General features: G+C 69.2%; 55 protein-coding genes (1 of these 55 running past the window's edge). 26 read left to right on the top strand and 29 right to left on the bottom strand.

The window, feature by feature from the left end:
* From flgK to H0I76_RS18365, 3 genes are all read right to left on the bottom strand, one after another.
* A protein-coding gene (flgK, locus tag H0I76_RS18375) for a flagellar hook-associated protein FlgK (protein ID WP_200613378.1) crosses the window boundary here: on the bottom strand, positions 1–515 show its 5' end (the start). It extends 952 nt beyond the left edge of the window; only the first 515 of its 1,467 coding nucleotides appear in the window; the start codon lies at positions 513–515; the stop codon falls past the left edge of the window.
* Positions 516–541: 26 nt separating this feature from the next.
* Positions 542–1,849: a flagellar hook protein FlgE gene (locus H0I76_RS18370; protein ID WP_200613375.1), complete on the bottom strand. Its 1,308-nt coding sequence runs from the start codon at positions 1,847–1,849 to the stop codon at positions 542–544.
* Between the two features lie 72 nt (positions 1,850–1,921).
* Entirely contained in the window at positions 1,922–2,824 is a 903-nt protein-coding gene (locus tag H0I76_RS18365; protein WP_200613372.1) for a flagellar motor protein MotB, read from the bottom strand.
* 72 nt (positions 2,825–2,896) lie between these two features.
* Here H0I76_RS18365 and H0I76_RS18360 point away from each other — a divergent pair, with 72 nt between their 5' ends.
* From H0I76_RS18360 to H0I76_RS18350, 3 genes are all read left to right on the top strand, one after another.
* Complete coding sequence (locus H0I76_RS18360; RefSeq protein WP_325166484.1) at positions 2,897–3,964, top strand: flagellar motor switch protein FliM; 1,068 nt, start codon at positions 2,897–2,899, stop codon at positions 3,962–3,964.
* A gap of 81 nt (positions 3,965–4,045) precedes the next feature.
* Positions 4,046–4,927, top strand: a complete 882-nt coding sequence (gene mepA / locus H0I76_RS18355) for a penicillin-insensitive murein endopeptidase (RefSeq protein ID WP_200613368.1) — start codon at positions 4,046–4,048, stop codon at positions 4,925–4,927.
* Complete coding sequence (locus H0I76_RS18350; protein WP_200613366.1) at positions 4,924–5,871, top strand: esterase-like activity of phytase family protein; 948 nt, start codon at positions 4,924–4,926, stop codon at positions 5,869–5,871. Before mepA ends, H0I76_RS18350 begins: the two co-directional genes overlap by 4 nt.
* Positions 5,872–5,887: 16 nt before the next feature.
* On the opposite strand, the gene H0I76_RS18345 is transcribed toward H0I76_RS18350, so the two are convergent.
* Positions 5,888–6,706, bottom strand: coding sequence for an LOG family protein (locus H0I76_RS18345; RefSeq protein ID WP_200613364.1), 819 nt, complete (start codon positions 6,704–6,706; stop codon positions 5,888–5,890).
* Positions 6,707–6,932: 226 nt separating this feature from the next.
* Here H0I76_RS18345 and dapD point away from each other — a divergent pair, with 226 nt between their 5' ends.
* A complete protein-coding gene (gene dapD, locus H0I76_RS18340; RefSeq protein WP_200613490.1) occupies positions 6,933–7,778 on the top strand; it encodes a 2,3,4,5-tetrahydropyridine-2,6-dicarboxylate N-succinyltransferase in 846 nt (281 codons plus the stop codon).
* On the top strand, positions 7,771–8,112 hold the full coding sequence (locus H0I76_RS18335) for a hypothetical protein (protein ID WP_200613362.1): 342 nt from the start codon (positions 7,771–7,773) through the stop codon (positions 8,110–8,112). Before dapD ends, H0I76_RS18335 begins: the two co-directional genes overlap by 8 nt.
* Positions 8,113–8,115: 3 nt before the next feature.
* Here the strand turns inward: H0I76_RS18335 and H0I76_RS18330 are convergent, their stop codons facing one another.
* The gene (locus H0I76_RS18330; RefSeq protein ID WP_200613360.1) at positions 8,116–9,189 is read right to left on the bottom strand and encodes a phosphatase PAP2 family protein; all 1,074 of its coding nucleotides are present in this window, start codon (positions 9,187–9,189) and stop codon (positions 8,116–8,118) included.
* Between the two features lie 179 nt (positions 9,190–9,368).
* On the opposite strand from H0I76_RS18330, the gene dapE reads away from it, so the two are divergent.
* Entirely contained in the window at positions 9,369–10,517 is a 1,149-nt protein-coding gene (dapE, locus tag H0I76_RS18325; RefSeq protein WP_200613358.1) for a succinyl-diaminopimelate desuccinylase, read from the top strand.
* Between the two features lie 84 nt (positions 10,518–10,601).
* Here dapE and H0I76_RS18320 read toward each other — a convergent pair whose 3' ends face one another.
* The 5 genes from H0I76_RS18320 to H0I76_RS18300 all read right to left on the bottom strand — a co-directional run bounded on the left by H0I76_RS18320 (position 10,602) and on the right by H0I76_RS18300 (position 16,018).
* The gene (locus H0I76_RS18320) at positions 10,602–11,120 is read right to left on the bottom strand and encodes a CarD family transcriptional regulator (RefSeq protein ID WP_200613355.1); all 519 of its coding nucleotides are present in this window, start codon (positions 11,118–11,120) and stop codon (positions 10,602–10,604) included.
* A 325-nt stretch (positions 11,121–11,445) separates the two neighbouring features.
* A complete protein-coding gene (fdxA, locus tag H0I76_RS18315; protein ID WP_200613352.1) occupies positions 11,446–11,784 on the bottom strand; it encodes a ferredoxin FdxA in 339 nt (112 codons plus the stop codon).
* 101 nt (positions 11,785–11,885) lie between these two features.
* Positions 11,886–12,296, bottom strand: coding sequence for an RNA-binding S4 domain-containing protein (locus H0I76_RS18310; RefSeq protein ID WP_200613350.1), 411 nt, complete (start codon positions 12,294–12,296; stop codon positions 11,886–11,888).
* A 3-nt stretch (positions 12,297–12,299) separates the two neighbouring features.
* Complete coding sequence (locus tag H0I76_RS18305; protein WP_200613348.1) at positions 12,300–15,296, bottom strand: helicase-related protein; 2,997 nt, start codon at positions 15,294–15,296, stop codon at positions 12,300–12,302.
* A gap of 98 nt (positions 15,297–15,394) precedes the next feature.
* Positions 15,395–16,018: a tetratricopeptide repeat protein gene (locus H0I76_RS18300; RefSeq protein WP_200613345.1), complete on the bottom strand. Its 624-nt coding sequence runs from the start codon at positions 16,016–16,018 to the stop codon at positions 15,395–15,397.
* A gap of 126 nt (positions 16,019–16,144) precedes the next feature.
* Between H0I76_RS18300 and H0I76_RS18295 the strand changes: the two genes are divergently transcribed.
* A complete protein-coding gene (locus tag H0I76_RS18295; RefSeq protein ID WP_200613343.1) occupies positions 16,145–16,432 on the top strand; it encodes an SCP2 sterol-binding domain-containing protein in 288 nt (95 codons plus the stop codon).
* A gap of 4 nt (positions 16,433–16,436) precedes the next feature.
* Positions 16,437–17,378, top strand: coding sequence for an alpha/beta fold hydrolase (locus H0I76_RS18290; RefSeq protein WP_200613341.1), 942 nt, complete (start codon positions 16,437–16,439; stop codon positions 17,376–17,378).
* 35 nt (positions 17,379–17,413) lie between these two features.
* Here the strand turns inward: H0I76_RS18290 and hisN are convergent, their stop codons facing one another.
* The 4 genes from hisN to H0I76_RS18270 form a co-directional block, all read right to left on the bottom strand.
* Entirely contained in the window at positions 17,414–18,235 is an 822-nt protein-coding gene (gene hisN, locus H0I76_RS18285) for a histidinol-phosphatase (RefSeq protein ID WP_200613339.1), read from the bottom strand.
* A gap of 94 nt (positions 18,236–18,329) precedes the next feature.
* Entirely contained in the window at positions 18,330–18,692 is a 363-nt protein-coding gene (locus H0I76_RS18280; protein ID WP_200613337.1) for a helix-turn-helix domain-containing protein, read from the bottom strand.
* Between the two features lie 273 nt (positions 18,693–18,965).
* Positions 18,966–20,783, bottom strand: a complete 1,818-nt coding sequence (typA, locus tag H0I76_RS18275) for a translational GTPase TypA (RefSeq protein WP_200613335.1) — start codon at positions 20,781–20,783, stop codon at positions 18,966–18,968.
* 119 nt (positions 20,784–20,902) lie between these two features.
* Positions 20,903–21,877 (bottom strand): CorA family divalent cation transporter, encoded by a 975-nt coding sequence (locus H0I76_RS18270; RefSeq protein WP_200613333.1) that lies wholly within the window; start codon positions 21,875–21,877, stop codon positions 20,903–20,905.
* Between the two features lie 114 nt (positions 21,878–21,991).
* On the opposite strand from H0I76_RS18270, the gene H0I76_RS18265 reads away from it, so the two are divergent.
* The gene (locus H0I76_RS18265; RefSeq protein ID WP_200613488.1) at positions 21,992–22,951 is read left to right on the top strand and encodes an NADPH:quinone oxidoreductase family protein; all 960 of its coding nucleotides are present in this window, start codon (positions 21,992–21,994) and stop codon (positions 22,949–22,951) included.
* A gap of 270 nt (positions 22,952–23,221) precedes the next feature.
* Here H0I76_RS18265 and rocD read toward each other — a convergent pair whose 3' ends face one another.
* Positions 23,222–24,445: an ornithine--oxo-acid transaminase gene (gene rocD, locus H0I76_RS18260; RefSeq protein WP_325166483.1), complete on the bottom strand. Its 1,224-nt coding sequence runs from the start codon at positions 24,443–24,445 to the stop codon at positions 23,222–23,224.
* Between the two features lie 19 nt (positions 24,446–24,464).
* Entirely contained in the window at positions 24,465–25,376 is a 912-nt protein-coding gene (gene rocF / locus H0I76_RS18255; RefSeq protein ID WP_200613331.1) for an arginase, read from the bottom strand.
* A 120-nt stretch (positions 25,377–25,496) separates the two neighbouring features.
* On the opposite strand from rocF, the gene H0I76_RS18250 reads away from it, so the two are divergent.
* Complete coding sequence (locus tag H0I76_RS18250; protein WP_200613328.1) at positions 25,497–25,937, top strand: Lrp/AsnC family transcriptional regulator; 441 nt, start codon at positions 25,497–25,499, stop codon at positions 25,935–25,937.
* 31 nt (positions 25,938–25,968) lie between these two features.
* On the opposite strand, the gene H0I76_RS18245 is transcribed toward H0I76_RS18250, so the two are convergent.
* A complete protein-coding gene (locus H0I76_RS18245) occupies positions 25,969–26,844 on the bottom strand; it encodes a LysR family transcriptional regulator (protein WP_200613326.1) in 876 nt (291 codons plus the stop codon).
* A gap of 122 nt (positions 26,845–26,966) precedes the next feature.
* Between H0I76_RS18245 and H0I76_RS18240 the strand changes: the two genes are divergently transcribed.
* Positions 26,967–27,173, top strand: a complete 207-nt coding sequence (locus H0I76_RS18240; RefSeq protein ID WP_234455427.1) for a DUF1127 domain-containing protein — start codon at positions 26,967–26,969, stop codon at positions 27,171–27,173.
* 33 nt (positions 27,174–27,206) lie between these two features.
* On the opposite strand, the gene thpR is transcribed toward H0I76_RS18240, so the two are convergent.
* Positions 27,207–27,752, bottom strand: coding sequence for an RNA 2',3'-cyclic phosphodiesterase (gene thpR / locus H0I76_RS18235; RefSeq protein ID WP_200613320.1), 546 nt, complete (start codon positions 27,750–27,752; stop codon positions 27,207–27,209).
* Positions 27,749–28,441 (bottom strand): arylesterase, encoded by a 693-nt coding sequence (locus H0I76_RS18230; protein ID WP_200613318.1) that lies wholly within the window; start codon positions 28,439–28,441, stop codon positions 27,749–27,751. The genes thpR and H0I76_RS18230 overlap by 4 nt, the downstream gene beginning before the upstream one ends.
* On the opposite strand from H0I76_RS18230, the gene H0I76_RS18225 reads away from it, so the two are divergent.
* The 3 genes from H0I76_RS18225 to H0I76_RS18215 all read left to right on the top strand — a co-directional run bounded on the left by H0I76_RS18225 (position 28,440) and on the right by H0I76_RS18215 (position 32,587).
* On the top strand, positions 28,440–29,135 hold the full coding sequence (locus tag H0I76_RS18225) for an ABC transporter ATP-binding protein (protein WP_200613315.1): 696 nt from the start codon (positions 28,440–28,442) through the stop codon (positions 29,133–29,135). The genes H0I76_RS18230 and H0I76_RS18225 overlap by 2 nt on opposite strands.
* The gene (locus H0I76_RS18220) at positions 29,132–31,687 is read left to right on the top strand and encodes an ABC transporter permease (RefSeq protein WP_200613312.1); all 2,556 of its coding nucleotides are present in this window, start codon (positions 29,132–29,134) and stop codon (positions 31,685–31,687) included. The genes H0I76_RS18225 and H0I76_RS18220 overlap by 4 nt, the downstream gene beginning before the upstream one ends.
* A gap of 114 nt (positions 31,688–31,801) precedes the next feature.
* Entirely contained in the window at positions 31,802–32,587 is a 786-nt protein-coding gene (locus H0I76_RS18215) for a Bax inhibitor-1/YccA family protein (protein WP_200613309.1), read from the top strand.
* Between the two features lie 167 nt (positions 32,588–32,754).
* On the opposite strand, the gene rpmG is transcribed toward H0I76_RS18215, so the two are convergent.
* The 4 genes from rpmG to H0I76_RS18195 form a co-directional block, all read right to left on the bottom strand.
* A complete protein-coding gene (rpmG, locus tag H0I76_RS18210; RefSeq protein WP_200613306.1) occupies positions 32,755–32,922 on the bottom strand; it encodes a 50S ribosomal protein L33 in 168 nt (55 codons plus the stop codon).
* A 133-nt stretch (positions 32,923–33,055) separates the two neighbouring features.
* Positions 33,056–34,240: an MFS transporter gene (locus H0I76_RS18205; protein ID WP_200613302.1), complete on the bottom strand. Its 1,185-nt coding sequence runs from the start codon at positions 34,238–34,240 to the stop codon at positions 33,056–33,058.
* 6 nt (positions 34,241–34,246) lie between these two features.
* Positions 34,247–34,942 (bottom strand): NUDIX hydrolase, encoded by a 696-nt coding sequence (locus H0I76_RS18200; RefSeq protein ID WP_200613299.1) that lies wholly within the window; start codon positions 34,940–34,942, stop codon positions 34,247–34,249.
* A 96-nt stretch (positions 34,943–35,038) separates the two neighbouring features.
* Positions 35,039–35,464, bottom strand: coding sequence for a DUF983 domain-containing protein (locus tag H0I76_RS18195; protein WP_234455426.1), 426 nt, complete (start codon positions 35,462–35,464; stop codon positions 35,039–35,041).
* A 202-nt stretch (positions 35,465–35,666) separates the two neighbouring features.
* On the opposite strand from H0I76_RS18195, the gene H0I76_RS18190 reads away from it, so the two are divergent.
* The 11 genes from H0I76_RS18190 (at position 35,667) to H0I76_RS18140 (ending at position 46,944) form a co-directional block, all read left to right on the top strand.
* Complete coding sequence (locus H0I76_RS18190) at positions 35,667–36,122, top strand: calcium-binding protein (RefSeq protein ID WP_200613296.1); 456 nt, start codon at positions 35,667–35,669, stop codon at positions 36,120–36,122.
* 78 nt (positions 36,123–36,200) lie between these two features.
* Complete coding sequence (locus tag H0I76_RS18185; protein WP_234455425.1) at positions 36,201–36,761, top strand: sigma-70 family RNA polymerase sigma factor; 561 nt, start codon at positions 36,201–36,203, stop codon at positions 36,759–36,761.
* Between the two features lie 4 nt (positions 36,762–36,765).
* The gene (locus H0I76_RS18180) at positions 36,766–37,206 is read left to right on the top strand and encodes a hypothetical protein (RefSeq protein WP_200613294.1); all 441 of its coding nucleotides are present in this window, start codon (positions 36,766–36,768) and stop codon (positions 37,204–37,206) included.
* A 53-nt stretch (positions 37,207–37,259) separates the two neighbouring features.
* The gene (locus tag H0I76_RS18175; RefSeq protein ID WP_200613292.1) at positions 37,260–37,769 is read left to right on the top strand and encodes a periplasmic heavy metal sensor; all 510 of its coding nucleotides are present in this window, start codon (positions 37,260–37,262) and stop codon (positions 37,767–37,769) included.
* A 140-nt stretch (positions 37,770–37,909) separates the two neighbouring features.
* Positions 37,910–38,215 (top strand): DUF3572 domain-containing protein, encoded by a 306-nt coding sequence (locus tag H0I76_RS18170; RefSeq protein WP_234455424.1) that lies wholly within the window; start codon positions 37,910–37,912, stop codon positions 38,213–38,215.
* Positions 38,216–38,218: 3 nt separating this feature from the next.
* On the top strand, positions 38,219–38,899 hold the full coding sequence (locus H0I76_RS18165) for an HAD family hydrolase (RefSeq protein WP_200613290.1): 681 nt from the start codon (positions 38,219–38,221) through the stop codon (positions 38,897–38,899).
* Between the two features lie 57 nt (positions 38,900–38,956).
* Positions 38,957–40,936 carry a DNA primase gene (gene dnaG, locus H0I76_RS18160; RefSeq protein ID WP_200613288.1) on the top strand — a complete coding sequence of 660 codons (1,980 nt, stop codon included), beginning with the start codon at positions 38,957–38,959 and terminating at the stop codon, positions 40,934–40,936.
* A 188-nt stretch (positions 40,937–41,124) separates the two neighbouring features.
* Positions 41,125–43,122: an RNA polymerase sigma factor RpoD gene (gene rpoD, locus H0I76_RS18155; protein ID WP_200613286.1), complete on the top strand. Its 1,998-nt coding sequence runs from the start codon at positions 41,125–41,127 to the stop codon at positions 43,120–43,122.
* A gap of 342 nt (positions 43,123–43,464) precedes the next feature.
* A complete protein-coding gene (locus H0I76_RS18150) occupies positions 43,465–44,391 on the top strand; it encodes a hypothetical protein (protein ID WP_200613284.1) in 927 nt (308 codons plus the stop codon).
* A gap of 28 nt (positions 44,392–44,419) precedes the next feature.
* Positions 44,420–45,622, top strand: a complete 1,203-nt coding sequence (locus H0I76_RS18145) for an FAD-dependent monooxygenase (protein WP_200613281.1) — start codon at positions 44,420–44,422, stop codon at positions 45,620–45,622.
* Positions 45,619–46,944 carry an NAD(P)/FAD-dependent oxidoreductase gene (locus H0I76_RS18140; RefSeq protein ID WP_200613278.1) on the top strand — a complete coding sequence of 442 codons (1,326 nt, stop codon included), beginning with the start codon at positions 45,619–45,621 and terminating at the stop codon, positions 46,942–46,944. Before H0I76_RS18145 ends, H0I76_RS18140 begins: the two co-directional genes overlap by 4 nt.
* 19 nt (positions 46,945–46,963) lie before the next feature.
* Here the strand turns inward: H0I76_RS18140 and H0I76_RS18135 are convergent, their stop codons facing one another.
* From H0I76_RS18135 to H0I76_RS18125, 3 genes are all read right to left on the bottom strand, one after another.
* Positions 46,964–47,119, bottom strand: a complete 156-nt coding sequence (locus H0I76_RS18135; protein ID WP_200613275.1) for a hypothetical protein — start codon at positions 47,117–47,119, stop codon at positions 46,964–46,966.
* Positions 47,120–47,132: 13 nt separating this feature from the next.
* A complete protein-coding gene (locus H0I76_RS18130; protein ID WP_200613271.1) occupies positions 47,133–48,995 on the bottom strand; it encodes a BON domain-containing protein in 1,863 nt (620 codons plus the stop codon).
* 136 nt (positions 48,996–49,131) lie between these two features.
* A complete protein-coding gene (locus tag H0I76_RS18125) occupies positions 49,132–50,040 on the bottom strand; it encodes a DMT family transporter (protein WP_200613268.1) in 909 nt (302 codons plus the stop codon).
* Positions 50,041–50,229: 189 nt separating this feature from the next.
* Between H0I76_RS18125 and H0I76_RS18120 the strand changes: the two genes are divergently transcribed.
* On the top strand, positions 50,230–51,075 hold the full coding sequence (locus H0I76_RS18120; RefSeq protein WP_200613265.1) for a tetratricopeptide repeat protein: 846 nt from the start codon (positions 50,230–50,232) through the stop codon (positions 51,073–51,075).
* A 4-nt stretch (positions 51,076–51,079) separates the two neighbouring features.
* On the opposite strand, the gene H0I76_RS18115 is transcribed toward H0I76_RS18120, so the two are convergent.
* Genes H0I76_RS18115 through H0I76_RS18105 form a run of 3 tightly spaced genes read right to left on the bottom strand, consistent with a single transcriptional unit; the run spans position 51,080 to position 53,890 of the window.
* Positions 51,080–52,372, bottom strand: a complete 1,293-nt coding sequence (locus H0I76_RS18115; RefSeq protein ID WP_200613262.1) for a TRAP transporter large permease — start codon at positions 52,370–52,372, stop codon at positions 51,080–51,082.
* Complete coding sequence (locus H0I76_RS18110; protein WP_200613259.1) at positions 52,369–52,857, bottom strand: TRAP transporter small permease subunit; 489 nt, start codon at positions 52,855–52,857, stop codon at positions 52,369–52,371. The genes H0I76_RS18115 and H0I76_RS18110 overlap by 4 nt, the downstream gene beginning before the upstream one ends.
* 16 nt (positions 52,858–52,873) lie before the next feature.
* Entirely contained in the window at positions 52,874–53,890 is a 1,017-nt protein-coding gene (locus H0I76_RS18105) for a TRAP transporter substrate-binding protein (protein WP_200613256.1), read from the bottom strand.
* Between the last annotated feature and the right edge of the window lie 250 nt (positions 53,891–54,140).

Genomic DNA, 54,140 nt, shown 5'->3' with positions numbered 1-54,140 from the left:
CCGAGCGCGGTGTTGATCCCCTCGACCTCGGCTGCAATGGCGGCATCGGCGCTGTTCCTGAGATCATTGGCTCGGTCCGAGATGGTCACGAAACTCGCCGCGAGATCAGCCGCCGCGATCGCGGCGGCGCTCTGCCGGGGCGCCGATTCCGGTGTGTCGGCAAGCGCCCCAAGCGCCGTTTCGAAGGACCGGAGACGATCGATCAGGCTTCCAGCCTCGCTGGTCTCGCCCAGAGCCGAGGCGAGTGTCCGCGCCGCGTCCGCGAGCACCTGGCCGCGTGCGGCCTCGGCATCGGCATGGCGCCGCATGGCCGTGAGTTCGGGATCCGTCGCGCGTTCGACCGAGACGACCCGCACGCCGCCGCCCACCCCGCCGGCGACCGAACCGAGCACCGTCGAACGCGCGGCATAGCCATCGGTGAGCTGGTTGGCCAGGTTGTCCGACACGACCTCGAGCATTCGGGAATTCGTGCCGAGCCCGCTGATGGCGCTCTGCAAGGCTGAGGAGATCGACATGGCATTCTCCGCGCTTGTTCAGCGCCTCAGCGCTTGAGGTTTGTGGTTTCCTGCAGCATCTCGTCGACGGTTCGGATCGTGGTGGCGTTCGACGAATAGGCGCGCTGGGTCTGGATGAGGTTCGTCAGCTCCTTGGCGATGTCGACCGTGCTCTGTTGCGAGGAGAAGCCGCTGATCCCGCCGACCGGGCCGGTGTTCGCGTCCCAAAGGAAGGGGCGACCCGATTCGGACGAGATCGTGAACGCCTGATTGTCCACGGCCGTCAGACCATTCGGGTTTGGCACGTCGACCACTGGGATCCGGTACAGGGCCAGCCTTTGCCCCGTATCGTAGACGCCCAAAAGGGTTCCATCGTTGTCGAGCTCGAGGCCGGTGAAGATCCCGGCGCGCGCGCCGTCTGAGGTGACCCCGGTCGGAGTGAAGCTGGCGGCAAGCTGGGTGAGGCCGCCCTCGACCCCCGCGGCCCCGACCACCACGTCGATCGGCCCCGCGCCGGTCGCGATCGTCGCGACCCCGTTCGCGGCCGAGTAGGTCGCGCCGCTCATCACGGTGACGGTATCCACGGCGCCTCGGCCGGCAGGCGAGTCATCGAAGGTGACCGACAGCTCGGCGATCGGGTTAGTGGCGCCAACTGCGCTGTCGTCGAAGCTCACGGTCCAGGTGTTGCTGCTTCCCGACGCCGGAACGATTGGCGTGAAGGTCACGGTAAGCCGGTTCTCGCGCCCGACCCCGTCGTAATAGGGGATCGTTGTGGTGAACGGCGCACCACTCGCGCCCGCGTCCGTCGCGGTCGCTGGCAGGTTCGCCCCCAGCTTGATCAGCGAGGTGGGCTCGGCCGCAATCTGGGCATTGCTCACCCGCACCGGCTCGAGGCTTGTCGGACCATCGCGAACCACCCCGGCGGCTACCTGGCCCGAGGCATCGGTCGGAAAACCGAGCAGTGCGAGGCCCGAACGGGTCACCAGAACACCCTCGTCGTTGAGCGAGAACGACCCGGTGCCGGTCAGCTGGAAGGGCCGCTGGCTCGCCGGCTGATCGACCGCCGTTGCGAGCGTGACGGGAAGCATGCCGCGCCCGGTGATCGCGATGTCGGTGGCGTTGGTCGTCCCGATCGGGGCGCCTGCCGTGGCGACATCGCGGTACGCGGCCGCCTGGACGCCGCCGGCAGAAAAGACGCTGCTCGACCCCGAGACGACGAGCGATGCGAAGTCGACATCGGCGCGGCGGAATCCCGGCGTCGAGGAATTCGCGATGTTGTCGGAAATTACCGCAAGGCGCGTCGAGTTCGCCTGAAGGCCGGCGACCGCGGCGCCGAGGGACGACGAAAGGCTCATGATTCTACCTCGCAACTCATTCTGATCAGGTTGTGTTGTCTCGGCCATACCGTGGCGAGAGTTGAGATCCGGCTAACGGCGCGTCTCGCGCAGCAGGACAACCGCGATGCGCCTGTTCTGCGCCGCCGACGGGTCAACGTCGAAGGGATCGGTGTCGGCCATGCCGCTCACCCGAGCGATCCGCGACCGAGCAAGCCCGAGCGTCGCCATCAGGCGCCGCGCGGCATTGGCGCGATCGGTGCTCAGCTCCCAGTTCGTGTATGCACCGCCGCCGCCGTAGGGCAGGGAGTCGGTGTGACCAACAATGGCAATGTCATTCGTCGTTTCCTCGACCAGCGGGACGAGGATGCTCAGCAGGGTGCGCAGCACGGCGCTGGGCTCGGACGAACCGGCTGGAAAGAGCGGGCGCTCGGACAGATCGACGATCTCGATGACAAGGCCCTCGGGCGTTACCCTCAGCCGGAAATGGCGGCGTATGGTCGGGTCATCGATCGCTTCGAGCGCCGCTTCGATCTGGCGCTCAAGTTCTTCCTCGGCCCGGGCGTCGTGAAGGGGGCGGGTGGGCTCGGGCGTTCGCGCCGCGAGGTCGTCGGACTGTGGTGCCTGCGACTGCTCGTGTGTCGGCCCGACTTCGGAGGCGCCATCAGGATCGGCCGAAGGATCGTTCGGACGCCGCCTGACGCCGTGATCCTTCATCGCCGCAAGACTGCTGGTGCTGAAAATGCTGTCACCTGACAGCATGCCCGTGCCGCCCGCCGAGGTCCGGCTGATCGGCAGGGTCGGATCGAAGTAGTCGGCGATTCCCTTGCGCTGTTCCTCGGAAGTCGCGTTCAGAAGCCACATCAGCAGGAAGAAGGCCATCATCGCCGTAACGAAATCGGCGTAGGCGACCTTCCATGCGCCGCCGTGATGCGCTGTCTCGCGCTTGATCGACCTGCGAATGATGAGTGGCTGCGCCGTCTCGCGATTGGACACTGATCCCTCCGGACTTTGCCGCGAGTTTGGCGCCGATCCCTTAGCGGGCCGTTAGTCGTCAGGGTTAACCGCATGGCAATCGCCGCCGTGCGAGACCCTCGGGAGAGAGCTTCCGGCACCATTCGTCGGTCGCATCGAGCTGGAGCGGGGACCGGGCAAGAGATGGCGGCACGAATCGAGGATCAGGTCAGCGTCCTGTCGCGCAAGTTGCGTGGGCCGAAAATGCGGCTTGGCGGGTTTCCGCCGATGGAACCACTCTGCTCGACCTTCGCGTCGATCGCTTCGATGCGTACCCGCGAGGCATTGCAACGGGAGATCGACGTGTCCTTATACGGATACGAGGTCATGCGGCACGGGGACTATCTGAAGGGCCTTCATGCGCCGTCTGCGATCTATGTTCTCAACTTCCCGGCGACCCAGGGGGCGGGACTGGTAAAGGCGCACCCGCGGCTTCTGGGAAAGCTGCTCGACATCTACCTCGGCGGCGACGGCAGCTTCGAGGAGGCGAATTTCGCGCGGGCGCTGACCTCGATCGACCTTGCTCTCTACGGACGCTTCGTCGAACTCGTTGCGCGCTGCTTCGACGAGGCGGTGAGGGAGCTTTGTGGTGCATCGGCGCTCGGCGTGGCGCGGCCGACCCGTTTCGAGCAGGCGCCCGGCACGGTACGGATCGCTCCGGACGCGTCCGACATGTTCCTGATCAAGCTCAATTTTCACGTCGGTGACGACAAGCTTGGGGCAGGGCTCGATTTCGTGCTGCCCGCCGCGACGCTCGAACCCCTGAAGGGCGCAATGATCGCGGCCCAGCGCGAATCCGACCCGGCTCAGGGCCTCTGGGCGGATCAGATGATGTCGCAGGTGCTGGCAATGCCGCTCAGCATGTGCGCGTCGATTTCGCTGGGCCGGTTCTCGCTTTCCGAGATAAGCGGCTTCCGCGAGGGCAATGTGCTGGAGCTTCCAGCCGGGGGGCTCGAGCACGTCGCGTTGCGCGCCGCCACCAGCGACGGGCCGGTAACGCTCTGCACGGGCAAGCTCGGTGCATGCGATCGGCAGAAGGCGATTCGGTTGTCCGGGCCGCCCGACGCGCGCTTTCTCGCCCCATTGCGGCGCGCTATGGAGGCACGCGAGCCCGCCGAGTGACGCGGTCTGCTTAGCGCACTTTGCGCCGCCGCCGGGGGCGGGCATACTCTCGGAGATCGGTGGACTCGGCGAGGGTAGATCATGCTGAAGGGCGCATTGCGCAGGCGCGCGGGAGCGATCGCGGTGGTGACGGCGTGCCTTGCGGTGGCACCGGCAGGCCTTGCCGGGGCAGAGCCCGCGAAGGTGCTTTTCGGTGCGGCATCAACGCCGAGTGCCGAGCCGCCGGCGCCGATCGGCGGCTATGCAGCGGGCTGCATCGGCGGCGCGGTCGAGCTGGCCGAAACCGGGCCAGGCTGGCAGGCGATGCGGCTCAGCCGGAACCGCAACTGGGGGCATCCCGAAGCGATCGCCTTCATCGAGCGGCTTTCGCACAGCGCGCGCGCAAATGGCTGGGCGGGGCTCTATATCGGCGACATCAGTCAACCGCGCGGGGGGCCGATGGTGTCGGGTCACCGCTCGCATCAGATCGGGCTCGACATCGATATCTGGCTGCGTCCCGCCAAGACCCTTGAACTTGCCCGGGCGGATCGCGAGCAGCTTTCGTCGATCAACGTGGTGCGGAGCGACCGGCGCGGCGTCACGGGCGACTGGACCCGGCAGCATCATAACATCCTGCGGGCAGCAGCGACCGACCCCGCCGTGGCGAGGATCTTCGTGAACGCCGCTATCAAGCAGGCTCTGTGCGACGCGGAGCCGGCCGATGCGGATCGTGACTGGCTTGCCCGGATCAGGCCCTGGTGGGGACATGACGCGCATTTCCACGTCCGCCTCGCCTGCCCGAATGGCGCCGGGGAATGCCAACCCCAGGATCCGGTTCCGGCGGGAGATGGCTGCGGCGACGAACTGGCCTGGTGGTTCTCGGACGAGGCTCTGAACCCGAAGCCGTCGGACAAGCCGACACGCCCGCGCGAGATCACCCTTGCCGACCTTCCGCAGGCATGCAGCGCCGTAATTGCGCGATGACGTCCTGGCGCATGCGCGCAGCCTGCCTCGTCCTCGCGCTCGTTCTCCTCACTATTCCCGGTCCGGGTCGCTCCGGAGGCCCACGCGCGGTCGAGATCCATGCCGAGCCGACGAGCGTGGTCGCCGATCGGCTTGACGGGCTGGTGCTGTCGGGGGCTTGGGAATTGACGGGAAACTTGCGCCGCTTCGGCGGGTTCTCCGGCCTGATTGTCGATGACGGTTCGCTGATTGCCGTCAGCGACCGTGGCGTCATGGTCACGGCACGATTTGCGCGCTCCGGATCCGACCTCTCGTTCAGCGATGGCCGGCTCGTTCGCCTGAAGGAGTCAGATGGAACCGACCCCGGGAACGAAGGGGGTGACGCCGAGGCGCTCACGCGCCTCGATGGCCAGATCTACGCGGCCTTCGAGCGCGACCACCGGATCGCGCCGTTGACACCCGACGGGGTGATGGGCGCCCCGATCACGGTGCCCGATTTCGAGCGGCTTCCGTCCAACGGTGGCATCGAGGCGCTCGCGGCAACCAGTGGGGTGCTGCTTGCGATGCCCGAGGTCTCCCGTGGTGGGCGCACGCCCCTCTATGTGCTTGATCCGGGCGGCCGCTTCATCGCGCGTGGGGCTATCGACACTCCACGCCCGCATGTCGTCACCGATGCCGCGGTGGGGCCCGACGGGATGCTCTATGTCACCCTCAGGGATTTCTCGCTGTTCACGGGGTTCAGCATTCGGGTCCGCCGGCACCGGCTGGCTGGTACGCCGCCGCTTCCCGTGGACGGAGCAGGCGACACCCTCGCGAGCTTTGGCGCCGGCACGGGGATCGACAATATCGAGGCAGTCGCGCTTTGGACCGATGGCGAGGGCGTTTTGCGCCTGTGGCTCCTGTCGGACGACAACTTCAACATTTTCCAGCGGACGCTGCTTCTCGAATTCGTGGTCACGCGCTGAGCGCTGCCCGCGCGCGTCACTCGGTGATGCCGAGTGCGCTCTTCACATGCGCCCATCCTTCCTCGGCGGTGTCGACGAAGTGGAAGAGGTCGAGATCTTCGGGCGCGATGGTCCCTGCATCGACCAGCGCCTGCCAGTTCACGATGTCGTCCCAGAAATCCGAGCCGAAGAGCAGCACGGGCAGGGGGCGCATGCGCTGGGTCTGGATCAGCGTCAGGGTCTCGAACAGCTCATCCAGCGTGCCGTAGCCTCCGGGGAAGACGGCGATCGCGCGCGCCCGCATCAGGAAATGCATCTTGCGGATGCCGAAATAGTGGAAATTGAAGCTCAGCTCGGGCGTCACGTAGTGATTGGGCTCCTGCTCATGCGGGAGGACGATGTTGAAGCCCATGCTGGGCGCGCCCGCTTCGTGCGCGCCGCGGTTGCCGGCCTCCATGACACCGGGGCCACCGCCGGTGACGACCACAAGCTCGCCGCCCCCGCGCCGGACGCACTCGCCGCCAACGAGCCGCGCGAAGTCCTGCGCCTCCTGGTAGAAGCGCTTGAGCCATTCCCGCTTGGGCGGCACCGCGTCACCGGGGCGCGGCACCCGCGCGCCGCCGAACAGGACCACGGTCGAGGTGATGCCCAGATCCCCCATCGCCAGCTCGGGCTTGAGGAGCTCCAGCTGCAGCCGCACCGGGCGCAGCTCGTCACGCCCCAGGAAGTCGGGGTCGGCGAAGGCGAGACGAAATGCCGGAGAGAGCGCCTGCGGGGTGCTGGCGACATGTCCTGCGCGGCTCTTGTCCTCGTCGGCCGAGGGAAAGACGCGCTGCGACGGGGTGGTCTTTCTCATGCTTTCCGCCTGACTTGCCTCGATGGATGGGCCGCCTCGGCGGGCAACCATTTTCCCACCTTCTAGATGGTTCCGGCATTCGCTGCATCCCCCTTCACGATCGATTTGCCCGGAATCCCGCGCGATCGCACGTGTAAGGGCGGCCGCGCGGATGACCATTGCCCGCACCCTCGGTCTTGCCTATAGCCTCTCCCGGACGACGCCCGCCGCGATGAAGGAGACGACGATGAGCCGTGCCGACCTCGAAGCCACCATCGATGCTGCCTGGGAGGCGCGCGCCGACGTGACCCCGGCCACCACGGGAGCCGTGCGCGACGCGGTCGAGAGCGCGCTGAGCCTGATGGACAAGGGTGAGCTTCGCGTCGCCGAGAAGCACCCCCGCGGCCACTGGGTGGTCAATCAATGGGCGAAGAAGGCCGTGCTCCTGAGCTTCCGCCTCAACGACATGGCGCCGATCGAGGGTGGCCCCGGGGGATCGACATGGTGGGACAAGGTACCCTCGAAGTTCGCCGGCTGGGGGGACAACCAGTGGCGCGACGCGGGCTTTCGGGCCGTTCCGCACTGCGTCGTGCGCCGCTCGGCATTCATCGCGCCCGGCGTGGTCCTCATGCCGTCCTTCGTCAATCTCGGCGCCTATGTCGATGAAGGCACGATGATCGATACCTGGGCCACCGTCGGGTCCTGCGCACAGATCGGCAAGCACTGCCACATCTCCGGCGGCGCCGGCATCGGCGGCGTGCTCGAGCCCTTGCAGGCGGGCCCCGTCATCATCGAGGACAACTGCTTCGTCGGCGCGCGCTCGGAAGTGGCCGAGGGCGTTATCGTGCGCGAGGGGTCGGTCCTCTCGATGGGCGTCTTCCTCGGGGCCTCGACCAAGATCATCGACCGCACCACCGGCGAGACCTTCATCGGAGAGGTGCCTCCCTATTCCGTGGTCGTTCCCGGCACGATGCCGGGCAAGGCGATGCCCGACGGAACCCCGGGGCCGGGCCTCTACTGTGCGGTGATCGTCAAGCGTGTCGACGAGCGCACACGGTCCAAGACCTCGATCAACGAGTTGCTGCGTGACTGACGCGCCCGAGCCCAAGCCCGCCAAGCCCAAGGCGCCCGAGCAGGTCTACATCCTGGTCGTGGAAGTCGGCCGGGTCGCGGGCGACGGCCTTCCCGAGGGTGCAACGGGCGCGGCCCTGATGTGCTACGCCTCGGGGAGGACCGAGCGCAACGCGGTCGACGAAACGGTTCGCGTGCTGAAAGAGGCGGGCCTGTCGCCGCTCGAGGTGGAAAGCTATGGCACGCGCGATGCGCCAGACGGGTTCGTTCCGGGGCCGGACGACCTCGACCTGATGGATCGCGCCCTTGCCGAGAATGCCGTGATCGTGGCTCAGGTGACGACCTTTACCGAGTGACCCTCAACCGCCCGGCACCGCGTTCGGCCCAGGGGCGGGCCAGCGCGCGAGCCATCGGCGAGAAAGCAACGCGCTCAGCTTCCAGATGGCGACTGAAAGCGCGATCCCGGCAAGCCCGTCCACCAGGTAGTGCCAGCCGAGATGGACCGAGGCCACAAGCATCACCAGGGTGAAGACGCCCATCGCGGCACCGAGCCACCGCGCGAGCCTGAAGCAGAACAGCGTCACCGTCATCGAGATGCACAGATGCATCGACGGAAAGGCCGAGATCCCGGTCGGGGGGTGGTTGGGGTCCGCATAGCCCTGCCAGAGCGCCTCCTGCACGTTCAACGCGAAGATCTCCATCACGTCGCCCTGCGCATGCAGGCGTGCCATCAGCGGCTCGAAATCCGCGATGCCGAAGAGGCGGTCCATGTAGACCGGCCCCGCGGAAGAGAACAGGATCGCGGCAACCGAGCCCGCAAGGATCCAGTTGAGAAAGAACGCGGTGAGAAAGGTCATCCGCAGGATGCTCGACAGCCGCATCACGCTGGCAGCGACATAGGTGATCAGCATGATGAAGAACCACGCCGAATAGCACAGGTCGAATACCTTCGTTGCCACGGCCGACGGGAGCAACGCATGGCTGAAGACCCATGGATCGGTGCCAAGGAACAACGATCGGTCGAGGCTCGCAAACAGGGGATCCCACGAGAACGGCACGATGTCGGGGATGGATTGCTTCACCGCGAGGAAGAGCGGTTGGAACGCGATGAAGAGCGTGAGCGCCGGCAACAATCGCAGGGCAATGATCTCGAGAAAGGGCGTGCGTCGGATCCAACGCCAGACGCGCTTGAACGGCCTCTCGCCCGTGTCAGTCAGCGCAAGCGCGACCGTGCCATAGAGCGCTCCCGCCACGACGAACAGCGGAAGGATGGTCTGAACGACGGTAAGGATGTTGGAGGTCTTAATCCCAACTTGCCCGACGACGGAGCCGAGGGAAAGCTTGGCAAGGACGCCATAGCTCAGAACGAAGGCTGCGGGCAGCGCCAGGCTGCGCAGGACTGCTCCGGCCGGATGTGCCAGACCATCGCGCACCCCGGGTCGCGTTCCTGTGATCCGGCTAAGGTGGTTCTCGGCCATATCGAACTGCCCTGCCACTTTTCACGAGCCGGTTCTTTCCTTTAAACCCGGTCACTGAGGCAAAACCATGACGCGCCGGCCTCCCGGCACCCTTCAACCCGCCGCCCGCGTCCGGGGCGCAGGAGATCCCGCAGATGAGCAACTGTCCCGATCCGGTCGATCTGACCGCCGCGCTGATCCGCTGTCCGTCGGTTACGCCGGCCGAAGGCGGTGCGATCTCGCTGCTCGAGAGTGTCCTCACGCCTCTCGGCTTCGCCTGCACGCGGGTCAGTCGCGGCGGCGTCGAGAACCTCTACGCACGCTGGGGACAGAGCGCGCCGGTCTTTGCCTTCGCGGGCCACACGGATGTTGTGCCCGTCGGGGACCAGGCTGCGTGGAGTGCCGATCCCTTCGGTGCCGAGATCCGCGACGGGATCATCTACGGCCGGGGCGCAACCGACATGAAATCGGGCGTGGCAGCCTTTGTCGCGGCCGCCGCCCGGATGGTCAGCGAAACGCCGCCCGACGGGTCGATCTCTCTGCTGATCACCGGTGACGAGGAAGGGGACGCCACCGACGGCACCGTCGCGATCCTCGACTGGATGGCCCAGTCGGGCGAGACGGCGGATTTCTGCATCGTCGGCGAGCCAACCTCGGTGGCCCGCCTCGGGGATGTGGTGAAGATCGGCCGGCGCGGATCGATGACGGGATACCTGCGCATCGCCGGACAGCAGGGACACAGCGCCTATCCCGAGCGCGCCGTGAACCCTCTGCCGGTCCTCGCACGGGTGTGCGCGCGGCTGGCCGATACGCCCCTCGATTTCGGGTCGGCGCATTTCCAGGCATCCACCTTGGCGCTGACCTCGATCGACGTGGGCAACCCGGCGAACAACGTGATCCCGGCCGAGGGCAGGGCGGTGTTCAACATCCGGTTCAACGACCTGCACAACTCGGACAGCGTGAAGGTCTGGGTCGAGGAGATATTGACCGACGAGGTCAAGAATACCGGCACCACGGCCGAGATCGAATGGAAGGTGTCGGGTGAGAGCTTCCTCACCGAACCCGGTGGCAATGTCGATCTGGTGAGCGAAGTGCTGACCCGCGCGACGCTCGAGCGTCCGATGCTCACCACAGGTGGGGGAACCTCGGATGCGCGCTTCATCAAGGCGCTCTGCCCGGTCGTCGAGTTCGGGCTGGTCGGCGACACGATGCACCAGGTCGACGAGCGCGTGCCTGTGGCCGATATCGCCAAGCTCTCGGAGCTTTATCTCGCGATCCTGCGGCGCTTCTTCAATCTCGGCTAGGCTGGCCGAAACAGCCTCCTGAAAATGCGAGCGCCGCCGGTCAAGCCAGACCGGCGGCGCTGCATTTCGGAAGGTTTCGGCGCGTCAGGCGGCTTTCGCCTCGAGCATCGCGTCGACTTTCGCCGCGGCGTTGGCGTGGTCGAGGCGCTCGACCGCTGCCACCTCACGGGTAAGCCGCTCGAGGGCGGCCTCATAGAGCTGGCGCTCCGAATAGGACTGTTCGGGCTGGTCGCCCGCGCGATACAGGTCACGGACCACCTCGGCGATCGAGATCAGATCGCCCGAGTTGATCTTCTGCTCATACTCCTGAGCACGCCGGGACCACATGGCCCGCTTGACCTTGGCGCGGCCCTTCAGCGTGGCCAGCGCCTTGGCGACGAGATCGGGGCTCGAGAGCGAGCGCATCCCGATCGACGTCGCCTTCGCGGTCGGCACGCGAAGGGTCATCTTGTCCTTTTCGAACGAGATGACGAAAAGCTCCATCCGCATACCGGCAATCTCCTGCTCTTCGATCGAGAGGATTTTGCCGACGCCATGTGCGGGGTAGACGACGTAGTCGTTCGCACGAAAAGCGTTCGCGGTCTCGCTAGACTTCTTGGACATGAGTTCTCCGGTCTTCATGGAGCCATGACGCGGGGGGGACGCGTCAGGGCAAAAGAAGGGCGCCACCAGGTCACTCCCCAAGGTGGTGCTGAAAGTCAAAGAAACAGTCGCACCAACAACCACTCCGATAGATGGCGCGTCCTAGCCTCTGCGACAAATATGTAACAAAAAATCGCCCGATTCTCCAGAGCCTGAGTGCATAGCGGCTCTGTGATTCACGCAACACACGGGAACAATGCATGAATCCAAGGTCATATTCGCGCGATCAGAACTGCTGACCGCGCGAATATGCCTGTCCGCAGCCCGGTGAACTTCGCGAATCCTGTCAGTCGCCAGTGCCGGGCGCCTCTGAGAAGAACTTTTCATACTTGCCCGATTCGCCATCAAATTCCTCGGCGTCGGGCAGCGGGTCCTTCTTCTGGGTGATGTTCGGCCAGGCCTCGGCGTACTGTTTGTTGACCTCGAGCCATTTCTCGAGGCCGGACTCGGTATCCGGCCGGATCGCGTCGGCTGGGCATTCAGGCTCGCAGACGCCGCAGTCGATGCACTCGTCGGGATGAATGACGAGCATGTTCTCACCCTCGTAGAAACAGTCGACCGGGCAGACCTCGACGCAGTCGGTGTACTTGCACTTGATGCAGTTGTCGGTGACCACATACGTCATCGAGGTCGGCTCCTGTATGGCTCAGTCGGCTCGGTCGGCTGTCGTGCAGCCCGCTATGTCCGAGTCTTTCGGTTGCGTTCTAGGCGCGCCGCCTGCGCGCTTCAAGATCCGTTGCGTCGCAGCATGTCGATTTCCCGACGCTCGCGCTTTGTCGGCCTGCCGCTTCCCTGGGGTCGCTCGCCGGGGGTGTGGTCGGCCTGAGTCTTGGGCGGCGTGTCCGCGGCCGGATCGAGATCGGTGTAGAGCGTGGCCGCCTCGACCGCGGGGCCGCGTCGGACGCCGGTCGCCTCGACCCGAATGACGCGGATGCGCGAGCCCTGGGGAAACGTCAGGACATCGCCGGGTTTCACCAGCTGAGCCGCTTTCGAGCAATGGTCTCCGTTGATCCGCAGCTTTCCCGACGCCGCAAGTTCGGCGGCCAGGCCCCGCGAACGCATGAAACGGGCGTACCAGAGCCACTTGTCGATGCGCTGCCGCGCATCCGCAGGTGCCCTCGCGTCGCCCGACGCCATGCCTCAGGGCTTCTTGAGCTGCTGCAGGATCGCGAAGGGGTTGTCGGGGTCGATTGGCTTGTCCTCGCGCCGCGGCCGCGGCGGCGCCGCCGAGTTGCGCGCCTCCTCGCCGCGCTGCGGGCGCTTGCCGCCGGGCCCTCCGCCGGGCTTTCCTTTCCGGCCCTTGCCCTGACCTGCGCCGCGAGGTTTGCCTCCGCGAGAGCCGTCGACACCGTCGGCCTGCTGTTCGTCCTTGCCGCCGCTCTGGGCGCCACGCCCGGCGCCGTCGCGCGCGTGCTGGTGTCCGTGGCCACCCCGGCCGGGACGCTGACGCGGGCGCAAGGTGAAGGTGTAGAAGATCTCGACTTCGGGCGTCGCTTCTGCGCTGGCCGCCTCGGCTGCATCGACGATTGTCTCGGCGGTGGCCTCGGCAGGCTCGGCGGCGGTCTCGTCTGCCACGGCAGCCGGCTCGGGGGCGGCGGTCGCCTCGCTGGCCTCGTCCGCCGGGGCTTGGGCCTCGACCGGGGAGGCTTCCTCGGGCCCGGTCGCGACAGGTTCGCCGTCGGCTGCCACGTCTTCCTGCTCGGCCGCCGCCGCCGGTGCCGGGGCATCCTGCGTCCGAACGGGTTTCGGCCGCTCGCCCCGCTCGGCCTGGAAGTTCAGGCCCTTCATGATCTCGGCGAACTGTTCGAGCGTGCAGCCGGTGATCGACAGCATGTCTGCGGTCGCCTCGAACCCGGCGCGTGCATCCATCGGCCGGATCATGTCGGCGAGCCGCTCGAGCATGTCGATGCGCACGGCTCGCGGCCCGCAGACGCGATAACCCGCCTTCTCGTAATAGCCTTGCGGCATTCCAGGGGCGACCGCGACGGTGACATATCCTGCGGGCGGAGCCGAGGGGAAGTCGTCCAGGCCTTCCCACAGGCTCCACAGGATGAGACGCATCCGTGTCGGAGCCGGCTTGAGCAGGGCAGGCATGAAGATGTTGTGCTGGCCGAAGCGCACGCCATGCTTGCGCAGGCTTGCCCGCTCCTCCTGGCCAAGGCCGCGGATGTCGTCCGCCATGATGCGGCGGGGCTGGATCCCGAGGCCTTCGGCCAGTTGGAACGCCACGCCGCGTGCAAGGCCGGTGACGGTCTCGTCCGCCTGCATCGCGAGCATGGGCTCGAACAGCGCATTGATCCTGCGCGAGAGCCAATGCGTCAGTCGCCGCTCGACCTTCTCGGCGACGGGTGCCTCGACCATGTCGTCGATGAAGACGCGGACCTTGGGCGAGAGCACCGAGTCGCCCTTCTCGAGGCGTCCGACGGCCTGGTCTCCCCACATCAGCCCGCCTTGTTCGGTGACGTCGATCTCGGTGTCCGGGCTCAGATAAAGCTTGTCGGCGCGGCGCGCGAACTCGCTCTGCAGCGCAGAGATCGATGCCGACTGCAGGGTTCGCAGCTCGTCGCCCGTGGCCGTCTGGTCCACGGTGAAACGGAATCCGTCGAGGCGGCCGATGAACTCTCCCTCGACCGTGACTTCGCCCTTGTCGTTCACCTCGGCCACGAGCCGCTCCTTCTGCTTAAGCCGGCGCATAAGTACCGAGGTGCGCCGGTCCACGAATCTCTGCGTCAGCCTTTGGTGCAGGGCATCCGAGAGGCGGTCCTCGACCGCCCGCGTCGCCTCGCGCCACTCGGCCGGATCCTCCAGCCAGTTGCCGCGGTTCGCGACATACGTCCAGGTCCGGATGAACGCCAGCCTCTTCGAGAGCGCGTCGATATCCCCGTCGACCCGGTCGATGCGCCGCACCTGACCCGAAATCCAGTCCGAGGGTATAACGCCTCTGCCCGACAGCAGGAACCTGTAAATCCGTCCCAGCAGCCCGGCGTGGTCGCCGCCGCTCGTCTTCCGGAAATCCGGGATCTGGCAGACATCCCACAACAGCCTCACCCGATCGGGCCGATCCGCGAGGCGTGCGGTCTCGGGATCCGCCTCGATCAGGCGAAGCGCGCTCAGGTCGTCGGCGTCGCGCGCACGGGTGAGGTCTTGCCTGCGCGGATTGACTTCGAGGCTGGTCACGAGCCGCGCAATGGTCCCAAAGTCGAGCGCGTGGTTGCGCCACATCAGCCGGTCGACCGGCCGGAACTCGTGGTTCTCGATCGCCTCCACGATCTCGGGCGAAAGCTCGCGTGCCTCGGCGGTGACGCCGAAGGTCCCGTCGGCCATGTGCCGACCGGCGCGCCCTGCGATCTGTGCCAGTTCGTTCGGCTCGAGGCCCCTGTGACGATGACCGTCGAACTTGGCAAGGCCCGCGAAGGCCACATGGTCGACATCCATGTTCAGGCCCATGCCGATCGCGTCGGTGGCCACCAGGTAATCGACATCGCCGTTCTGGTAGAGCGCGACCTGCGCGTTGCGCGTGCGCGGGCTCAGAGCACCCAGCACGACGGCCGCACCGCCGCGCTGCCGTCGGATCAACTCGGCGATCGCATAGACCTGATCGGCCGAGAAAGCGACGACCGCGGTCCGGGGCTTGAGGCGCGAGATCTTTCGCGCACCCGCGTAGCTCAGGGTCGAGAAGCGCTCACGGCCCATGAAACGCGCACCCGGCACGAGCCCGGCGATGCGGCCGCGCATGGTGTCCGAGCCCATGAACAGCGTCTCGTAGCGGCCGCGGGCGCGGAGCAGCCTGTCGGTGAAGACGTGGCCGCGATCGGGGTCGGCGCAGAGCTGGATCTCGTCGACTGCGACGAAGTCGGTGCCAAGATCGAGCGGCATCGCCTCGACGGTGCAGACGTGGTAGCGCGCGGTTGGCGGCGCGATCTTCTCCTCGCCGGTCAGCAAGGCGACGGCTCCCGGGCCGCGAAGGGCAACGATCCGGTCGTAGACCTCGCGCGCCAGCAACCGCAGCGGCAGACCGATCACACCATCGGCGCGCGACAGCATGCGCTCGATGGCGTAATGCGTCTTGCCGGTATTGGTGGGGCCCAGGATGGCCGTCACCGTCCGGCCGTCCGGCTCGTGCCCGATCTGGTTCATCCGCCCGCTCCTTGCACGCGCCGGGATGCAGCGTGCGCCCGCCGGCTACCTAGTCCGGGGGGCGCTCGGTCACAAGGGTGGTTTCGGTGTGACGCGGTTCAGATTGGCCGGCCGTCGACCTCGGGCGAAAGGCGCTTCACGCCTTCCTGCGCGCCCGGCATGTGGGGGTGGATCTCGAGGACGCGGCGGAACGCCTTGAGAGCACCGGCCTCGTTGCCCAGCCGGTCGAGGATGATGCCGAGCCCCGACAGCGCGCCGAAGTGCCGCGGCTCCAGCATCAGCACCCGCTCGATATCGGCGACCGACCGGCCGTAGTCGCGCCGAAGGAAGTGAACGGTTGCGCGCTGGTTCCAGGCCTCGGCAAAATCCGGTGCGAGCCGGATGAGGTCGTTCAGGAACACCAGCGCCGTGTCGAAGTCGTCGACCTCGATGGCCGCGAGGGCGCGATTCATCAGAACGTCCATCGACGGCGACCCCGATTGCCGCCACTGGCGCAGGATCTGTGCCTGCACGATTTCCCAGTTCGTGTTCTGCTCGTCGGCCAGCTGGTCGAAAAGAGCATCGAGTTGCGCCTTGCGCGCGGCCTCGCGTGCCTCGGGCAGGGCCGGCATCAATCCCTCGGGCAGGGCAGGGCTCTCGGGCATCGCCGCTTCCGCGCCACCGTCCGGCACCTCGCCGCTCCCGTCGACCTGCGCTTCGGCGCGCGGCATATGTGCCAGCATCAGGGCCAATGCCAGTGACGCGACGACAGGGCGTGTTGGGCGTGCTCTCATGATTGCCAATGATAGCCCTACCGCTTACCTCTGCAAGCGGCGCGGCGCGTGCCGCAGTTCACGATGGGGAGAGAGATGAGCAAGGATATCGACGCCGCGGCCGAAGCGCTGCGCGAGAAGTTCGCGGCAAGCGATTTCTCCGGCTCGGTGAAGTTCGAGGTCGAGGGCGAGGGCGTGATCCTCGTTCGCGACGGCGAGGTCAGCACGTCGGACGGAGACGCGGACGTGACGATCTCCGCCTCGCTCGACACCTTCCGCGCGATGTTCGAGGGGGATCTGTCGCCGACCAGCGCCTACATGACGGGCAAGATCCGCATCGACGGTGACATGGGCGCGGCGATGAAGCTCAGCCAGATCCTCTGAGCCGGTGGACGGGCAGGGCCCACAACTGCCGCCCGGAGGGGCGCCGTGGGAGCGGCTCCTGCATTTCCGCGCGGCCGACGGGCTGGGGCTGCGTGGGGCTGTCTGGAACGCGGGCGGGCGTCGCGGCCACGTGCTTCTGCTGCCGGGCCGGACCGAATTTCTCGAGAAGCTGTGCATCCCGGCCGCAGAACTGATCGCCCGCGACTTCGCGGTCGCGGCGCTCGACTGGCGCGGCCAGGGCCTCAGCGACCGCATGCTGCCCGACGGGCTCAAGGGGCATGTCGGTGACTTCGCCGAATACCGCAGCGATCTGGCGGCGTTCGTTGCCGTGCCCGAGGTTGCGGCGCTCGGCGGACCCCGGCTGGTTGCCGCCCATTCGATGGGCGGCTGCATCGCGATCGGGGCGGCCCTTCGCGGCGAGCTCGCGGCGGACGCGGTCATACTGTCGGCTCCGATGCTGGGAATCGCGCTCAGCCCCTTCGCCCGGGCGGCCGGTGCGGTGGTGGTGACGCTCGGCGCAGGCATGAGGCAGCATCACCTGTGGGCGCCTCTGCCCGCGCCGTCGAAGCCCTACGTGCTGCAGGGCTTCGCCCGGAACGTGCTTACGCAGGACGAGGCGGTTTTCGACTGGATCGTCCGTATCCTCAACGACGTGCCCGGTCTTCGGCTGGGGCAGGCGCCGACCATCGGCTGGCTCGATGCGGCGGGGGCGGAAATGCGGTTCATTGCATCGTCCAGAAAGAGGCTCGGCATGCCGACGCTCGCATTGATCGGCACGGACGAGAAGGTCGTCGACACAGGCGCGCTGCGCCGGCTAGCCGGGCCGCTGGGGATCGAGGTCGTCACCATCGAGGGCGCGCGCCACGAGCTTTTCCTCGAGGCGGCCCCGATGCGCGCCGCGGTCTGGCGGGCGATCGACCGCTTTCTGACGCTGCACGATATCTGACACGGGTTACGTCGCGGCCGAACCGATCCGCGGCGTCACGCCGGAGCGATTCCCGACAGCAGTTCGAGGGCTTCGGCATGCAGCGCGGGATGGGCCGCGGCCAAGACCCGTCCGCCCCATCGGCAATCCTCGCCGCGCCAGCCGGTCACGATGCCGCCGGCAGCCTCGATCAACGCCTTCGGAGCCGCGATGTCATAGGCCTTGAGGCCCGCTTCGATCACCAGGTCGACATGGCCCATCGCCAAAAGTGCGTAGGCGTAGCAATCGGTTCCGTAGCGGGTCAGCTGTGCCGCGCCGCGGACTGCGTCGAAGCCTCGACGCTCGGTTTCCGTGAAAAGCTCGGGCGCCGTCGTGAAGACGGTCGAATCGGCCAGAGCACGCCCGCGCCGGGTCGTGATCGCACGCACGGCCCCACGATGCTCGAGCACCGCGTGCGAAGCGCCAGGCGTGTTGAGCCCGACAAAGCGCTCGCCGGTGAAGGGTTGGTCGACGATACCGATGACACCGCGCGTGCCGTCGTCCAGCGCGATCAGCGTGCCCCAGACGGGCAGGCCCGAGATGAAGGCGCGCGTCCCGTCGATCGGATCGATCACCCATGTGAGACCCGAGCGCCCGGTCGTCGTGCCATGCTCCTCGCCGAGGATGGCGTCTTCGGGCCGTTCGCGCTGCAGGATCGATCGAATCGCGGCCTCGGCCTCGCGGTCGGCCGCCGTGACCGGGTCAAAGAGCCCGGCCGCGCCCTTGTCGTCTGTCGTGAGGTCTGCCGTGCGGAACCGGGGCAGGGTCACCTGCGCCGCGGCATCCGCAAGCGCCCGGGCCAGCCGCGAAAGTTCGTCGAGAGAGGAGGCGGCTGTCATTCGGACATGGCAAGCTGTGGCGTGCGCGACGGCGCAAAGCGGGTCCGAACCATCGGGACCGGATCCGCTTTTCGCAGTCGCAGCCCGGGGTCAATCAGGCGACGTCGCCCATCACGCGGGCCAGATCGAACAGACGGCGGCGCTGCGTTTCCGGCATCGAGTAGTAGGCCCGAACCAGTTCCAGCGCTTCCTTGTCCATCAGCATGTCGCCGACAACCTTGGCGTCTTCTCCCACGGCCTCGTCGATCCCCTCGAAGAAGAAGGCCACCGGCACCTCGAGCGCGTCGGCAATGTCCCAAAGCCGCGACGCCGAGATCCGGTTCGCGCCGGTCTCGTATTTCTGGATCTGCTGGAACTTGATCCCGACCTTGTTTGCAAGCTGCTGCTGGGTCATTCCGATCATCCAGCGACGCTGGCGCACACGTTGCCCGACATGCACATCAACAGGGTGTTTCATTCCTCGCCTCTCTGACATTCCACTGTGCTTATGGTTGTGCTTGGCAATCTGGGCGAATTTAGGCCCGGAACGCGAACTCGATAGACACAATTCCCGCGCGGCGGGAATCGTTCCATCTTCACGTCGTATACCGGACATCTCTCGCTCGATTCTCACACAGTGTCGCTCTCAAGACACTGTGAATGCTTGCAACCTTGAGTTGGATGCTTTTTTCGATTGCCTCAACGCTGACACAATTACAGATTGCATCGGGAATTTCAACACACTGTTTTGTCAACCTGCCTGGCGCGCCGCGCGCTTCCGCTCGTGGGGGTCCAGCAGGCGCTTGCGCAGGCGGATCGACCCCGGCGTCACCTCGACCAGCTCGTCGTCGTCGATATAGGCGATCGCCTGCTCCAGCGTCAGGCGCACCGGTGGCGTCAGCTTCACCGCCTCGTCCTTGCCGGCCGCGCGGATGTTGGTGAGCTGCTTGCCCTTGAGCGGGTTCACCTCGAGGTCGTTGTCCCGGCTGTGCTCGCCGATGATCATGCCCTCGTAGACCTTCTCGCCGGGGCCGATGAACAGCCGGCCGCGCTCCTCGAGGTTCCACAAGGCATAGGCGACCGAGTCGCCGCCTTCCATCGAGATCAGCACGCCCGCGCGGCGGCCGGGGATGGGTCCCTTCCAGGTCGCCCATTCGTGGAAGACGCGGTTGAGGACGCCGGTCCCGCGGGTGTCGGTCAGGAACTCGCCGTGATAGCCGATCAGGCCGCGGCTCGGCACATGGGCCACGATGCGCGTCTTGCCCTCGCCGGCCGAGCGCATCTCGACCAGTTCGCCGCGCCGCTGGGCCAGCTTGTCGACGACGACGCCCGAAAAGGCCTCGTCGACGTCCACGGTCACTTCCTCGACCGGCTCGAGCCGCTCGCCGCCTTCGTCGCGGATGATCACGCGCGGCCGCGAGACCGAAAGCTCGAAACCCTCGCGGCGCATGTTCTCGATGAGAACGCCCATCTGAAGCTCGCCGCGGCCCGACACCTCGAATGCCTCGCCGCCCGGCGTGTCGGCGACGCGGATCGCGACGTTCGATTCCGACTCGCGCATCAGGCGCTCGCGGATCACGCGCGACTGGACCTTGCTGCCCTCGCGGCCCGCGAGCGGGCTGTCGTTGATGCCGAAGGTCACGGTGATGGTGGGCGGGTCGATCGGCTGCGCCGGCAGCGCGTCGCTGACGCCCGTATCGCACAGCGTGTCGGCCACCGTCGCTCGGGTCATGCCGGCCAGCGCCACGATGTCGCCGGCCTCGGCCTCGTCCACGCCGGTGCGCGCAAGCCCCCGGAAGGCGAGGACCTTCGAGACGCGGAAGCGCTCGACCTCGGTCCCGTCGCGCGAGAGCGCCTTGACGGTCTGCCCCTGGCGCACGCGCCCGGTCTCGATCCGCCCCGTCAGCAGCCGCCCGAGGAAGGGATCGGCCTCGAGCGTCGTAGCCAGCATCGTGAAGGGCTCGTCGACATTGGCGATCTGGGCAGGGGCGGGCACATGCGCGACCACGCGATCGAACAGCGGGCCAAGCCCCTCGCGCGGGTCGTCGAGATCATCCGCGGCCCAGCCCGAGCGCCCCGAGGCGTAGAGCAGCGGGAAATCGAGCTGCGACTCGTCGGCGCCAAGCGCCGCGAACAGGTCGAAGACCTCCTCGTGCGCGCGGTCTGGCTCGGCATCGGGGCGGTCGACCTTGTTGAGGACGACGATGGGACGCAGGCCGAGGCGCAGCGCCTTCGACGTGACGAACTTCGTCTGCGGCATCGGGCCCTCGGCGGCATCGACCAGAAGCACCACGCCGTCGACCATCGACAGGATACGCTCGACCTCACCGCCGAAATCGGCGTGGCCGGGGGTGTCGACGATGTTGATCCGCGTCCCCTTCCATTCGACCGAGGTGCACTTGGCGAGGATGGTGATGCCGCGCTCGCGCTCGAGATCGTTGCTGTCCATCGCCCGCTCGGCGACCGCCTGGTTCTCGCGGAAGGCGCCGGACTGTTTCAGTAGTTGGTCGACCAGGGTTGTCTTGCCATGGTCGACATGGGCGATGATCGCGATGTTGCGCAGGTCCATTGAAGGGGCCCGTCCTTGGGTGGGCCGCGCGGCCGTTGCCGCCGGCTATGTTCCGGGAAATCTGGCGCTCATGTGGCCCAATTCGCCGCCCGGGGCAAGCCTTGGCGCGACGCGGTGCGTCAGTGGAGCATTCGGCGTGCCAGCCAGACCGCAAGTCCGGTCACGATGACGAGCAGGAAGATGAAGACATCGAAGGCCCAGGGCGCGCCCGCGAACGGGATCCCCGCGAGGTTCACGCCGAGAAGCCCGGTCAGGAAGGTCAGGGGCAGGAAGACCACCGACACGGCCGAGAGCGTGAGCATGATGCGGTTCGTGCGCTCGGTCATCGCGATGGTGATCTCCTCGGCGATGACCTGAGCGCGGCCACGCAGGGCGTCGAGGTCGGCACCGATGCGCCGGAAGGCTTCGGCCTCCTCGCGCAGGGCGCTCGGGTCGTCGAGCCACGCGGGCGGCTGCCGCGTGACCCCCTCGAGCGCCGTGGCCTGCGGCGCGATGAAGCGATGCAGCATGATCGCGTCCTGCCGGGCGTCCACCAGGTCGGCCCGGTCGCGGGTCTCGAGCTTGCCCGAAAAGCGCAGCGAGCGCTGCTCGAGCCGCGCGATGTCGTCCTCGAGCGCGTCGAGCACGGGCTCGGCGTCCTCGCGCAGCAACTCGACGAGCTTCAGGACGAAGGCGCCGACGCTTCGCGGCGCCGCGTTCGCTCGGAACTCCGAGATCAGCCGGTCGATGCTGGGAAGTCGCCGCAGTTCGAGCGAGACGACGCGCCGCGCGGTCACCACCAGTCGCAGCGAGATCATGTCCTCGGGCTCGGCGTTCTCCGAGCGGTTGATGCCGCGCAGGATCAGGAGCGTGGCGCCGCCCTCGCGCGCCACGCGCGGCTGGGTATCGCGCTCGAGCAGGGCCCAGGCGAAGGACTGCGGAATGTCGGGGTCGTCGAGCAGGGCGCGCTCGCTTTGCGCGCCACCCTTGAGATGCCGCCAGGAATACCGGGTCTCGCCCTCGCCGCTGTCGCCCTCGAAGATCACGTTTCCGCCCGCCGCGATCGCGGCCGGGTCCATCATGTCCGGTGCCACGGGCGGCGTGCCGGTATTCATCGCCGCGGGCCTGCTGGCGTGGTGTGATGGCGCAGTCGCATCGCCGCCCCCTCGTCTCCCGATCCTCCCGAAGCTATAGCAGAGCAGGACATGTTTCAGCGAGAGGGGGAAGCGATGCGCACCATGCGGCTGCACGAGATCGGCGGCGAGTTGCGGCTGGAAGAGGCCGTGGCGCCCAAGCCGGCGGCGGGCGAGGTCTTGATCCGCGTCGCCGCCTGCGGGGTCAACTTCGCCGACACCCTGATGGTGCGCGGGCAGTACCAGGAGAAACCCGCGCTGCCCTTCGCGCCGGGCATGGAGGTGGCGGGGACCGTCGAGGCGCTGGGCGGCGGGGTCGACGGTCCCCGGCCCGGGACGCGGGTGGCGGCAATGTGCGGCGTCGGCGGTTTTGCCGAGTTCGTCTGCGCGCCGGCGGCGGCCTGCGTGGTGATCCCGGACGACATGCCCGACACCCATGCGGCGGCGCTGCAGGTCGCCTACGGCACCTCGGAACTGGCGCTCAACCACCGGGCGCGGCTGAAGCCGGGCGAGCGCCTGCTGGTGCTGGGCGCCGCCGGCGGGGTGGGGCTGACCGCGGTCGAGATCGGCAAGCTGATGGGGGCCGAGGTGATCGCCTGCGCCCGCGGCGAGGCGCGGCTGGCCAAGGCGCGGGACAAGGGGGCCGATCACCTGATCGATCCCGAGGCCACCGACCTGCGCGAGGCCGTGCTGGCGCTGGGCGGCGCGGATGTCGTCTATGACCCCGTGGGCGGCGCGCAGTGGAAGGCGGCGATGCGGGCGGCCAATCCCGAGGCGCGGCTGCTGCCCATCGGCTTTGCCAGCGGCGAGGTGCCCCAGATCCCGGCCAACATCCTGCTGGTCAAGAACCTCGACGTGCTGGGGGTCTACTGGGGTGCCTATTACCGGTTCGCGCCCCGGGTTCTGGCCGAGAGCTTCGAGCGCATCCTGGGCTGGTACCGCGAGGGGCGGATTGAGCCGCATGTCTCGAACGTGCTCCCGCTGGACCGCGCGGGCGAGGCGTTGGCCCTGCTGAGGGGGCGGAAGGCGACGGGGAAGGTCGTCGTCACCCTGTGACCAGGGTGCTTTCACGCATGAAAACGCACTCAGTGGATTGATTGAAAAAGAAAAACCACGCGATCATGTTCGCGCGGCATGCAATGTCGGGGTTCTTGCGGCGCGGAGCGCGGCGGCTGCGGGTTACGCCGCAGGAGGAGCTGGCAGTCCACCCTCCACCTGCGCTGCACTCCTGCGGCGTCCCGCCTGCAGCCTGCCGACCCGCCGAGACGGGCAACCTGAAAACGCGATCAAGAACAAAAGGTTCCGGTGTTAGTTGAAGAAATTCATTCAAGATCCGCACGGATCCCTGCCTGTCAGAACGGCATCGAACTGCTCGAGCACCCAGTCGACTTCTTCCTCGGTGATCACCAGCGGCGGCGCGATGCGGATCGAATGGCTGTGCGTATCCTTGGCGAGGACACCGCGACCCTTTAGTGCCTCGCAGTAGCGCCGGGCGCCGCCGGCCTCGGGATGCAACTCGACCGCCAGCATCAGGCCGCGGCCGCGGACCTCGCGCACCGCGTTCGAGCGGATCGATTCGAGCCCGGCCTTGAAGCGCGCGCCCATCTTCGCGGCGTTCTCGATCATGCCCTCCTCGACCAGGACCCTTAGCGCGGCGCGGGCGATGGCGCAGGCGAGCGGGTTGCCGCCGAAGGTCGAGCCGTGCTGGCCCGGCTTGAGCACGCCCAGCACGTCCGAGTTCGAGAGCACCGCCGACACAGGGTAGAACCCGCCCGAGAGCGCCTTGCCGACCAGGGTCACGTCGGCCTCGATCCCCTCGTGCTGCTCGGCCAGGAGCTTGCCGGTGCGGCCGAGACCGGTCTGGATCTCGTCGAGGATGAGCGTCACGTTGTGCGCGGTGCAAAGTTCGCGCACGCGCGGGAAGTAGCCGGCGGGCGGAATGATGACGCCGGCCTCGCCCTGGATCGGCTCGACCAGGAAGGCGACGGTGTTCTCGGTGAGCGCGGCTTCGAAGGCCTTCGCATCGCCAAAGGGCACCACCTTGAAGCCCGGCGCGAAGGGACCGAAGCCGCCGCGCGCCTCGGGGTCGGTCGAGAAGCCGACGACGCCCAGGGTGCGGCCGTGGAAGTTCTGGTGGCAGACGATGATCTCGGCCTTGTTCTCGGGCACGCCCTTGACCTCGTAGCCCCATTTGCGCACGGCCTTGATCGCACTCTCGACCGCCTCGGCGCCCGAGTTCATGGGCAGCACCTTGTGCGAGCCGGTCAGCGCCGCGATCTCCTCGTAGAACAGCGCAAGCTGGTCGTTGCGGAAGGCGCGCGAGGTGAGGGTGAGCCGCCCGGCCTGCTCGGTCATCGCGCGCAGGATCTTGGGATGGCAATGGCCCTGGTTCACCGCCGAGTAGGCCGAGAGGCAGTCGAGATACTGCTTGCCCTCGACATCCCACAGCCAGACGCCGCGGCCGCGGCTGAGGACCACGTCGATCGGCTTGTAGTTATGCGCGCCGAGCTGGTCCTCGACGGCGAGGAAGTCTGCGGGATTCATCATCATGCGGTGTCCTCCCATTTTGTCAGTGGGCCACGATGCGGCGGCCGAAGAGCGAGGCGGCAAGATCGACTGCGAGGCGCGCAGTGCGGGCGCGTTCGTCCTCGAAGAGGTTGAGCTCGACGATGTCGAGGGCGGCCACCCGGCCGGAATCGCACAGCATCTCCATCGCCAGATGCGCCTCGCGCAGGTTGGCGCCGCCGGGCACCGGCGTGGAGACGCCGGGCGCGAGGCCCGGATCGATGAAGTCCATGTCGAGGCTGACATGGATCATCGCGTTCTCGGCCTCGGCGCGAGCGATGACCTGGCTGACGAGGCGGGCCATGCCGTGCTCGTCGACCCGGCGCATGTCCATCACCTCGATCCCATAGGCGCGCAGGCGGCGGGCTTCCTCGCGATCGACCGAGCGGATGCCGAGAAGGCAGAACTGGTCGGGACGCAGCTGGGCGCGCGGGCTGCCCCTGTAGAGGAAGCCGAGCCCGTCCTCGCCGGTCAGCGCGGCCACCGGCATACCGTGGATATTGCCGGAGGGCGAGGTGTCAGGCGTGTTGAAATCGGTGTGAGCGTCGAGCCAGAGCACGATCAGCGGCCGGCCCGCGGCCTCGGCGGTCAGGGCCGAGACATTGACCGAGCCCGCTGAGAGCGAGTGGTCGCCGCCCATGTAGACCGGCATCCGGCCGGCCGAGGTGGCGTTCAGCCCCGCGTCGATGACGCCACCGATCCAGGCCGCGACCTCCGCGCCGTTGCGCCCGGCGCCGTCCTCGATCATCGAGGCGCGCGGTGCGACATCGCCGGCGTCGCGCACGTCATGGCCAAGGGCCGAGAGAGCAGGGGCGATCCCCGCAAGCCGCAGGCCCGCGGGCCCCAGAGCCGCACCATCGCCGGCGCCGCCCGCGGCGAGCGGCACGCCAATCAGTTCCAGTCCTACATGCTGCATCTTCAGACCCCGAGTTTCATGGTTGGCGGGATATTCGCGGGTTCGGGTGTTGGCGAAAAGTTGGAAATTATGACAATCTGCGCGAGCGAATTGCCATTATGATAAGAACGGATGACCAGAATGTTCGATTCCCTCGACCGCGAGCTGATCGCGCTCCTGCGCAATGACGGGCGCGCGCCGGTGGCGAGCCTGGCCGCCGCGCTGGGGGTTTCGCGCGCGACGGTAAAGGCGCGGCTCGACAGGCTGATCGAGGAGGGCGTGGTGCTGGGGTTCACGGTCGTGCTGTCCGCGCCCCAGACGGATGCGATCCGCGCGATCATGCTGATCGAGGTGGCCGGCAAGGCGACCGAGGCGGTCGTGCGCCGGCTGCGCGGATTTCCCGAGATCCGGGTGCTGCACGCCACCAACGGGCGCTGGGACCTCGTGGCCGAGATCGAGACGCGCGATCTGCGGTCCTTCGACGCGCTGCTGCGGCGTGTGCGCGAGGTGGACGGGATCGGCGTGACCGAGACAAACCTTCTGCTGGCCGCGCGGAAGGGCGCCCCGGGCGCGGGCGCCTAGGGGCCGGGCCGAAAGGGGTGTTCGGGGACCTTCATTCCGCCGCCGTTGCCAGCGACTGGGCCCCGTAGGCCTGCCGGACCATCCCTGCCAGCGCGTCGAGCGGCAGCATCGAGAGCGCATGGGTCTGGTACATGTTGATCTGCGTCGTCGGCAGGTCGGGCAGGGCGCCGCCGTGGTTGATCGGCTCCATATGCGCGGTCACCGCGCCCTCGATCATCGCGTGGACGGCCAGATCGGCAGAGACCGAGGCCTCGACGGTGCGGGTCGAGCCGGTATCGACCGCCATCTCCCACGGGATGCCGGCGTCGTCGAGTGCCCTGAGTGCCCAGGGCTTGAAGAGGCAGGTGCGCTCGAAGGCAAGGCGCATCGGGCGGTGGCGCCACGCCGTGCCGCCCGGCGCGCCGACCCAGATGAGGCGCTGGGTGGCAAGGGTTTCGCCCTCGGCGTCGCACTCGTTCTCGGTGGTCAGGATCAGGTCGACCTTGCCGGCGTCCAGCATCTCCTTGAGCTTGCGGGTGTAGGACGAGATCATGTTGATCTTCATCCGCGGATACTCGCGATCGAAGCGCTTCAGGATCTGCGGCACATGCGGATAGACGATGTCCGTGGGCACGCCGAAGCGAAGTTCGCCCTCGTAGGCCTTGTCGGTCATCCGCGCGATCACCTCGTCGTTGAGCGACAGCAGGCGGCGGCCATAGCTGAGCAGTTGCTCGCCCTGCGGGGTCAGGCTGACGCCACGGCCGGTGCGGTCGAGCAGCGGCTGTCCCAGCGACTCCTCGAGCCGCTTGAGCTGCATCGACACGGCCGACTGCGTGAGGTTGAGCTGCGTCGCCGCACGGGTCACGCCGCCGGTGTCGGCGACGGTCACGAAGCTGCGCAGGGCGGTCAGGTCGAGGTTGCGGATCATCATCGCCATCCGTGATGGATTTCTCAACAAACATTCATTTTCATTATGTATAGGCCCTCTCTATATATCACTCACGATGATGGCGGTCCAGATTTGGATCATGGAAACGAATGAGGTACGCCATGAATGCCCTGACGCTTCTCTTCGCCCCGCGCGGCTTCCGGCAGGCTCGCCTGTCGCTGCCCCCGATCGAGCGCTGGCTGCGTGTCGCGGCCGAGCGGCGGCGCCTTGCCTCGCTCCCGGACGAGGTGCTGAAGGATATCGGCGTGAGCCGTGCCGAGGCGGACGCCGAGGCCAGCCGGCCGTTCTGGGACACCGAGTCCCGCTGATGATGCCCCCGGCAGTCCCCTCGGCTGACACGCTCAGTCGAGGGGATAGTCGGCCAGCGCCTCGTAGCTCGGCCCCTGCTTGCCGAGCCGCGAGCGGAAGAGGATGAAATCCTCGACCTCGAAGGGCTCGGATGAAAGCCCCGCCCTTGCCGCCGCAAAGCCGTGCAGCGCGGCAATGTCTTCCGCCCTCAGCCCGTTGCCAAGGCGTGCCAGCGTCACATGTGGCGTGTAGCGCCCACCGCGAACCTGGATGCCGGTGTGCCGAGCGGCCTGCAGCACCTTCGCGCGCAAATGCACAAGCGCCGGATCGGGCGCGATGCGTGCGTGCAGGATCGTGGGCTGCGCCCCACCGAACAGGTCCATCCCGTCGATCCTGAGCGAGAAGCGCGGCGCACGCAGCGATCCGAGCGCGTGGTGCATGTCCTCGATCACCGGCTCGGGCTGCTCGCCCAGGAAAGCGAGGGTGATGTGGAAATTCTCGGGCGGCACGGCGCGGCCGGCGGGAAGGCCGAGCTGCGCGGCGGCGAGCCGCGTGGCGACCTGGGGCGGGATCGCGATGCCGACGAAGGCGCGGATCATGGCCCGGTGCGCCCGATCAGTTCGATGACGCGCGGGCCGATTGCCTCGACCATGCGGGCGACGCCCTCGGCGTTGGGGTGGAGCCCGTCTTCCTGGAACAGCTCGCGCTCGCCGACCAGGCCCTCGAGGAAGAAGGGGTGGAGCAGCGCGCCATGGCGCGCCGCGAGTTCGGGGTACATCGCGTCGAAATCCGCCTTGTAGTCGGGACCATAGTTCAATGGCGCCTGCATTCCCGCCAGCAGAACGGGAAGGCCGCGCTGGACGAGGTCCTCGAGCATCGCCTCGAGATTGGCGCGGCTCGACTCGGGCGCGATGCCGCGCAGCATGTCGTTGCCGCCAAGCGCGATGATCACCGCGTCCGCGCCGTCGCCGAGCGCCCAGTCGAGCCGTGCGCGCCCCCCGGCGGTGGTGTCGCCCGAGACGCCCATGTTGACGACCTCGGCCTGCGGATGGCCGTTTTCGGCGAGCCAGGCGTCGAGCTGCGGCACGAAGCCCTCGGTCGGCGGCAGGCCGTAGCCGGCGGTCAGGCTGTCGCCGATGGCGACGATCCTGGGGCCGGTCGCCGGCCCGGCATCGGCGGGACGGGCGAGAAAAAGGGCAAGAAAGCAAAGCGCAAGACCGGCAAAATGCTTGCGCCACGCGCCTCGCGGTCCATATGAGCCGGTTAGGCGGCGAGGGATGGAAATCATGTCAGACACGGTGATCGGCCTTCGCGACGTCGCGCTGACCTTGCCAAGCATGGCCGGCGATGTCGAGATCCTGCGGGGGATCGATCTGACCGTCGCGCGTGGCGAGCATGTGGGCATCGTCGGGCCGTCGGGGTCGGGCAAGTCCTCGCTCCTGATGGTGATGGGTGGCCTCGAGCGCGCGACCGCGGGCGAGGTGCGGGTTCTCGACGCCGACCTGACCGCGCTGGGCGAGGATGCGCTGGCGCGGCTGCGCGGGCAGGGCATCGGCATCGTCTTCCAGTCCTTCCACCTGATCCCGACCATGACCGCCGTCGAGAACGTTGCAACGCCGCTCGAGATCTCGGGCGCGCGGGATGCCTTTGCCCGCGCCGAGGCGATGCTTGACCGGGTGGGGCTGGGCCACAGGCTTGCGCATTACCCGGCCGAGCTGTCGGGCGGCGAGCAGCAGCGCGTGGCGCTGGCGCGGGCGCTGGCGCCGCGGCCGCGGCTGGTGCTGGCCGACGAGCCGACCGGAAACCTGGACGGGCGCACCGGCGAGGCGGTGATCGAGCTTCTGTTCGGCCTCGCGGCCGAGGAGGGGGCGACGCTGGTGCTGGTCACCCACGCGCCCGAACTGGCCGGGCGCTGCACGCGGGTCGTGACCATGCGCGACGGGCGCATCGCAGGCGAGGAACGGCGCGAGGCCGCGGCGTGAGGGGCCTCGGCTTCGCGGCGCGCCTGGCTCGGCGCGAGTTGCGCGGCGGCCTGGCGGGGTTCCGCATCTTCCTTCTGTGCCTCGCGCTTGGCGTAGGCGGCATCGCCGCCGTGGGCTCGGTTGCTGCCGCCATCGGCGCGGGGCTCTCGGCCGAGGGGCGCACGATCCTGGGCGGCGATGTCGCGCTGACCTTCACCTATCGCGGTGCCTCGGAGGCCGAGCGCGACTTCATGGAGGGCATGGGTGATGTCGCGCAGGTGCACGACCTGCGCTCGATGCTGGGCACGATCGAGGGCGAGCGGGCGCTGGTGCAGGTCAAGGGCGTCGACGACGCCTATCCGCTTTATGGCAGCGTCGGGGTCGAAGGCGGCAGTCTGCCCGATGCGCTGGCCCGCCGCGACGGTGCCTGGGGCCTTGTGGCCGAGGCGGTTCTGGCCGAGCGGCTGGGCCTGCAGCCCGGCGATCGCGTGCGCCTGGGCGCGGGCGAGTTCGAATATCGCGGCGTCCTGAGCGACGAGCCCGACCGGCTGTCGGGCGGATTCGGGCTGGGGCCGCGGGTGATCGTGACCTCGGACGGCTTGCGCGACGCGGGGCTGCTGGGACCCGGCACGCTCTACGAGACGATCTATCGCCTGCGCACGCCGGAGAGCGCCGATCTTGCCGCCCTGCGCGCGGGATTCGAGGCGCGCTTCCCTGACGCAGGCGTGCGCTGGCGCGACCGAGAGCAGGCAGCGCCCGGGGTCGAGCGCTTCGTCACACGGGCCAGCGCCTTTCTCACCCTGGTGGGGCTGGCCGCGCTGGTGGTGGGCGGCGTCGGCGTCGGCGCGGCAGTCCGTGGCTACCTCACCCGCAAGCTGGGCGCGATCGCCACGCTGCGCACGCTTGGGGCCTCGTCTGGCACCGTCTTCGCGGCCTACCTGATCCAGATCGGCGCGATCGCGACGCTGGGCATCGCGCTCGGCGTGGCACTGGGCGCGGGGGCGGTGGCGCTGGCCGCGCCGCTGATGGCCGAGACCCTGCCGGTCCCCGCGCGCTTTGCCGCCTATCCCGTACCGCTGGCGCTGGCGGCGGTCTACGGCGCGGGCATCGCCGCGCTGTTCGCGCTGGGGCCGCTGATGTGGCTGCGCGACATTCGGCCCGCGGTGCTGTTCCGCGCGGCGGCGCGTGTGGCGGGGCGTGGACGCGGGGGGCCGGATGCCTGGCCGCATCGCGGCGCGCTGGTCGCGCTGGGTCTGATGGCTGCGGCGTTCGGCGCGATGGTCGTGTGGCTGTCGGGCGCGCCCAAGCTGGCGGCGGGCGTCATCGGCGCGATCGGGGCGGCGATGCTGCTGCTGCGCGGGGCCGGGTGGCTGGCGATGCATGGCGCGCGGGCGCTGGCGCATGGCCCGCTGGCGCGCAGCCGACCCGGGCTGCGGCTGGCGCTGGGCGCCATCGGCGCGCCGGGCGGGGGCACGCCCAACGTGGTGATGGCCCTTGGCCTTGGCCTGGGCGTGCTGGCCGCGATCGGCCAGATCGACGCGAACATGCAGAGGCTGATCCGCAGCGAGCTGCCGACGGATGCGCCGGCCTTCTTCTTCGTCGACATCCAGCCGGACCAGCTGGCGCCCTTCCGCACGCTGACCGACGCCACCGACGGCGTAAGCCGGGTGGCCACCGCGCCGATGCTGCGCGGCGTGATCAGCCATCTCGACGGCGTCCCGGCGGCCGAGGCCGAGATCGACCCTGCGGCCGCATGGGTGCTGCGCGGCGACCGGGGCGTCAGCTATGCCGCCGCGCCGCCCGCCGGCAGCGTGATCACCGAGGGCGCCTGGTGGGACGATGACCACGCGGGCGAGCCCCTGGTGAGCTTCGCCGCCGAGGAGGGGCGGGAGCTGGGTCTTTCCGTGGGCTCGACCCTGACGGTGAACGTGCTGGGCCGCCCGGTCACCGCGCGCGTCGCGAACTTGCGCGAGGTGGATTGGCGCGCGCTGGGCATCTCGTTCCTGATGGTGCTCTCGCCCAACGCGCTGGCCGGGGCGCCGCACACCCATATCGCGACCGTCTATGCCAGTCCGGAGGCCGAGGCCGGGCTGATGCGCGAGATCGGCCGCGACTTTCCCAATGTCACGGCGATCCGTGTGCGCGACCAGATCGAGCGGGTCTCGGACGGCCTGGCCACGCTGGGCGGCGCGACCCGCTGGGGCGCCCTGGCGGTGCTGCTGACGGGGCTTGCAGTGCTGGTCGGCGCCGCCGGGGCCGCGGCCGAGCGGCAGGTGGCCGAGGCGGCAGTCATGAAGGTGCTGGGTGCCGCGCGGCTGCGCATCCTCGCGAGCCTCGCGCTGCGCGCCGGTCTGCTGGGCGCGGTGGCGGGCCTGGTGGCGCTGATCTGGGGCACGGCGGCGGCCTGGGCGGTGTCGGTTTTCGTTCTGGACGCCGATTTCATCCTGCGGATCGGGCCGGCGGTCGCGATCATCCTTGCCGGCGCGGGGCTCAACCTGCTGGCGGGGCTTGCGTTTTCAGCGCGACCGCTGCGCCTTCGGCCGGCGCGGGTGCTGCGCATGGCGGCGGGGTGAGCGTGCCGGAAATGCTTGAAATGCAAGGGCAGATTTCCGATATCATCTGTCGGGATAAAGCGAGGCGGCCGGCGGCCGTCTCGAGACGTGCAACAGGAGCATAGGGTCAGAAACATGGTGAACCCGAACTACGCAGCAGGCCGCATCGCGACCGGCGCCCGCGTCGCGGAGATCGACGAGGGCCTGCGCGCATACATGAACAAGGTCTACGCGCTGATGGCGGGTGCGATGGTCATCACGGGCCTGGTGGCCTGGGTGATCGGCCATGATTTCCGCGAGGCGATAGTCGCCTCGCAGGGCGGCGAGGCCGCACCTTACCTGCTTGGCCCGGGCGCGATCGCGACGCTTTACGGCAGCCCGCTCAAGTGGGTGATCATGTTCGCCCCGCTGGCCTTCATCTTCGCTTTCTCGGCGATGCTGAACCGGATGAGCGCCTCGGCCGCACAGATGACCTTCTGGGCCTTCGGCGCGGTGATGGGCCTGTCGATGGCATGGATCTTCGCCGTCTTCACCGGCGAGTCGATCGCACGCACCTTCTTCATCACGGCGATCGCCTTCGGTGGCCTCTCGCTTTGGGGCTACACGACCAAGAAGGACCTGTCGGGCTGGGGATCGTTCCTGATCATGGGCGTGATCGGCCTGATCGTAGCCTCGATCGTGAACATCTTCCTCGCGAGCTCGGGGCTGCAGTGGGCGATCTCGATGCTTGGCGTGCTGCTGTTCGCGGGGCTGACGGCCTACGACACGCAGTCGATCAAGAACGAGTACCTGGGCATGCGCGCGACCCCGGGCGGCGAGGCCTGGCTGGAGAAGGGCGCGGTCATGGGCGCGCTGCGCCTCTACCTCGACTTCATCAACATGTTCATGTTCCTGCTGCAGTTCCTCGGCAACCGCGAGTGAACCGGGCGGCAGCCTGAACGGCCAAGGGCCGGGGAGCTTCCCCGGCCCTTTTCTTTTGTGCCCGCCCCGCGGCGGCGGGTTCGGCGCGGCTCGGCGCGGCCGAAAAGCGAAAGGGCGGCCCGTGGGCCGCCCTTCACTGTCCCCCGCGATTTGCTCGCGCGTCGGGCTTACTTGATCTTGCCTTCCTTGAACTCGACGTGCTTGCGCGCGACCGGGTCGTACTTCCGCACGGTCATCTTCTCGGTCATGGTGCGCGAGTTCTTCTTCGTCACGTAGAAGAAGCCCGTGCCGGCGGTCGAGTTGAGGCGGATTTTCACCGTGGTGGGCTTCGCCATCGTCGTCACTCCTCTGCGGGCCGCGCGCCGCGCGTCGCCCATTCCTTCCGGGCGCCGCCGCCCGCATGTCTTTTGCCGCGGGCAGCGCGGCCCGCGAAGTCGAGAGCCGTTCCTACCCGCCGGCGCGCCCAAGTCAAGGGGTTTTCCGTCGAACGAGCATGCGCGCGAGCACGAGAACGAGGAAACTGAGGGCAAAAACGGCGCTGGCGAGCGCCAGCCCGTCGGGGTCTACCGCGTCCATCGCGGCCCCCAGAACCGGCGGCGAGAAGAGCGCGCCGACGCCGTAGGCAAGCACCACTGCCGCGTTGGCCTGCGCCAGGCGCTGGCCCGTGTAGCGCGCACCGAGCCCCGTCAGCGCGACGAGGTAGAGCCCGGACGCAAGCCCGCCCCAAACCATCATCAGCGGCACGAGCGGGCCTAGCGCGCGCGCGCTGAGCATCATGCCCAGAGGCGCGGCGATCATCACCAGTGCGATCAGCATGAGCAGCCGCCGGCGGTCGAAGCGGTCGGCCGCCCAGCCCAGCGGGAACTGCATCAGCATCGCGCCCAGCGGGAAGGCGGCGAGCAGCAGCACGGCCTCGGCCTCCGGCAGGCCCGAACGCACGCCCCAGACCGAGAGCAGCGAGAGGGTGCCGTACTCGACCGCCGCGAACAGCACCACCGCCCAGATCATCGCCGGGTCGGAGGTGAAGAAGCGCAGCGTGTCGGCAAGGCGCGGCGGCGCCTCGTCCTCGATCGGCGGGGCGCTGGCCAGGCCCCAGACGATCGGCGCGAGCCCCGCGACCAGGATGCCGGCGGCCACGAGGAAGGGCAGCCATCCTTCCAGCCCGGTGAGGCTGAGCACCAGCGGGCCCGCCATGAAGCTGGCCGAGAGCGAGATGCCGTAGATCGCGATGATGCGGCCGCGGCTCGCCTCGGGCGCCGCGCCGACAATCCAGAACTCGGAGGCGAAGAAGAGCGCCGTTCCCGCGAAGCCATAGGCGAAGCGCAGCATCATCCACCAGGCGATCCCGTGATGGATGGGCACGGCGGCGAAGATCGCCGCCATGAACAATGCCGAGCCGATCATCAGCGGGCCGATGCCGACATGGCGCAGGATGCGGGGCATCAGCGGCGCGATCAGCACCATCGAGACCGCCGCCGCCATGGTGTTGAGCCCGATGACCGCGCCGCTCGCCCCCGCGCGCTCGAGCAGCAGGGCGAAGAGCGGGTAGCTCATCGTCATCGACAGGCCAAAGAGCGAGATCGCCGCGATCGGCGCGATCTGCCCCTTGAACGCTGCGACGTGCCTCGCGATGCCTTCGACCCCGGTCGTCATGGCCGGTCACAGGGGCTCGAAGAACGAGCGCCCACCCTCGTGGCGGAAGAAGGGTGCAGGGCGCGGGGCGGCGGGCGCCTCGAGCCGGGCATCGACCTCGGCCAGGACGACCTCGGTGATGAAGGGCAGGTCGAGCGCGCGCGCCTCGGGCAGGGTGAGCCAGCTCAGATGGCCGAGCTCGTGGTCGATGTCGTCGAAGGCGTCGGGGCCGTCGGCGAGCAGGCCGGCATCCGCCATGAAGAAACGCGCGTCGAAGCGGCGCGGGCGGCCCGGCGGCGTGATCGCGCGGAAGACGAAGCTGAGCGCGTCGGGCGCGGGCTCCCAGCCGCGCGAGAGGAAGTTGCGCCAGGGCTCGGGTGCGGCGTCGAGGACGGCGACGTCCGGAACGGCGCAAGTCCGGGCGAGGGCGAGGCCCGCCTCCTCCCACAGCTCACGGATCGCGGCGAGCGCGAGCGCGCCGGCGAGGCCCTCGGGCGCGCGGCTTTCCAGCCGCGCGGCCAGGGCCGCGGGCGGCGGGATGCGCTGGGCGAGCACGTGATCAGCGGGATCGACGGCGCCGCCGGGGAATACGAATTTCGAGGGCATGAAGGCCGCGGACTCGCCGCGCTGGCCCATCAGCACGCGTGGCGCTGCGCCACCGTCGCGGCGGATCAGGATGATCGTCGCCGCGTCGCGCAGCGCGTCCTTTGCCGGTTCCGTCATGTGCCAGGGTCCTGCCTGTGAGCCGCAGCCGCCGGTCGGCGGGCGCGGCTGCAGACTAGGGTGCCGGGCAGGTCGCTGTCCAGCCGCGCGGGCCGGTCAGTCGGGCTGGCCTTCGCCCTCGAAGCCGTGCATCCGCCAGGCCCACTGCATGGCGACCACCATGCCCTTGATCCGCGGCAGGAGCCACAGCGTCAGACCGAGCGCCAGCGTCGGCCACAACGCGAAATGCACCCACATCGGCGGTGCAAGCGAGAATTCGACCGAGAGCAGAAGCGTGCCGACCAGGTGGCCGACGATCACGATCGTCGCCCAGGCAGGCAGGTCGTCGGCCCGGTGGTGATGGAACGGCTCGCCGCATGCGACGCAGGAGGGCCGGACCGCGAGGTAGCTTGCGAACACGGGCCCGCCGCCGCAGTTCGGGCAACGCCGCTTCCAGCCGCGCAGCAGTGCGGGCAGGAGCGGGCGCTCGAGCGGCTGGGACCCGTGCAGGAAGCGGTCATGATCGTGGTTCATTTCACCCATGTAGCCCTCGCCGCTGGCCTTGGCATCCCCCGGCGCGGCGCCTGTGGCACCGTGTCGCCACAGGTCGCGGCCGCCCGGGAAAAATCTTGCCCGCGAGCGCCGCCAGCCGCGACGGAACCGGGACGGCGCGTCGTTTGCTTGCATGAGATCGGGGACGCGCTCTCCGGGATCTTGGGTACAGGACCGGACACGAGGTCGGAAGATGTCGATGCATTTCTTTCAGGTGAAATTTGACCGTGCAGCGCTGACGGTTGCAGCGATCCTGGTGGCCGGCACGGCGGCGCAGGCCCAGACGGCGAAGCCCGCCGACGGTGCGCGCGGCGAGTTTCGCGGCGAGCGGATCTTCGAGATGCTCGATGCCGACGGCGACGGCATGGTGAGCCTGGTCGAGATGGAGAGCGGCCAGACGCGGATGCTCGCCCGGCTCGATACCGACGGCAACGGGGTCCTGAGCGAGGCCGAGCTGCGCGCGCCGCAGGAGCGGCGCATGGCCAAAAGGTTTGCGCGCCTCGACGCCAACGGGGATGGTGTGGTCGACGCGGGTGAGTTCGCGCAGCGGGGCGCCAAGCGCTTCGCGCGGCTCGACACGAACGGCGACGGTGCCGTGTCGCGCGACGAGATGCGCGCAGGAGCGAAGCACCGTCTTGCACGGGAGTGACGCGCGCGGATCGGCATGCGCGGCCATTCCCAAGGGTGGCCGCGAGGGCAGGGGGTGCAGATCGTCCGGATGGCGGGCATGTTCGATGTGAGCGAGCACGAGGAGGAAGCCGCGTTGCTGGCCCGTTATGCGGCCGGCGACCAGGCCGCGGCGCGCGCGCTGACCGAGCAGTTCCTGCCCCTGGCGCTGCGCCAGGCCTGGCGTGTGCTGGGCAGCGAAGCCGAGGCCGAGGAGGTCGCGCAGGAAGCGATGCTCAAGCTTTGGCGGCAGGCGCCGTCATGGCGGGCCGGCGAGGCGCGGGTGTCGACCTGGCTCTACCGGGTGACGCAGAACCTGTGCATCGACCGCATCCGGCGGCGGCGCGCGACGGCCAATGTCGACGACCTGCCCGAGCCGGCGGACCCCGCCCCGGGCGTGCTGGAGCGGCTTTCGGCCAGCGACGACATGCGGCGGCTGGCGCGGGCCATCATGGCGTTGCCCCAGCGGCAGCGCGACGCCCTGGTGATGCGGCATTTCGACGGGGCGTCGAACCCGGATATTGCCGAGCGGCTGGACTGCTCGGTCGAGGCGGTGGAGAGCCTGCTCGCACGGGCGCGCCGCCAGTTGCAGAAGGAGCTCGCGCCCGAGGCGCCGGAGTGAAGAGATGACCGACGAGAAACGCAGCAGCAACGACATCACCGAGGCGGCGCTGGAGCAGGCCCTCGAGCGGCTCGCAGCCGCCGAGAACCGGGCGGCCCCGCGACCGGGCGACGCCCTGGTGGCGCGCGTTCTGGCGGACGCGGCGGCCGAGACGGCGCGCGCGTCGGCGGCTCTGTCCCGGCCCGCGGCGATGCGGACCGGCCGGGTTCGGGCCGGCGCGCGCGGCCGGGCGGGCGCGCGGCGCGGCCTGGGCGCATGGCTGGGCGGCGGCGCCGGTTTCGCGGCCGCGATGGCGGCGGGGCTCGCCTTCGGTTTCGTGACGGGGCTGGCAAACCCCGAGTCCGAACTCGTGCCCGGCGTGCTGGCCGCCGCCGGGGTCGACGAGGAGGTGATCGTCGTCTCGGACGCCAGCGCGTCCATGTTCGGCGCGGAGACGCCGTTTTGAGTGTTGCCTGACGTCGCCGGAATATTTGGCGCGCAGAGCCGATGGAGATGTGAATGAGTGCTGAAGCGATTGATGCGGGAGCCGGGACGCCGGGTGGCTGTCCACGCTGGATGCGGCTGCTTCTGGTCGCCTCGCTTTCAGGCAACCTGGCGGTGGTGGGACTGGTCGGCGGCTGGATGATGCGCAAGGACCACTGGCACGGCCACGACGCGGAAGGCCTCGACCCCCGCCAGGCGCGCTTGCTGCACTTGCTGCCCGAGGCGCGCCAGGACGAGGCGCGCGCGCTGATGCTGGCGGAAAGCGCGGGCATCGCGGCCGAGCGCGCGCAGATGACGCAGGCCCAGGGCGAGATCGTCGCCGTGCTGCGTTCGCCCGATTTCACGCCCGAGCGTCTGGGCGACGCGCTCGACCGGCGCAGCGCGTTCTCGGGCGCGGTGAACGGTCTGATCCATGCGCAGATCGTCACCATCGCAAGCCGCATGTCGCCCGACGAGCGCGCCGAGATGGCGGACCGCATCGAGGAAGCGACCCGGCGCTGGGCCAAGCGGCGCGGACATCGCTGACACACGCATCGCCTTCGCGCCTGACCCGCGCCATGCGGCGCCGGGACCCTCCGACAAGCACCGTTCCGATCCTTCCGCGCGCCGCCGGGGCTTGCCTCGGCCGGCGTGGCGGGGCATGTCACATTGCAAGCGGATGAGCGATGGAGCGCTGGATGGGCGTGGGAGTGATGGAGCGCGGCCAGGCCGAGGCGATGGCGGCGCGTGCGCTGGCCTGGCTCGCGACGGATGACGAGCGGCTGATGGGCTTTCTCGGCCAGACCGGCGCCGGGGTCGACGAGTTGCGGCGCCGGATCGCGGATCCCGAGTTCCTCGGCTTCGTGCTCGACCACCTGCTGTCGGACGAGGCGAGCCTCGTCGCGTTCTGTGCCGAGGACGGCATTCGACCCGAGGAGCCGATGCGCGCCCGTGCGGCGCTGCCCGGCGGCGCGCTGCCGAATTGGACCTGAGCCATGGGACTTGACGCGATCGAGGCGGGGATCGTCCCGGAAACGCTGACCGAACTGGGCGCGCTCGAGCTCGAGCGGGGGCGGCCGCTGGTCGCGCTCGACTGCGACGAGGTGCTGGTCGAGTTCTCGGCCCATGTCGCGCGCTGGCTGGTTCCGCTGGGATACGAGATGCGCCTCAGGAGCTATGCGCTCGAGGGCTCGATGTACCGCGCGGGCGATGACGTGCCCCTGTCCTTCGACGATTCGCTGGAGATGCTCGACCGCTTCTTCACCGAGGAGACCCGCCGCCAGCGCGCGCTGCCCGGTGCGATCGACGCGGTGCGGGCCCTTCAGGCCCGGGCGCAGGTCATCGTGCTGACCAACGTGCCGCGCCATGCGCGCGAGGACCGGCTGGTGAATCTTGCCGGGCTGGGTATCGACCTCCCCGTCGTCGTGAACGCGGGCGGCAAGGGCAGGGCGCTGGCCTGGCTGCAGGCCAGGACCGGGGCGCCGGTGGTGTTCGTCGACGACTCGTCGATCCAGATCGCCTCGGCCGCAAAGCACGCCCCCGATGTCGGGCGGATCTATTTTACCGGCTCGCCCTTCATCCGCGACGTCATGCCCGCGAGCGCCGAGGCGCATCTGACGGCGAGGGACTGGGACGAGGCGCTGGCGGGCGTCGAGCGGCTGCTGACCTCAGAGTGACCCGATCGCTTGCGCGAGACGTTGCCGAATCCCGCGTCGCCGCGCGATAACAGGACCATGTCGCTCCCGCCCTCGTTCCTCGATGAGTTGCGCGCCCGCCTCACGCTTTCGGACGTGGTGGGCCGCAAGGTCACGTGGGACCGGCGCAAGTCGAACCCGGGCAAGGGCGATTTCTGGGCGCCATGCCCGTTCCACCAGGAAAAGACGCCCTCGTTCCACGTCGATGACCGCAAGGGCTTCTATTACTGCTTCGGCTGCCAGGCGAAGGGCGACCTGATCACCTTCGTGAAGGAGAGCGAGAATCTCGACTTCATGGAGGCGGTCGAGCGGCTGGCCGCCGAGGCGGGGATGGAGATGCCGCGGCGCGAGGCCGATCCGCGCGCGGCCGAGCGGCGCGACCGCGCGAGCCGGATGATCGAGACGATGGAGGAGGCCGCGCGCCTCTTCGGCCTGGCGTTCCGTGCCGGCATGGGGCAGATGGCGCGCGATTATGCCGAGCGCCGGGGCCTGTCGGCCGAGACGCTCAAGCGCTTCGAGATCGGCTACGCGCCCGACAACCGCCACTACCTGACCCGGGCTTTCAGGGAGAAGGGAAGCCTCCGCGAGGCCGTCGCCGCGGGCCTCGTAATCGAGCCCGACGATGGCGGCGAGCCCTTCGACCGGTTCCGCGGGCGGCTGATGTTCCCGATCCGCGACCCGCGCGGGCGCTGCATCGCCTTCGGTGCGCGGGCACTGTTGCCCAGCCAGCAGGCAAAATACCTCAACAGCCCCGAAACCGAGCTGTTCCACAAGGGGCGCACGCTGTTCAACCACGGGCCCGCGCGCGAAGCGGCAGGCAAGACCGGCCGGCTGATCGTGGCCGAGGGCTATATGGACGTGATCGCGCTGGTCGCGGCCGGCTTCGAGCACGCGGTGGCGCCGCTGGGAACCGCGATCACCGAGGACCAGTTGCAGCTTCTGTGGCGCATGGCGCCCGAGCCGGTGATCGCGCTCGATGGCGACGCGGCGGGGCTGCGCGCGGCTTATCGGGTGATGGAGCTCGCGCTGCCGCACCTGGCGCCGGGGCGCTCGCTGAGGTTCTGCCTGATGCCGCCGGGGCGCGATCCGGACGACCTGATCCGCGAGGGCGGGCCGGCGGCGATGCAGGCGGTGCTCGACGCCGCCCTGCCGATGGTCGAGATGCTGTGGCGGCACGAGGTGGGCGAGGGCGCACTGGACACGCCCGAGGCGCGCGCGGGTTTCGACGGGCGGCTGCGCGCCGCGCTGGGACGCATCGCCGACCAGGCGGTGCGCGAGCATTACCGCGCCGACATCCGCCAGCGCCGTGCCGAGCTGTTTCGCCCGCAGCGCCCCGCGGCGGCGGCCAAGGCGCCGCGCAAGGCCGCGCGCGCGGGACAGGCGGCGGGCGGCGGGCGCGGCCGCCCCGCACCTTTCGAGGTCGGCGGTCCGCAGCCGGGGACGCGCAATTCGGACCTGGCCCGGGCGGGCACCCAGGCGGTGCAGCTGGCTGCGCGCATCCGCGAGGCGGCGATCCTTCTGATCGCCTGCCACAATCCCGGGGTGCTGGCGGCAATGGAGGCCGAGTTCGAGGCGATGACGCTGACCGCACCCGAGCATGCAGCGGTGCGCGAGGCGATGCTCGATGCGATGGCGGTGGGCGCGGCCGACGAACTTGCCGCGCATGTGGCCCAGCGCTGCGGCTTCGACCCGGTGGAATTCCTTGCCCGCGTGCCGCAGGCGCGCGCTCATCCCCTGGCGCGGCCGGGCCAGGCGCCCGAGCGCGTGCGCGAGGTGCTTGCCGAGGCGATAGGGCGCCACGCGGTCGCGTTGGCCTTCGAGGCGGAGCGGGCCGACGCCTGCCGCGATCTCGTCGAGGCCGAGGACGAGGCGTGGACGCACCGGCTTCGCCGGGCGGGCGCCGAGGTCGACCGTCTCGAGCGCGAGCTTCTGGGGCAGGCGCCGACCGCGGACGGCGAGCGGCCCAGCCCGATCCAGGAAATGCTTGATCGCGAGGTCTATCGGGCGAAAAAACGCTGATCCCGCCCTTTGAGTTCTCGGCTCTCTTGCCTACATTCCCGAATCAGCAGCATACGGCGAATCAGCGAATCCCGGCCCGTCAGGTCAGCGCCATGCAAGGCGCCCGCCCGTTCCGACTGATCGCGGCTGTCGAGCTCGGCTTATCCGGGAGGTTCCGCACCGGAGCGGAACCGCACAGCGAGGTATGAATGGCTTCCAAGGACGAAGAGCAGACTGAAACCACGGAGACCGAGGTTCAGGGCCCGATGCTCGACATGAGCCAGGCGGACATCAAGCGGATGGTCGCCAAGGCGAAGGCCAAGGGTTACATCACATATGACGAACTGAACCGCGTCCTGCCCTCGGACCAGTTCTCCTCCGAGCAGATCGAGGACGTGATGTCGCTCCTCTCGGAGATGGGCGTGAACGTGGTCGAGGAGGACGAGGAGTCCGAATCGGACGACGACGCCAAGGCCAAGACGCAGGAACGCGAGGTCGTCGCCGCCCAGACGCAGGGCAGCGAGGTCGATCGCACCGACGACCCCGTGCGCATGTACCTGCGCGAGATGGGCACGGTCGAGCTCTTGAGCCGCGAGGGCGAAATCGCCATCGCCAAGCGCATCGAGGCGGGCCGCGCCACCATGATCGGCGGCCTGTGCGAGAGCCCGCTGACCTTCCAGGCGATCACCATCTGGCTGCAAGAACTGAACGAAGAGAAGATCCTGCTGCGCGACGTGATCGACCTCGAGACCACCTTCGGCGCCGCGACCGAGGATTCCGAGATCGAAGAGGTCACGCCCGAGCGCGCCGCCCCCGCCTCCTCCGAGGCCGCGCCCGCATCGCGCGGCAATGGCAGCGACGAGGGGGACGAGGAACAGGCTGCCGAAGCCGGCGGCGAGGCCGAGGCCGACATCGACGACGATGAGGCACAGGCCAACCTGTCGCTTGCGGCGATGGAAGCGGCGCTCAAGCCGCGCGTGCTCGAAACCCTCGACCAGATCGCGGGCGACTATGCGCGCCTGCGCGACATGCAGGACAACCGCATCGGCGCGGCGCTGTCGGAGAGCGAGCGGTTCTCGGCCGGCCAGGAGCGCGAGTACCAGCGCCTGCGCAAGGAGATCGTGGAGCTCGTCAACTCGCTGCACCTGCACTCGAACCGGATCGAGACGCTGGTCGACCAGCTCTATGGCATCAACCGCAGGCTGATGACCCTGGAGGGCTCGCTGGCCAAGCTGGCCGACCGCTGCCAGGTCAACCGGCGCGACTTTATCAACGAGTATCGCGGCGCCGAGCTCGATCCGACCTGGATCGACCGGATCGCGGACCTGCCCGGTAAGGGCTGGGCGAAGCTGGTCGAGCGTGAGCGTCCGCAGCTCGAGTCGATCAGGAACGAAATCGCCGAGATCGGCCAGTTGGTCGGTGTCGACATCCCCGAGTTCCGCCGCATCGTCCACACCGTGCAGAAGGGCGAGAAGGAGGCCCGGCAGGCCAAGACCGAAATGGTCGAGGCGAACCTGCGCCTCGTCATCTCGATCGCCAAGAAGTACACGAACCGCGGCCTGCAATTCCTTGATCTCATTCAGGAAGGCAACATCGGCCTGATGAAGGCGGTGGACAAGTTCGAGTATCGGCGCGGCTACAAGTTCTCGACCTATGCGACCTGGTGGATCCGGCAGGCGATCACCCGCTCGATCGCCGATCAGGCCCGCACCATCCGCATCCCGGTCCACATGATCGAGACGATCAACAAGCTGGTCCGGACCGGCCGCCAGATGCTGCACGAGATCGGCCGCGAGCCGACGCCCGAGGAACTGGCCGCCAAGCTCCAGATGCCACTTGAGAAGGTGCGCAAGGTGATGAAGATCGCCAAGGAGCCGATCAGCCTCGAGACCCCGATCGGCGACGAGGAGGACAGCCAGCTGGGCGATTTCATCGAGGACAAGAACGCGGTCCTGCCGCTCGACAGTGCCATCCAGGCGAACCTCAAGGACACGACGACCCGGGTCCTCGCCTCGCTCACGCCCCGCGAGGAGCGGGTGCTGCGCATGCGCTTCGGGATCGGCATGAACACCGACCACACGCTGGAGGAGGTCGGACAGCAGTTCTCGGTCACGCGCGAGCGTATCCGTCAGATCGAGGCGAAGGCGCTGAGGAAGCTCAAGCACCCGTCTCGCTCGCGCAAGCTGCGGTCGTTCCTCGACAACTGAGGAACGGCGCGCCCGGCGCGGCCGGGCAGGAAAGACGCGGGCGGGTATGGAACGAATTATGCACCCGCCCGTTTCATTCTGCGTATCGAATCGGGCGCCCCCAGGTGGGGCGGCCGTTCGATGCGCGGGGGTGCGTCCCGGCCAGGCCGGGGGATTTGAGTGGGGGCATTCGGTCATGCGTGGCAACGCCATGCCCGCCGTTGGGAACGGCCGTGCCGCCGTGGCAGCCTTCTGGCGCCCGGCGAACAGGCCGCCATCGTGCGGCGGGCATCGCATTGCCGGCACGCCGCGCGCCCTTTGCCGAGCGCCCGGTCGGCGCCCGCCGGAGCGGGGGCTGAGAGCATGATGTTCGGCGGCGGGCTCGAGCAAAGACTTCGCAAGGAACTGGCGCGCCGCGAGCATTTCTCGATCCTGCTGCCGATGCCCGAGCCGGTCAGCGCGCCTGATCCCAAGGCATTCCGCGATGCGCTGCGCGCCGTCGTCGCCCATGCGGGCGCGACGGTCGAGTTGCATCCGCTTATGCGCAATGGCGTCCCCGCGCAGCGCAGCAGCGGGCTGGGCCGGCTCTTTCCGATCAAGGCGCCCGAGATGTCGGGCCACGACCTCTTCTTCGTCGTCGCGGATGTCGCCATCTGGATCGCGTTCCACGACCGGCCGATCGGTGATGCGGACGAGGTTGGCCGTTTCGTGAATCCCGAGGCCTGGCCTGGCGGCCGCACTGCGCTGTCATCGCACCGCGCGCATATCGAGATCTGCGACCTCGGCCTCATGGGGCGCAGGCAGATGTCGCCGCCGGATGCCGCCTTCAATCGCGCGGTGGCCGTGACGGCGGCCGCGGCGGCGGTGGTGCGCGCGGCGATGCCGCTCGCGTTGCTGTGGCTGCCGGCCCGCGGCGCACTTGCCCCGGCGGACTTCCGCGATCAGCTTGCCCGGGTGCTGGCGGGGCGCGCGCCGCTCGAACTGTGGATGCGGTGGTTCTTCCTGCGCGCGGGCGAGGGCGAGCGCCCGGGAGTGATCACCCGCGGGCTCATCCCCTTCATCGGCCGCGAGATCGAGGTGCGCCCCTCGCCGCGCCCCGAATCCGAGGCGTTGGCCCTGGCCTTCGCGACGGCCAGCTTCCTGATCGACCAGCGCGGCGCCGTGAAGGACGGACAACTCGTCACACCCGTTCCGGGCTTGAGCGCGCGCGTCCGTCTGGGCGAGAGTCGGGTGCGGCGCGGTCTCCAGGTGATCGAACTGACGATACCGTCGCCGCGAAAGGCGGGCTGACAACGGCCCGGGGCTCGGCGAGGCGTCAATGACGGTACAGGCAGCGACGCGCCATGCGCTGGTCGCAGGAGCGGGGATCGGCGGCACGGCCGCCGCACTGGCGCTGGCGCGACAAGGCTGGCGCGTCACGCTGGTCGAGCGGGCGAGGCAACTCGGCGAGGTTGGCGCCGGGTTGCAGGTCAGCCCGAATGCGGCGCGCTGCCTCGACGCCCTTGGGGTTCTCGACCGCGTTGCAGCCGAGGCGTTCCGCCCGCGCCGCGCCGTGCTGCGCGACGGTGTGACGGGCCGCGAGATCTTCTCGACGGCGTTGGGCGAAGGCGCCGAGATGCGCTGGGGCGCGCCATATCTCCACGTGCATCGCGCCGATCTGCTGGCGGCGCTGGCCGATGCCGCGGCGGGGGCGGGTGTTGAGCTCCGGCTTGGAACCACGGTGCAGGGCTGGGAGGACGGCGCCGGCGGCGTGAGCGTACGACTTGGTGATCGCAGTTCTCTCGACGCGGACGTCCTGGTCGCGGCGGATGGTGTGCGGACCGCGCTGCGCGAGGTGATGCACGGCCCCGCACCGGCGCGCTTCACCGGCCAGGTCGCGTGGCGCGCCCTCGTTCCCGCCTCCGAACTGCCGACGGGCCTGATCCCGCCCGATGCGACCGTGTGGGCGGGCTGGGGCCGTCATGTCGTGACCTATTATCTGCGTGGCGGGACACTCATCAATCTCGTTGCGGTCGAGGAGCGTGCGGACTGGGTCGAGGAAGGCTGGTCGGTTCCCGGCGACGCAGCGCGGCTGCGCGCGATCTTCGCCGGCTGGCATGGGGCCGTCAGCCGGCTGCTCGACAAGGTCGAGGCTCCGCTGCGCTGGGGCCTGTTCGACCGACCGCCGCCGCCGTCCTGGTCGAAAGGGCGGGTCGCGCTGCTGGGCGATGCGTGCCACCCGATGCTGCCGTTCATGGCGCAGGGCGCGGCGATGGCACTGGAGGATGCGGTAGTGCTGGCGGATTGTCTCGAAAGGCTTTCGCCCGAGGAGGCGCTGGCGCGCTACGAGGCCCGGCGTCGGCCGAGGGCAACCCGTGTGCAGGGCGTGAGCCGGGCCAATGCGGAGCTCTTTCATGCCGGCGGCGTTGGGCGCATCCTGCGCCACGGGGCGATCGGTGTCGCCAACCGCCTGATTCCCGGCGTCGTGACGGGGCGGCTTGACTGGCTCTACGGCCACGACGCGACGCGGGAGGATGCATGAGCGCCTGGGCAGACGGAATGCGCGAGACGCCGTTCTGGCACGAGGCCGCGCCGCCCGAGCCCGCTTCCGGGAGCGATGCACCGGACGAGGTCGATGTCGCCGTCGTGGGCGCGGGCTACACGGGCCTTTCCTGCGCGCTGGCGCTGGCCTCGGCGGGGCGGCGGGTCGTGGTTTTCGAGGCGGGCGCACCGGGCGCCGGAGCCTCGACGCGCAATGGCGGCATGATCGGCTGGGGCCATCGGGCCAAGATCGAGACGCTGGCGAAGTCCTACGGGCGCGAAGCGGCGGTCGAGATGCTGTCCGAAGCCCGCAACTCGCTCGATTTCACGCTGGCGATGATCGAGCACCTGCCGGGCAAGGCGATGTATCGCCGAACCGGCCGGTTCCTCGGCGCGGGTTCCGCCCGGCACTTCGACGCGCTTGCCCGCTGGGCCGAGGCCGAGGCGCCGGTCCTTGGCATGGAGGTCGAGGTGGTTCCGCGCGCCGTGCAGGGGCGGCACATCGCGACGGACCTCTACCACGGCGGGCTCTACCTGCCGCAGCATGGCGGCTTGCACCCCGCGCTGTTTCATGCGGGCTTGCTGGCCTCGGCGCGCGAGGCCGGGGCGGTGGTCGTCGACCATTGCCCGGTTACTGCGATCGCGGGGGCGCCCGGCGCCTGGCGGATCGGCCACGGCCGCGGCGAGACATGGGCGTCGGAGGTGGTCTATGCCGGGAACGGCTACACCGGGGGTGGCGCGGGACCGTTTCCCGATATCGCCCGGCGCCTTGTCCCGATCCCCTCGACCATCATCGCCACCGAGCCGATGGGCGAGAACCGGGTGGGCGCGCTGTTTCCCGGTGGGAACATGATCGTCGAAACCCGCGCGACACATGGATATTTTCGCCCGGACCCCTGGGGCGAACGGATCCTCTTCGGCGGCCGCGCCTCGCTCAACGTGCTGCCCGAGCGCGAGAGCGCGCGGCGGCTGAGGGACATGATGCTGAGCGTCTTTCCCGAGCTGGGCGAGGTTCGCCTGACCCATTCGTGGAAAGGCTTTGTCGCCTTCACCTTCGATGGTGTGCCGCATGCGGGCCAGCTTGGCGGTGTCTGGCATGCCTGTGGCTATAATGGCTCGGGCGTGGCGATGGCGCCTTACCTGGGCTGGAAGATCGCGCGGCGGATCCTGGGGCTCGAGGATGGAGCGACCGGCTTCGACAAGGCCGAGTTCCGTGCCCAGGCGCTGTATCGTGGCAACCCGTGGTTTCTCTCGGTGCTCGAGCTGTGGATGAAGCTGCAGGACCGGCGCGAGGGCGTGGCCGCGATCCGCCGCCGGAGCTGACGCCGGGCTCCGATGCGGCTCAGCTGCTCCGGTCGGGCCGGCTATCTTTCGTTCCGGACCCGCGGGCACCCTCGCCGCCGCTCCGGCCGAGGCCCCAGATGACCCATCCGAGCGCGAGCCCCGCAAGGAACGCGCCAATCAGGTGGACAAGAATTTCTCCGGCGAGATAGGTCACTCGAGAGCCTCCTTCAGGGTCGCGCCGGCGCCACGCTGACGGCGCTGGCGAGGTGCCGCTTTGGCGGCACCGGGGCGGCTTCCGGCCCAAGCCCGCCGGCTCGGTCATCTGCCGCGGCGTCATCACTTGGCGGTTGACGGTCTGCTTGCGGAACCGGGGCCGCCTTCGCCTCCGGCGCCGCGATCTCGGCATTGATCTCGCTGCTCCAGCCCTCGGCCAGCGCCGCTGCGAGCGCGGTCTCGATCTCGGCCGGGGATGCGCCGGGAAGCAGTGTCCCTTCGATCGTGAGCGTCTTCTCGGCGATCCGGGACTCGAGGCTGCCGAAGGCGGTGCTCGCCGCGGCGAGCGCGTCGATGGCCAGACGCCACGCGAGGGGATCGCCGGCTCCGCCCGAGGTCAGGCCGCCGTTCTCGGCGCCGCGCAGGCGCACCAGCGTCGCCTCGGGGCTGACGCCGTTTGGCAGGATCCCGCTGGCGATGAGATGGCCGCCCGACAGGCTGACTTCGGCCATCGCGGGCTGCGGCGCCTCGTCGAGCGCGAGATCGAGCGACCAGCCCGGGCCCGCGGCGGCGCGCAGGGCCGTGCGCGTGGTGGCGGCGCTGAAGCCCGGACGGAGGCGCCCTTCGAGTCGGATCCGGTCGGCCTCGACGGCGGCCCGCCCGGATTCGAGCCGAGGCAGCGCGAGCGCGAGCGCCGCGATCACGCCGTCCCAGCCGTCCGCGGTTGCGCGCCCGCCCGTCTCGATCGACGCGCCGGCGAGTTCAAGCTCGGGCATCGCTCGCGCCAGGGCGTCGGGGTCGAGCCCCTCGGGAAGACGACCCTCGACCAGCCGCGGCGTGTCGTCTCCCGTTTCCACGGTGACGATGAGCCGGGCTGCCGGCGTCGGGTCGGCCACGGTTATATTGGTCCGCACCGCGTTGCCCGCCCGCTCGCGCGCGGCGGTGGCGTTCTCGGGCGTTGCGGCGCGCCCCTCGAGATAGGCGTCCATCCCGTCCGCCCGGAACGTGCCGCTCTCGAGAAGCGCTAGGGCCTCGACGCCGCGTGTCACCATGGGCGGCCATGCGCGACCCGGCATGCCTTCGGCGATGGTGACCGCACCGGTCGCGGTGCCGCCGCCGAGCTTCGAGGCGGCCTCGACGAGGCGGCTCTGCACGCTCGGATTGGGCGCATGGCCCGAATAGCTCGCGCCATCCGGCCCCGTTTCCGCGTGGAAGCTGTAAGGGTCGGCGTGTGGCAGGAGGAGGTCAATCGTCGCTTGCCATTGCACGACGGGATCGTCCGCAAGGGCCCCGAGTATGCGGTCGCGGACGTCGTCGCTGGCGGCACGCCCGGTCAGCACGCCCTCGCGGTCGGTGATCTCGATCGCGCCATCTGCGAGGGCGCCAAGGGCCCTGAGGCCCGCGCGGACGCTTGCCATCCAGTCCGGGTCGGGAATGCCGGCGGCCAGTGTCAGGGCGCTTTGCAGGGACGTGCCCTTGGTGATCGCGCGCGCGGCGTCGAGGATCGCGCGCTCGGACGCGGCGTCGGGCGCGTCACCTTCGATGCGCAGGGGCTGGTCCTGGGGCCTGACGGCGGAGAATCGATAGGGACTGTGCGTCGGCAGGACGCGGATCCGGTTTTCGACGGCGCGGACGCCCGGAATCGCTCGCAGATGCGCCAGAAGGGAGTCGCGCGCTGCCTCGCTGTCGGCAAGGCCCGAGACGCTGAGCGCGCGGCCCCGCGTCGCGATGCGCATGGGGTGGGGGCTTTCAGTGGCCGCGATCGCTTCGGCCGATGCGTCGATCCGGCGCTCGATCTGGGGTGCCACCATTGCCAGCCCGTGCCAGATCAGCACGCTGAAACCCGCAAGGACTGCTATCGACAGGATCGGGCGCATCGAACTCCCTTACGCGCCGGCCTGGCCGGCATCCGCGAATGCCATGCGGGATGAACGTTCAGGCTCCGCTTTTCCGCCGCGGCGTGTCTTCATGCAAGCGAAACTCCCTGATCCCCGGAGGCGTCACCGCCAGGCGTCAGGGTGTCTGCACCGGCCGGGGTCGCCCGCGCCGCTGGCGCTCGCGGATCGCGATGTAAAGCGTCGAGGCGATGATGATCGTGCCGCCCACGATGGTCGGACCGTCCACCGCCTCGGAGAAGAGGATATAGCCCGCCCCACCCACGGTGACGAGGCGCAGATAGGTGAAAGGTGCAACGAAGCCCGCGTCGCCGACCGCATAGGCCCGGATGTCGGCATAGGTGCGCATCGACGAACCCGCGACCAGCGTGGCGATCGCCGCCCACTGCCAGGCCTCGACCGGGATGCTCCAGTGCGCCAGGGCGGGCGGGAGGGTGGCGATCGCGACGATCACCGAGGACGAGACGAAGACCCCTTCAGTGCCGTCGCGGTCGGTGATGAGGCGGCCCAGCATCAGGGCCCCGGCGAAGCACATCGACGACGCGACCGCGGCGATCATCGCGGGCTCGAAGCCGCCGAAGCCCGGGCGCAGGATGACCAGCGTGCCGATGAACCCTGCGGCCGTCGCCGCCCAGCGCCGTGGCCCGACCTGCTCGCCCAGAAGCGGGATCGCCAGGACGGTCGCGAAGACCGGGGCGAGGAAGAACAGGATCGTCGATGTCGCGAGCGGCAGCTTCCAGATCGCGTAGAAGCCCGTGTTGAGCGTCATGGCGAGCAGCAGGCCGCGGGCGATATGCAGCTTCCATGCGGTGATCCGCACGCGCCGCCGTGTCTGCGGGCCGCGCCAGAGGAAGGGCAGCACCGTGACCAGCGCGAGCGCCGAGCGCAGGAAGGCCAGCATCGTGGTGTGGACGTCGGCGGCGAGGATACGCACCGCCAGCGTCATGGCGGTCGCGCCCAGCACCGAGGCCAAGGCCCACATGGCCCCTTCGGCATTGCCGGACAGGGAGAGGTTTCGGATCATCATTGGTGGGTCTGCTCCGTTCGCGCGCCAACATCGGCCGGAACGCGGCCGGGCGCAAGTCGGTCCGCCGCATGCCTCCGTTCGAATCCGTGCATCGTCCATGAATGTGCGGTGTCGCGGGTTTCGTTCGGGCGCCGTCGTGGGTAATGCTGGTGCACAAGGCAACCTTGGGACCGGGGTGACAGCAGGATCATGCGGCGGCTTATCTTTCCGGCGGTGGCGCTTCTTGGGCTGGTCGCCTGTGGCGGCAGCAGCGGCGGCGGCGGCAAGTCGTCGATGACACCGGAATACCTGCGGATCTGCTCGGATCCGCAGAGCACGCCCGAGGAGGCGCTGCGCTTTTGTCAGCGCGCGCTGTCCGACCCTCGGCTGGATGCGCGCCAGCGTGCGCTGGTGCAGATGAACAGCGGGATCGCGCTCTACGCGCTCGGCCGGCATCGCGACGCGGTGTCTGCATTTTCCGAGGCGCTGAGCCTGAGCCCCGGCCTTGCCGGGGCACTGGTCGGCCGCGCGCAGGCGCAGGAGGCGCTGGGCGACCAGCGCGCCGCGATGGTCGATTACAGCGCCGCGATCACCGCTGATCCCAATGCACCGGAGGCCTGGTTCGGCCGCGCTGTCCTGCTGCGAAAGGCCGGGCGCCCGGCTGATGCCGTGCGCGATCTCGACCGGGCGCTGGCGCTGCGTCGCAACTGGGCGGCGGCGCATTTCGAGCGCGGCGCCGCGTATTACGCTCTGGGCCGCTATGGCGAGGCGGTGACCGACTTTTCGGCGGCTCTCTCGCAGAACCCCGACGATGCCGCGGCGCTGCTGAACCGGGGGCTCGCGCGAAGTGCGCAGGGCGCGTCCGGCGCGAGGTCGGATTTCGACCGTGCAATCAGGATCGCGCCCGAGTGGGGGCCGGCCTACGCCGCCCGGGCATCGTGGCACGAGGCCGAGGGGCGGATCGAGGCCGCCAATGCCGATTACCTGCGCGCCTACGAACTGGGGGTCACCGACCCCGCGCTGATCGAGCGCGTGCGCCGGATGTCGGGCGGCTGACCGGCTACCCCCCGAACAGGTGGGGAAGCCAGAGCGAGAGGGCAGGGAACGCCACCAGTAGCCCCAGCCGGACGATGTCGGCGGCGACAAAGGGCAGGATGCCGCGCCATATCTGCGAGAGGCTGAGCTCGCCGGCGGCGGCGTTGACGACGAAGAGGTTCATGCCCACGGGCGGCGTGATGAGCCCGACCTCGACCGTCGTGACCGCGAGGATGCCGAACCAGACCGGATCGAGCCCCGCCGCCTCGACCAGCGGGAAGAACACCGGCACGCTCAGCAGGATCATCGCGAGGCTTTCCATGAAGCAGCCGAGCACGAGATAAAAGACGAGGATCGCGAGGATCACCTGCAGCGGCGTGAGGCCAGCCGCCTCGACCGCCGCGGCCATGCCGAAGGAAAGCCGGCTCACCGAAAGGAAGAAGCCGAAAACCTCGGCGCCGATCAGGATGACGAAGAGGCTCGCGCTGAGCGCCGCCGTCTCGGCCAGCGCCTCGTTGAAGCCGCGCCAGCCGAGCCCGCGCCCGAGCGCAAGGACCAGCGCCAGCGCCGCCCCCGCGCCTCCGGCCTCGGTCGGCGTGAAGACCCCGCCGTAGAGCCCGCCCATCACCAGCCCGAACAGCACAGCGACGGGCAGCATGCGCCGCAGGGCGAGGCCGAGGCTCCCCTCGGGCCCCGCCTCGGCCCCCGTGCGCCAGGCGCGGGCCGCCAGCATCGCGGCGGCGGCATAGAGCGCGAAGCCGAGAAGGCCGGGGATCACGCCCGCGAGGAACATCGTGCCCACCGACTGCTCGGTGATCAGCGCGTAGAGCAGCAGCGCGACCGAGGGCGGGATCATGATCCCCAGCGTCCCGCCCGCCGCCAGCGAGCCGGCCGAGAGCCGGGCGTCATAGCCGTGCGCGCGCATCTCGGGATAGGCCACGCGCGTCATGGTCGAGGCGGTCGCGAGCGACGAGCCCGAGACCGCGGCGAAGGCGGCGCTTGCGCCGAGCCCCGCGACCGCCAGCCCTCCGCGCATGCGCCATGTCAGCCTGCGCGCGGCAAGGAACAGGTCGCGCGAGAGGCCGGCGCGCGCGACCATTGCCCCCATCAGGATGAACAGCGGGATGACCGTGAAGGAGTAGTTCGTCACCGTCTCGAGCGTGCCGCGCTCGAGGATGCGCAGCGCGGGCTCGACGCCGACCACGGCGGCGAACCCTCCGGCGCCGACCGCGATCATCGCGAGCCCGACCGGGCAGCCAAGCGCGATCAGTCCGATCAGCGCGGCCATGCCGGCCAGCCCGATCTGCTCGGGGCTCATGGGTGCATGTCCCGCCGCCCGCGTGCCAGTGCGTGCAGAAGCGCCGCAACCGCCACCAACGCCGCAGCCACCGCCGCCCAGCCGGTAACGGCGCCAAGGGGCAGGGCGAGGTCCTGCGTGGCGTCGCCGCGATTCCACTGAAGGCGTCCCTCGTCGGCAAGCAGCATCGCGACGATCGCGGCAAAGAGGCCGAATCCCGCTGCCCAGACACGCTCCAGCGCGCGCCCGAGCCGAGCGGGCAGCCTCGCGGCGAAGATCTCGACCCGCACAAGGCCGCCGACGGCGGCGCGCGGCAGGGCGGCCATGATCGTGATCATCAGGGCGTGGCTCGCGAGTTCGATCGAGCCGGGAAGCATCAACTCCGCAGCGCCGCCGGTCAGGCCGTAGGCCGCGCGGCTGATGACGGTCCAGGCGACGACCGCCAGCAGCGCCGCCAGGCCCAGCCGCGCCACGGCGTCGGTCGCGCCGAGCAGGCGGGCGAGCATGGCGGGCGTCCCGGGCTCAGCCGCCAAGCTCGGCCTTGCACTCGGCGACGTAGCCCTTCACGGCCTCGTGGGTCTCGGTGCCGGGCAGGCCCTGGGCGTCGAGGCTGGCGATGTAGGCCGCGGCGGCGCGGTCGGCGGCCGCCTGCCACGCGGCGCGCTCGTCGCCCTCGATCTGGTGCAGCGTGCCCGAGGCGAGGGTCTTCTCGCGCCCGGTCACGTCGCCCGCGTCATATCCGCGGCCGGCGATCAGCGCCCATTTCATCCCGGAATTCGCATCGACCACGGCCTTCAGGTCCTCGGGCAGGCGCTCGTAGGCGCCCTTGTTCATGGTGGCGACGAAGGCCAGCGCGTAGAAGCCGAACTCGGTGTGGTGGTCCGAGACCTCGTCGGCGCGGAAGCCCGCCACGGCCTCCCAGGGCAGCATGAAGCCGTCGATCGTGCCGCGCTCGGCCGACTCGTAGATGCGCGGGGCGGGCATGCCCACGGGCACGGCCCCGAGCTCCTCGAGGAGCCCGCCGATCACCACGGTCGGATGGCGGATCTGCAGGCCGTCGAGCTCGGCCAGCGTCGTCACCGGCTTGCTCACCGTGTGCAGGTGACCGGGGCCATGGGTGTGGACGAAGAGGACATGGGTGTCCGCGTACTCGGCGTCGAGCGCACCCGAATCATAGAGCTTCTGGAAGGCGCAGGAGCCGACCTCGGCCGTCTCGAACAGGCCCGGCAGCTCGACGATGTGGCTCAGCGGGAAGCGGCCGGCGGTGTAGCCCTGGACCGTCCAGGCGATGTCGGCGATGCCGTCGCGCGCATTGTCGTAACCCTGGGGCGCCTTGCCCAGTGTCTGGGCGGGGAAGACGGTGACGTCGATGCGCTCGCCCGACTGGGCTTCGACCTCGGCCGCCCATGCCTCGAAGAGCTCGGTGTTCTGCCAGCTGTTGGCGGGCATGAAATGCGCGAAGCTCAGGCTGGCATCCGCGCCATGCGCGAGGGCGGGGGCTGCGAGGGCTGCGGCAATCGTCAGGGCGCGGCGGAGCATCGGGAGCGTGTCCTTTCCTGGGTCACGGATTGGGGAGCGATCAAACACCCCCTGTGCGCGAAATCAAGACGGATGGCGACGCCATAGCGCGCTCTTCCGTCAATCGGAAACATTCACGGGAGATTCCGACTTGAACGCCGTGCCCAGAAACAGTATCCGGGCGCCCGGATCGGCATGGCCGCACCATGCGAAAACGAGGGACCGAGATCATGGGTAAGGCAAAGTTCGAGCGGAATAAGCCGCATGTGAA

This window comes from Thermohalobaculum xanthum, from assembly GCF_016623495.1.
Classification (GTDB): Bacteria; Pseudomonadota; Alphaproteobacteria; order Rhodobacterales; family Rhodobacteraceae; genus Thermohalobaculum; species Thermohalobaculum xanthum.
This window is presented reverse-complemented; position numbering and strand designations above follow the sequence as displayed.

Excerpts from the sequence above, each read along its gene's own strand:
- H0I76_RS18265 (WP_200613488.1), top strand. The coding sequence starts at position 21,992 with ATGCGCACCATGCGGCTGCACGAGATCGGCGGCGAGTTGCGGCTGGAA.
- H0I76_RS18310 (WP_200613350.1), bottom strand. The coding sequence starts at position 12,296 with ATGGCGTCGGGCGACGCGAGGGCACCTGCGGATGCGCGGCAGCGCATC.
- H0I76_RS18225 (WP_200613315.1), top strand. The coding sequence starts at position 28,440 with ATGTCAGACACGGTGATCGGCCTTCGCGACGTCGCGCTGACCTTGCCA.
- H0I76_RS18110 (WP_200613259.1), bottom strand. The coding sequence starts at position 52,857 with ATGCTCGCCCGCCTGCTCGGCGCGACCGACGCCGTGGCGCGGCTGGGC.
- H0I76_RS18190 (WP_200613296.1), top strand. The coding sequence starts at position 35,667 with ATGTCGATGCATTTCTTTCAGGTGAAATTTGACCGTGCAGCGCTGACG.
- typA (WP_200613335.1), bottom strand. The coding sequence starts at position 20,783 with ATGGACCTGCGCAACATCGCGATCATCGCCCATGTCGACCATGGCAAG.
- H0I76_RS18145 (WP_200613281.1), top strand. The coding sequence starts at position 44,420 with ATGACGGTACAGGCAGCGACGCGCCATGCGCTGGTCGCAGGAGCGGGG.
- H0I76_RS18300 (WP_200613345.1), bottom strand. The coding sequence starts at position 16,018 with ATGCTGGCACATATGCCGCGCGCCGAAGCGCAGGTCGACGGGAGCGGC.
- H0I76_RS18370 (WP_200613375.1), bottom strand. The coding sequence starts at position 1,849 with ATGAGCCTTTCGTCGTCCCTCGGCGCCGCGGTCGCCGGCCTTCAGGCG.
- H0I76_RS18165 (WP_200613290.1), top strand. The coding sequence starts at position 38,219 with ATGGGACTTGACGCGATCGAGGCGGGGATCGTCCCGGAAACGCTGACC.
- dapD (WP_200613490.1), top strand. The coding sequence starts at position 6,933 with ATGAGCCGTGCCGACCTCGAAGCCACCATCGATGCTGCCTGGGAGGCG.
- H0I76_RS18250 (WP_200613328.1), top strand. The coding sequence starts at position 25,497 with ATGTTCGATTCCCTCGACCGCGAGCTGATCGCGCTCCTGCGCAATGAC.
- H0I76_RS18215 (WP_200613309.1), top strand. The coding sequence starts at position 31,802 with ATGGTGAACCCGAACTACGCAGCAGGCCGCATCGCGACCGGCGCCCGC.
- H0I76_RS18185 (WP_234455425.1), top strand. The coding sequence starts at position 36,201 with ATGTTCGATGTGAGCGAGCACGAGGAGGAAGCCGCGTTGCTGGCCCGT.
- H0I76_RS18270 (WP_200613333.1), bottom strand. The coding sequence starts at position 21,877 with ATGAATACCGGCACGCCGCCCGTGGCACCGGACATGATGGACCCGGCC.
- H0I76_RS18195 (WP_234455426.1), bottom strand. The coding sequence starts at position 35,464 with ATGGGTGAAATGAACCACGATCATGACCGCTTCCTGCACGGGTCCCAG.
- rocF (WP_200613331.1), bottom strand. The coding sequence starts at position 25,376 with ATGCAGCATGTAGGACTGGAACTGATTGGCGTGCCGCTCGCCGCGGGC.
- rocD (WP_325166483.1), bottom strand. The coding sequence starts at position 24,445 with ATGATGATGAATCCCGCAGACTTCCTCGCCGTCGAGGACCAGCTCGGC.
- fdxA (WP_200613352.1), bottom strand. The coding sequence starts at position 11,784 with ATGACGTATGTGGTCACCGACAACTGCATCAAGTGCAAGTACACCGAC.
- H0I76_RS18305 (WP_200613348.1), bottom strand. The coding sequence starts at position 15,296 with ATGAACCAGATCGGGCACGAGCCGGACGGCCGGACGGTGACGGCCATC.
- rpmG (WP_200613306.1), bottom strand. The coding sequence starts at position 32,922 with ATGGCGAAGCCCACCACGGTGAAAATCCGCCTCAACTCGACCGCCGGC.
- H0I76_RS18175 (WP_200613292.1), top strand. The coding sequence starts at position 37,260 with ATGAGTGCTGAAGCGATTGATGCGGGAGCCGGGACGCCGGGTGGCTGT.
- H0I76_RS18170 (WP_234455424.1), top strand. The coding sequence starts at position 37,910 with ATGGAGCGCTGGATGGGCGTGGGAGTGATGGAGCGCGGCCAGGCCGAG.
- H0I76_RS18125 (WP_200613268.1), bottom strand. The coding sequence starts at position 50,040 with ATGATGATCCGAAACCTCTCCCTGTCCGGCAATGCCGAAGGGGCCATG.
- H0I76_RS18280 (WP_200613337.1), bottom strand. The coding sequence starts at position 18,692 with ATGAAACACCCTGTTGATGTGCATGTCGGGCAACGTGTGCGCCAGCGT.
- H0I76_RS18230 (WP_200613318.1), bottom strand. The coding sequence starts at position 28,441 with ATGATTTCCATCCCTCGCCGCCTAACCGGCTCATATGGACCGCGAGGC.
- H0I76_RS18180 (WP_200613294.1), top strand. The coding sequence starts at position 36,766 with ATGACCGACGAGAAACGCAGCAGCAACGACATCACCGAGGCGGCGCTG.
- H0I76_RS18105 (WP_200613256.1), bottom strand. The coding sequence starts at position 53,890 with ATGCTCCGCCGCGCCCTGACGATTGCCGCAGCCCTCGCAGCCCCCGCC.
- H0I76_RS18120 (WP_200613265.1), top strand. The coding sequence starts at position 50,230 with ATGCGGCGGCTTATCTTTCCGGCGGTGGCGCTTCTTGGGCTGGTCGCC.
- H0I76_RS18320 (WP_200613355.1), bottom strand. The coding sequence starts at position 11,120 with ATGTCCAAGAAGTCTAGCGAGACCGCGAACGCTTTTCGTGCGAACGAC.
- dapE (WP_200613358.1), top strand. The coding sequence starts at position 9,369 with ATGAGCAACTGTCCCGATCCGGTCGATCTGACCGCCGCGCTGATCCGC.
- H0I76_RS18130 (WP_200613271.1), bottom strand. The coding sequence starts at position 48,995 with ATGCGCCCGATCCTGTCGATAGCAGTCCTTGCGGGTTTCAGCGTGCTG.
- H0I76_RS18115 (WP_200613262.1), bottom strand. The coding sequence starts at position 52,372 with ATGAGCCCCGAGCAGATCGGGCTGGCCGGCATGGCCGCGCTGATCGGA.
- H0I76_RS18205 (WP_200613302.1), bottom strand. The coding sequence starts at position 34,240 with ATGACGACCGGGGTCGAAGGCATCGCGAGGCACGTCGCAGCGTTCAAG.
- H0I76_RS18150 (WP_200613284.1), top strand. The coding sequence starts at position 43,465 with ATGATGTTCGGCGGCGGGCTCGAGCAAAGACTTCGCAAGGAACTGGCG.
- H0I76_RS18245 (WP_200613326.1), bottom strand. The coding sequence starts at position 26,844 with ATGATCCGCAACCTCGACCTGACCGCCCTGCGCAGCTTCGTGACCGTC.
- H0I76_RS18360 (WP_325166484.1), top strand. The coding sequence starts at position 2,897 with ATGGCAATCGCCGCCGTGCGAGACCCTCGGGAGAGAGCTTCCGGCACC.
- rpoD (WP_200613286.1), top strand. The coding sequence starts at position 41,125 with ATGGCTTCCAAGGACGAAGAGCAGACTGAAACCACGGAGACCGAGGTT.
- H0I76_RS18200 (WP_200613299.1), bottom strand. The coding sequence starts at position 34,942 with ATGACGGAACCGGCAAAGGACGCGCTGCGCGACGCGGCGACGATCATC.
- H0I76_RS18295 (WP_200613343.1), top strand. The coding sequence starts at position 16,145 with ATGAGCAAGGATATCGACGCCGCGGCCGAAGCGCTGCGCGAGAAGTTC.
- mepA (WP_200613368.1), top strand. The coding sequence starts at position 4,046 with ATGCTGAAGGGCGCATTGCGCAGGCGCGCGGGAGCGATCGCGGTGGTG.
- dnaG (WP_200613288.1), top strand. The coding sequence starts at position 38,957 with ATGTCGCTCCCGCCCTCGTTCCTCGATGAGTTGCGCGCCCGCCTCACG.
- thpR (WP_200613320.1), bottom strand. The coding sequence starts at position 27,752 with ATGATCCGCGCCTTCGTCGGCATCGCGATCCCGCCCCAGGTCGCCACG.
- hisN (WP_200613339.1), bottom strand. The coding sequence starts at position 18,235 with ATGACAGCCGCCTCCTCTCTCGACGAACTTTCGCGGCTGGCCCGGGCG.
- H0I76_RS18350 (WP_200613366.1), top strand. The coding sequence starts at position 4,924 with ATGACGTCCTGGCGCATGCGCGCAGCCTGCCTCGTCCTCGCGCTCGTT.
- H0I76_RS18140 (WP_200613278.1), top strand. The coding sequence starts at position 45,619 with ATGAGCGCCTGGGCAGACGGAATGCGCGAGACGCCGTTCTGGCACGAG.
- H0I76_RS18240 (WP_234455427.1), top strand. The coding sequence starts at position 26,967 with ATGAATGCCCTGACGCTTCTCTTCGCCCCGCGCGGCTTCCGGCAGGCT.
- H0I76_RS18345 (WP_200613364.1), bottom strand. The coding sequence starts at position 6,706 with ATGAGAAAGACCACCCCGTCGCAGCGCGTCTTTCCCTCGGCCGACGAG.